This is a genomic window from Pseudoalteromonas sp. H105, assembly GCF_001469215.1.
Classification (GTDB): Bacteria; Pseudomonadota; Gammaproteobacteria; order Enterobacterales; family Alteromonadaceae; genus Pseudoalteromonas.
Genome location: NZ_LOFH01000006.1, coordinates 1 through 57,671, shown reverse-complemented (window position 1 = coordinate 57,671; position 57,671 = coordinate 1). Strand labels below are relative to the sequence as shown.

Sequence of the window (57,671 nt, the reverse complement as noted above, 5' to 3'; positions counted from 1 at the left end):
TTTATACAAATTCGCTTAACTAAGAACTCTATTTTAGACACTAAAATCTTGTCGATTACAAGGCAAAAATATCGTCATTTAGTTGTTCTAAATAAGAAAATTTTAACGCTGTTAGCGTCAGGTTTAACACCTAAAGCTGATTTAGTATTATTGCGGGTTGGTATTAAACAATACATGAACCCCCCCACCACAAGCACATACCTACAACACACATAGGCGCATGTAACATTTTCTTTAAATAATAGCTAAAACCCTAAAACCTATTAAAGGTAAATATATTAACTAAATGTTAAATTAATGTTTACTTTTGTAAAATATCGCGTAATGTTTATATTGCTCAAATTAAGAGCTATTTAAATTTTAATAAGGAAAGTTATCATGAAAAAAATATATTTAGTTATGGCTTTGTTTGCGAGTGTATTTTCAGCAAATGTGTTTGCAAATTCAGTATCATGTTATGTCGATACCATGGCTTACGACAATTACTCTCAAAACAGATGTTTTGGCGGCGAAAGTAATCCTAATTTTTATCCAAAAGTAGTATTCAAAATTAATACTTCGAAAGCAGTTTCGAACGTAGAATGGGTTTTTGATGGTACTTATGACCGTTCGACTAACTGTGATGGCACGACATGTATTGTTGACGTCTATAAAGTCGAAAGCTCGATGACGGCATGCGTTGATAAAATTTACTATACTGATTTTACATGGGAAGATGTTAATTGGTGTGCAACCGCTGAATATATGTATTCACGCACAGGTATGTGGAACTAAATTTTATTGCGTTTACAAGTGCCGCTCAAATGGCACTTGTTATTTGTAAAGCACTATAAATATAGTGTTCGACAGAATAAATTAATCTAACGTTCCACTAATCGCGTATTTCAGTACCCTATTCTTTATGGGTCCAGTGTTATTCGCCATTTTTAAGAAACGATTGCGTGCCCATTGTAATGGTGTCACCTGATTAGAAAACCCAAAATAACACGCATCCATCATACTCATCATAAGTAAATTCGCTTTACGACGAGTTTTCTCATACTGCTTAAGGTGTTTTGCGGTGCCTATATCATCTGCGGCTGCTAAAATATTAGCCAGCGCTGCAACATCTTGAAAGCCTAAATTAACACCTTGGCCCGCTAAAGGATTGATAGTGTGAGCTGAATCACCTACTAAGACTAAACGCCCTACAGAATATTTATTGGCATGTTGGCGGGCTAAAGGAAATACAGCTCGATCAACAACCTCGAATTCACCACCCAGTGGTGCGAAGTTTTCGGTTACCTGTTGTTTTAACTCCTTGTTGTTTAATTTTTTTAAATCGCGCAACTTAGTCCCATCATCATACCAAATTAGGTTAGCGTAGGGTGCTTGCATAGGTAAAAATGCAACGGGTCCGCTTGGCTTAAACTGCTGCCAGGTTTTCACTTGTTGTGGTGCATCTAACTTAATTAATATGCCCATACATTGTTGCTGATACTGCCAACCAGTTACACCAATATCCGCTTTACTGCGCAATTGAGATTGACCACCATCGGCTGCAATCACTAAATCAGCACTGTAGCGCTTATCATCATATATTAACGTGATATTTTCTTCAGTTTGTTCTATTGCTGAAATCGGCGATTCAATCGTTAACACACGAATATTGAACTGTTCAAACTGTTGCCATAAACTAGCCTGAATAAGTTTATTCTCTATTAAGTGACCCAGATGGGAAGTATTAATATCTTTGCAGTCAAAAAGAAGGTGGTTACCTGATTGCTCAAAGGCCTCTAATTGTTGATATGGTGCCAAACGAGACGCGCGTAAAAGTGGCATAGCGCCAAGCTCATCAAGCAGCTTTTCTGAAAAACGATTTATTGCTGACACCCTTATGTCTACGCTATCGCTTTGAAGGACGTCCTTTGCATCAATCGGACGTTGCTCAATAACCGACACATCACAACCTTGCTTAGCTAATTTAATAGCCATTGCAGCACCAACCATACCACCACCAACAATGATAACTTTGTTTTTACGCATATTTTTAATCACAACAGAGGTCAATAATTATGGCATCGATTGTAGCGTATTTAGCTGAAAAAATGCGAGTTGCTTTGAAGCGCTAACCCACTAAATCTCAATTTGTTTGATTTCAAACCACAAAGATCAAATCTATACTTGGATCTGGGCGGGTATCCAGATAAAATACGCGTCCTTTAAGTTGGCGGGCATTTTAAACCTCCCGTTGCTTAATCCTGTTTCTAGCACACTTTTGTGCCACTACCGAATTGAAAACGAGGCTATATTTCAATGAGTAAAAAGCTGCATATTAAAACTTGGGGTTGTCAGATGAATGAGTACGACTCTCAGAAAATGGCGGATCTCCTCGATGCAACCAACGGCTATCAGTTAACTGAAGAAGCTGGCGAAGCAGATGTCATTCTACTCAATACGTGTTCAATTCGTGAAAAAGCACAAGAAAAAGTATTCCATCAGCTAGGCCGTTGGAAGCTATTAAAAGATGACAAACCTGACCTAATTATAGGTGTAGGTGGTTGTGTTGCTTCTCAAGAAGGTGACTCAATCCGCCAACGTGCGCCATTTGTTGATGTTATTTTTGGTCCACAAACGTTACACCGTTTGCCTGAGATGATTAAACAAGTACAAGGAAATAAAGGCAGCTCAGTAGTTGATATTTCATTTCCTGAGATTGAAAAGTTTGACCGCTTACCAGAGCCAAAAGCTGAAGGCCCAAGCGCATTTGTCTCAATTATGGAAGGTTGTTCTAAATACTGTACCTTCTGCGTTGTGCCTTACACTCGTGGTGAAGAAGTCAGCCGTCCACTTGATGATGTTCTACTTGAAGTGGCGCAACTTGCAGAGCAAGGTGTACGTGAAGTCAATCTTCTTGGCCAAAACGTAAATGCTTACCGTGGTGAAACATACGACGGTGAAATCTGTTATTTCTCAGATTTAATTCGGTATGTTGCTGCAATTGATGGTATCGACCGTATTCGCTATACCACCTCGCACCCGGTTGAATTTACGCCAGATATTATTGATGCTTATGCCGATGTACCTGAGCTTGTTGATCACTTACATCTGCCTGTACAAAGTGGCTCTGACCGTATTCTTAATTTAATGAAACGCGGTCATACTGCCCTTGAATACAAGTCAACAATTCGTAAGTTACGTAAAATTCGTCCTAATTTAAGTATGTCATCCGATTTTATCATTGGTTTCCCAGGCGAAAGTAACACAGACTTTGAAGCAACGATGAACCTGATCAACGACATTGGTTTTGATATGAGCTTCAGCTTTATCTACAGCGCTCGTCCTGGTACGCCTGCAGCAGACTTACCTGATGATGTGTCTGAGCAAGAGAAAAAAGAGCGCCTATACTTATTGCAAAACCGTATTACTCAAATGGCACAGCAAATCAGTCGTCAGATGTTTGATACTGAACAACGTATATTAGTTGAAGGTCCATCAAAGAAGAACCCGATGGAACTACGTGGCCGTACTGAAAACAACCGTGTAGTTAACTTTGTTGGTCCACGCGATGTGATCGGACAGTTTGTTGACGTACGTATTACTGAAGCACTGCCTAACTCGTTACGTGGTGACTTAATTCGTACAGAAGCAGAAATGAATTTACGAAAAGACATTGCCCCTGCTGATATTTTGAATAAAGCAGCTCAGCCTGAACCTGAAGCGACAGCCAATGAAATTGGTGTGGCAACATTCGTTCCTTAGGCAATAATGATCGTGCCAGCAATTGCTGGCACACCACAACAGGAAGCCATTTTGAGTAATCAATTAAAAAAATTAGAGATTTATTTAGAACCCTCCGACAACAAGCGCCTTTCTTCTTTGTGTGGCCCGTTTGATGAAAACATCAAACAAATTGAACGCCGTTTGGGCGTAGAAATTACTCATCGCGATAACTACTTTAAAATTACCGGTAAAACAACCAGTGCTTTTGCTGCAATGGAGATAGTCAAAGATCTATACGTTGAAACACAACCTGTTCGCGGCGTAGTTAAAGACATTGAACCTAATGCCGTGCACTTGGCAATTACTGAATCCACCGCCCTTGAACAAGACGAACTCAGCGAGTACGGCAAAGAAGTTGTTATTAAGACTCGCCGTGGTGTTATTAAACCGCGTAATGACAATCAAGGCCATTACGTATCAAATATTTTTCGTCATGATATTACCTTTGGTATTGGGCCGGCAGGTACGGGTAAAACATACCTTGCTGTCGCCGCAGCAGTTGATGCGTTAGAACGCCAAGAAATACGCCGTATTTTATTAACCCGCCCTGCTGTCGAAGCTGGTGAAAGGCTAGGCTTTTTACCGGGTGATTTAAGCCAAAAAATCGACCCATACTTACGACCGTTATACGATGCGTTGTTTGAAATGTTGGGTTTTGAAAAGGTTGAAAAGCTACTTGAGCAAAATGTCATTGAAGTAGCACCACTTGCTTTTATGCGTGGCCGTACCCTAAACGACGCCTTTATTATTCTAGATGAAAGCCAAAATACGACTGTAGAACAAATGAAAATGTTCTTAACGCGTATCGGCTTTAATTCTAAGGCAGTCATAACGGGTGATATCACGCAAGTTGATTTACCACGCGGTGCTCGTTCTGGCCTTAGACACGCAATTAATGTGCTCAGTGATGTTGAAGAAGTCAGCTTCAACTTCTTCCAATCGCACGATGTTGTTCGCCATCCCGTGGTTGCACGTATTGTAGAAGCTTACGAGCGTAATGACGAAGCTGACCGTATCAAACGCGCTGAAAAGCAACGAGCAAAAGACTTGCTAGCAAATGCTGAGCAAACAGCCACCGATAATAATGAGTAAAGCTTTGACAACAGAACTTGATTTACAAATTGCCTGCGAATTTGACAACTTACCATGCCTTGAACAATTTGCTGTTTGGGCTAATAAAGTATTAAGTCAGTACCGTGATGAATCTGAGCTCACCATCGTCATTGCTGATGAAGAACAAAGCCAGCAACTAAATAATGATTACCGTGGCAAGAACAAACCCACAAACGTGTTATCGTTTGAGTTTGAAGCACCACCGGGGATTGAACTCCCACTTGTAGGTGATTTAATCATTTGTCCGGCGATTGTGTTAGCAGAGGCAATTGAGCAAGAAAAGACATTTCACGACCATTTTGCCCATATGGTTATCCATGGATGCTTGCATTTACTTGGATTTGACCATATAAAGGAAGAAGATGCGAATGAGATGGAAAGCATAGAAAAGCAGTTACTTGCCGATCTAGGTATAGCAGACCCATATCGGGACGATATTTAAACAAACGGAGCAGATAGACGCAATGAGCGACGATAACTCGCAGACTAGCCAGGGTTCTTCTAGCAAGAACTGGTTGGGTAAAATTACCCAAATGTTGCAAGGGGAACCCCAGAATAGAGAAGAGCTGGTTGAAGTAATTGCCGATGCGCAAGAACGGGATGTCATTGATCCTGAAACCAAAGATATGATTGAAGGTGTGCTGGGTGTGTCTGAGCTTAAAGTGCGTGACATCATGATCCCACGCTCACAGATGATTACACTTGAGGTTGATGCAAAGCTAGAAGAATTAATTCCAATGATGGTTGACTCTACGCACTCACGATTCCCTGTTGTGTGTGAAGACAAGGACCATGTTGAAGGTATTTTGTTAGCGAAAGACTTACTGCCGTTGATACTAAACAAAGACGATCAACTACCGTCTTTACGTGATTACTTACGCCCAGCCGTTGTTGTGCCTGAAAGTAAGCGTGTAGATACGTTACTTAATGAGTTTCGTCAACAGCGCTATCACATGGCGATTGTTATTGATGAATATGGCGGCGTCTCAGGCTTAGTCACTATCGAAGATATCTTAGAGATTATCGTAGGCGAAATTGAAGATGAGCATGACGAAGAAGAAGAACTGCAAGATATTCGTCAACTTGCTAAACATGTTTATGTCGTCCAGGCGCTAACACCTGTTGATGATTTTAACGACAAGTTTAAAACCGGCTACAGCACACAAGATGCAGATACTATCGGCGGCACTGTATTACATGCGTTTGGCCATATGCCAAGCCGTGGAGAAACCATCGAAATTGATGGCCTACAATTTAAAGTAACCAATGCAGATAGCCGTCGCTTATTGCAACTTCAGGTTACAATTCCTAAGGCTGATGACAGCAACAGTGAAGATAATACTGACTAACTGCCTGAATTTAGCAAAAGATAAAAAAGCATGGCTCGCACTGGTTGCGGGCCTCTTTTTAACTTTTGGCTATGCCCCATTCGGGATTTGGCCCCTGGCCTTTGTTTGCCTTATAGTGGCAATTTACACCTCACATAACCAACAATACGGTAAAGCCCCCAGTAAGCAAGCCGCTAAATATGGTTTTCTTTTTGGTTTAGGGTGGTTTGGTGCAGGTATTAGTTGGGTGCATGTTTCTATCGCCACATTCGGTGGCATGCCGCTAGTAGCCTCAGTACTACTTATGGTGCTGTTATGTGCCTATCTAGCCATTTACCCTGCCCTTGCCTTTATGTTTGCCACACGCTTTGCTAGCGGCGCACATAGCTATGGGTTATTACTTATTAGCAGTTTTGCTGTTACAGAGTATTTACGTGGCGTTGTGTTAACTGGCTTTCCTTGGCTAAGCTTTGGTTACACACAAACTAATAGCCCGTTAAATTATTTAGCGCCCACGGTGGGCGAGTTTGGCTTAACATTAATCTGTGTTGCCATTGCATTTTCGTTTTATCAATTACTGTTTAATCGCAATATAAAAAGTGCTTTTGCAACAACAGGTTTAATTGCGCTCTTTTCATTAGCTAGCAATTTAAGTCAAAGCCCTCACTATAACGACAAAACCATCAGTACACTACTCGTTCAAGGTAATATTAAGCAACATTTACGGTTTGAGCCCAGTGAGTTTTGGACCACCATGAGTAAGTACCAAGACATGACACGCCCGTACTGGGATGTCGATTTAGTCGTATGGCCCGAAGCTGCCGTGCCTGAAATAGAAGCCCTTGCCGACCGTTTTTTAGTCGGTCTTGATAGCGCAGCCTCATTCAATAAAACCGCGCTTATTACGGGTATTGTCGACTATCAGCTTGATACCAAAACTATCTTCAATACCCTTATCGTGCTGGGTAATAAAGAGCGTGACGATGAACACGGCCATTATCAATACCTAGGTACAAACCGCTACCAAAAACACCAATTACTCCCCATTGGTGAATTTGTACCATTTGAAGATATTTTGCGCCCAATCGCTCCCTTGTTTGATTTACCTATGTCCTCATTCTCCCGGGGTGATGAAGTTCAAAATAATTTACGTGCCAACGGCTTAAATATTCTCCCTGCTATTTGCTTCGAAATTGCTTTTGCTAACCTTGTACGTGGCAACTACCGCAGCGATTCAGATATTTTGTTCACGGTTAGTAATGATGCTTGGTTTGGCGATTCTCATGGGCCCCACCAGCACATGCAAATGGCCCGCATGCGCGCCCTTGAATTACAGCGCCCGCTTATTCGCGTAACAAATAACGGCATCAGCGGTGTGTATGATCCTATTAGTCAAACTCAAATCAGCATGCCACAGTTTAAAGCCAACGTATTAAAAGCCGATGTTAAACTCATTCAAGGAGATAGCATCTATAGTCAATATGGTAATTGGCCAGTGTGGGCAGTTGTGATGTTGATGGGGCTTTTGGGAATAATTATAGGTTCTAGGCGCTAGGTAAAAGGGACGAGGTAAATGTTTGCCATAAATGACAACCTACAGTTTATGGCCTGTAGGTTGTGCTTTAGCGCAAAAACCACATAGCAGCGGTGCTATTAAATTTACGCGCTTTTGAAATTATTCACTGACCGCCTCTTCTATTGTTTGTATATTTACAGGTTGATTCAAACTCCCTTTAATAACAACTGTTGCTGATATTTTATCTTGGATGGCTTGACGATTTGGGTCCCAATAAACTTGTAAAAAACCTAATAAACCGGTTGCAAATCCTGCGCCGTAACCCCCGTAGCGGCCAAAATAATCAAGTAAACCTAGCGGCTCTCCATTTAAGGCCACTACACGGATATGACAAACCTTTTTACCCGGCGTTTGACCTCTCCAAAGAAGAGAAAATAAGGTGAAATAAATTGCAGCCCAGCCAAACCCTAGGCCTAAATCCTCTATAATACCTGCCCCCCATTTCAATAAGCTATGGGATGTTGCCGGCGTTGACTGAGCGTAACTTTCTGTAGATCCAGCGGCCTTTTCTTGCTCATCATATGATTGCAATTGTTCTTCTACCATTAACTGCAATAGGCTTTTTACTACATTAACATGTTCACCGACATTGAATTCATTTAGTTCGCTGAGCTCTTTAAGCTTGGGAACGCGCGAGATTAAATTGCTTAATTCCTTTGCCTGACATCCTTGAACACACACTTCATTATCTGACGTGAGTTGTAAGTAAGTATTCACAATATCAAGTTCTTCAGGGCTTAATGTAATAGCTTGCTGAACAGATGTACTATCAATCACTGCATCCCCATCAAAATAATCTATAGTCACAGATAATAAAAACAGGGCACTAAAAAATAGCAAGGCTGCAGCGGTCAGTTTTAATACTCGACGCCAAAAAGAGGACATTTTAGGTAAGTACTTTTGGGCAGTCCCTTTATAAAACGCCATAGCAGCTACAAAAGCAATTAACGCGGCACTGAGTTTTGCCGCAAGAAAGATTAACATCACATCGATTAGCATCGCGAACGCCCGTCTCGTTGGTGACGCCAATGGTAAACCTAATAATGCTTGATCAATTTTGAATGCATAAGGCGTTATAACCTCCTTGGTTTCTTCTTTTGTTAAAGCTAACGCTTCCATTTCTTTTACTTTCATAAACGCCTTATCCCTTTAAGTCGTGATTTACTGTTTTACAACTAAACCATTAATAAAAGGTTATCAATGTATGGTTTATTTTCTTCATCAATAATTTGAATTATTTCTTTGTGTAAGCGTTTTTTATGCTCAGCAAAAATAGTTCGTTTTTTATCAAATGTAGCAGCAAATTCCATTACATCTTTAAGCAAAGCATCTTTATCCTTTGAAGCCTTTTCAATGACGTGATCCCTTGCCAGCTCGGCACCCGCAACGCGACGGCCCGATAACTTCATTTCGTTGAAACGGTAATATGGTATCGCTTTTTTTACAAATGCGATCATACCCGGTAAAAACGGAATTGATAAATCAACTTCCGGGAAACAAAAGAACCCGCGATCTGCGCGCATAAATCTAAAATCGCACGCGCAGGATAATATCGCTCCATTACCAAACGCATGGCCATTAATCGCTGCAATCACAGGCATTGGGAATAGTAATAAGGTTTTAAAAACCTCGTCCATATCGTACATAAAACTGCGTATTTCACCCGCTTTACTCGCTTTCATAGCCGGCATCAACCAGTCTGTATCAATCCCCAAGCTCCAGCTTTTTTCATCACTTGAGGTAATGACTAATGCTTTATGATCATCGTTTGCAACAACCTCTGAAAGGGTGTGCTTTAATTGTTTAGCGAACGATGGGTTATGACGATTTTCGCCATTTGTCAATGTAATGACCGCAACGCTGCCTTGAGTGTTTAATGTCATCAAACTCATAAAAGTGCCTTAGTAATTATTGTTTTTATTGGATTATCCCTTCACGTTTTCAAAGGGCTATGTCTTATCATGCCATGAATAATGTTCGAGTTACTAGCCTTGCACACACTTTAAACTCGTGAATAATTTGTCATGTGTTCGAATATCTATAACAATGCTCGCTGAATCATTTGATAAAAGGTGTGAGTAGGTATGAGCAAAACAGCAATCGTCATTGGTGCAACAGGCTTAGTTGGACTTCACTTGGTGGATCAGTTAATAAATGCAGCGCATATCAAGAAAGTCGTCACGTTAACACGCCGTCCTGTAACCTATCACAGCGATAAAGTGATTAATCATGTTGTTGACTTTGATAATCTATCTCAATATTCGACGCTGTTTGAAGCAGATATATTATTTTCATCTTTGGGCACAACTAAAAAAACGGCTGGCTCAATTGAGGCGCAGCGACAAGTGGATTTTGACTACCAACTTAGTGTCGCTCAGCTTGCTGCAAAAATGGGTGTAAAACATTACTTACTGGTGTCTTCCAGTGGAGCAAATGTACAAAGTAATAGCGCTTACTTAAAGATGAAAGGCGAACTTGAGCAAGCAATTGAAGCCCTTTCATTTAAACAGATTAGCATCATACAACCTTCTCTTTTGCTCGGTAAACGCAACAATGACTTTCGCCTTGCAGAAAAAATTGGCAGTGCCTTGTTACCACTGCTATGTGTGATTCCAGGGCTAAGAAAATACCGACCTATTACAGGGCAACAAGTTGCAATCAAATTATCTCAAATCAGTCAGCAATCAAGTAAAGGGGTTAATTACTTCACATTAGATGCGCTGTTTGAGCACTAGCTAGCAAGCCGTTCCAAAAACAGACTGTGCACCCTAGGTGATGAATAAGCTTCGCGGGAAATACGCTAACAATTTGAACCATTTTGCCTATGTTACGTATAGCTTTAGTAAATATCATACTCGCTAGGATTTAGCATGAAAACTCATCTGGTACCTCTACTTGCTGCGGGATTACTTTTACCATCAACCGAAGTCATTGCCGTTCCGAGTTGGTATATTGTTAATGATTCCGTAATGGGCGGACTTTCAACCAGTCAAATTTACGAAAAAAATGACAATTTAATTTTCGCGGGCACTGTGTCGCTTGAGAATAATGGCGGATTTGCATCGGTGCGCGCTATCATCAATACAGAAAATGAACCTTCTAAACAGATTGCATTGCGCGTAAAAGGTGATGGCAAAACCTATCAACTACGTTTAAGAACAAATCAATATATGGATGGCCCTGCTTACACGGTGTCGTTTGATACGCAAGAAGACCAATGGCAAGTTTTTACATTCACACCCAGTGATTTTATTTTGACCTTTCGTGGGCGAACACTTGAACAACAGCCAACGATTAATTTTCAAAAAATCAGTCAATTAGGCTTCATGATTGCGAAAAAACAACAAGGTGAGTTTAAACTTGAAATAAATCAGATAGCTTTTAAGGGGTAACCCCACTTTAGCAGCAAAACTTAAGTCATAAATCAGGGGCTGATGATACTCAGCCACTTAATCATAGTCTCTATATGTGTGCTGTATTTAGCACTTTTTACGACTCTATTTTCAATAATTCGACTTCAAAAATAAGTAAAGACGCTGGAGGAATACTGCCTACTCGCTTCTCGCCATATGCCAATTGATGCGGGATATAAAACGTGTATTTATCTCCTTCACTCATTAGCTGTAATCCTTCCGTCCATCCTTTAATTACCTGCTGTAAGCCAAAGCTGATTGGGCTGTTTCTGTCAACCGAGCTGTCAAACACACTGCCGTCTAATAACGTACCATGATAATGTACATTGACCTTGCTCTGTGAAGATGTGGGCTTTTTTTCATTGCCACTATGCTTGATCACTTTATATTGCAACCCTGAAGCAGTCTCAATGACTCCCTCAACCTGACTATTGGACGCTAAAAAGTCGCTGCCTATTTGTGCATTAGCCAGTGCTTGTTGTTTTACTTTTTTACTATTTTTAAAAATTAAATAGCAAAATATGGCAATAATTACCGCTAAAATAATGTTAATCATGGTTGTTCATTCTCTTGCTCTTTTTCTTCTTCTGCATTATCACCATTGACGATATCTGCAATATTACTTAATCGTGTCAGTGCTAATCCGTTCACAGAATCATCCGGGTAGTGCCCGTCAACCAATTCTCCCGCCTCTATATCCATCAATGTATTAAGCGCTTGGTCAACAGTTTCAACCGCATATATATGAAACCTGCCTAGCTCAACCGCGGCAAGTATTTCATCATCAAGGACTAAGTTAACTTGGTTAGATTTAGGTACAATCACGCCTTGTTGGCCTGTTAAACCACGCATTTTACAGAGTTTGAAGAAGCCTTCTATTTTTTCGTTAACACCACCAATCGCTTGTACATCACCATGTTGGTTAATCGACCCCGTAAGCGCAATTGATTGACTAATAGGCAGATTTGTAATGGCTGAAATGAGCGCACAAAGTTCAGCTAAGGATGCACTGTCACCATCAATGTAGCCATAGCTTTGCTCAATCGCTATATTGGCACTCAATGTTAAGCTAAATTGTTGAGCGTATTTATTGCCTAGGTAACCCGTTAGCAACATCACCCCCTTAGAGTGAATCGCTTTACCAAGCTCGGCTTCACGCTCTACATCAATCACACCATCAGCCCCGGCGTACACAGTGGCAGTAATACGTGCAGGGGTACCAAATGAAGTATCACCGATATGCAATACTGTTAAGCCGTTTACTTTACCAACGGCGTGACCTTCAGTGGCTATTAAAGTGTGCCCTTCTTTAATATCACTGAGCATATTTTCACTTATTTGCCCTGTACGGTACTGCTTGCCTTCGATTGCTTCATCGATGTGATGCGCGTCTATCAGGGTCAGGTTATCCTGCTTAGTATAAAAACTCGCTTCTGCCACTAGCTCTAATACATCGGCAAAACGCGCCGATAATTTATTATGATGCTCAGCTTGGCGATAACTAAATTTTAGCAATCGCGCCATAGCAGGTTCAGTTAAGTTGCATTTGAGTGTGTTTTGGCAATATTCGGTTACTTTTGTGATGAACTGATACTGTAACTTATCGCTGCTTGGCAAATAGTAATCAAAGTCAGCCAGCACTCTAAAGAGCTCAGCAAACTCTTCATCGTATTCACCGATTGTGTAATATAACTCGCGAGAACCGAGTAAAATTATTTTTACATCAAGGGGAATCAATTGCGGACGAAGCGTAAAACTACTGCCAACCGCACTGTCTTGATAAGGTAAATCGTTTTTGATTTGATGTGTCTTAAGCGATAATTTTAAACCATCCCACACTTGCGGGTTAGCCATCACTTTTTCGGCATCCATAATCAAGTAGCCACCATTAGCACGGTGCAATGCACCCGGCTGAATTGAGCGATAGCTGGTGATTAATGAGCCTTGTGATGCCGCGTATTCTATTTTACCAAAAATGTTGCCAAATGTTGGATTGGGTTCATACACCACAGGCGCTGCATCATCTTCTTTAAACTCAACCAAGATATTTGGTGCAAAGAAATCTGTTAGCATGCCTTTACGGTCAAAATCTTCTTTGCTTTCTTCACTTTCGTCTTCATCGTCAAGCCATTCAAGCACGGCGTCGATAATTTCCACTCGGATGTCTTTTAAGTAACGCAGTACACCAATGTGAGATGCGTACTTATGTTCTAAATCTTTTAACAGCGGCTTGGTTGCAAGCTCAGCGGTGGATTTCTTTAAGTTTCGCAGTTTTTCAGATGACTCTCGTTTCCAACGAGGAAGCTCGATTAACGCTTCAATCAAGGCATCTTCCAGTTTTTCTATCACTGCATAAAACTGCTCACGTAAGTCATCATCAAGGGCTGCAAATTCAGCATCGCTTAATTGCTTGCCATTAACTAAAGGAGCAAATCCCACGACGCTTTTTTCTTCAATTAAAGCAACGCTTTGTTCAAGCGCGGCAATTTCCACTTCTGTGATCGCCGCGTCATACGCATCATTGAACTCACGATCAATCTTTTTCTTTTTACGCTGATACGCAGGGTTGTCAAAGGCGGCAGGAAACGTATCGAGGACTTCATCAATAAATGAGTCAATGTCGTCAGCTAATTGCTTACTTTGCCCTGCTTGTAAAAACATGGCTATAGGTTCGCGATGGTCATCGTAATTATTAACATACAACCATTCGTTAGGCGTCGGCCGACCTTTACTGTGCGCCTCTAACTTATCTTTAACTAAAGTAAAGCGGCCATGGGCAGCTTCACCCATAACATACACATTGTAACCAGGAAGCTCCATTCCCAATGAAAAATCCAATGCACTTTGCGCGCGCTGTTGACCGATGAAAGTCAAGGTTTCAGGATACGGATTATTCATGCACGTTTGTACATGATTAAGTGAAATAGTCGGCGCTAACGCAGACACAGGTAATGGCAGCAGTTTTTTCGTCATTCTAACTTCTTTTTGTATCAGCGTATTCGCTAATTAATTTTAATATGGGCAGAGCAAGGAGCTTACCTACAATTTTATGGTTGTAATGCCTTACGAGAAAAGTAGATACCGTCGCACTGCGAACAAGCTCTAATTTGCGTGGCATGATAAATATCATAGCTGTGGCTGCAATTCTTACATACTAATGTGCCCATGGCTATCCATTCACCTTGGTGATAAACGCCATTATGCTTAAAATCTTGGTTTAATGCGTGCCATTCTAACTGGGTTTTATCTTCTATGTGTGACAATTCAAACCATAAGGACTCTTTTAGTTCTTGCCACGCAAGTGAGTCATAGTGATTGTCGTTTTCTTTAATGTGTTCAATGTCACGTTTAAGGTATTCACGGTATAACGTAAGCTTTTCTTGGCCTAACGCTTTGAGCGCTTGTTCAGATTCAACAAACTTGTTTATTGCCTCTTTGAACTCGTGATCTTTTACGTCTTTTAACCAGGCACTTAAATCTGTTAACCATGCTTTATAATCAGCCATAATATACTCCTTCAAAACGACGTTAAATCAGTGTTTACCTTAAACAAGTATAGGTTAACCTGCTCTGAAAACTAATTAAGTCATGAATTTATAAAATCCGCTTATTTGCCGCTGTGATTAGTCCTATTTTTGGGGTATCCTATTCGGCAATTTTTTATTAGTTTGCAAGAAGTCTGGAATCATAGATGCAAGAGCAATATAACCCACAAGATATAGAGTCAAAAGTCCAAGCATATTGGGAAGAAAACCAAGTATTTAAAGCCACTGAAGATGAGAGTAAAGAAAAGTATTATTGCCTTTCTATGTTCCCATACCCAAGCGGCCGACTCCACATGGGTCATGTGCGTAACTACACCATTGGTGATGTTGTTTCTCGCTTCCAACGCTTGCAAGGCAAAAACGTAATGCAACCTATGGGTTGGGATGCGTTTGGTCTACCAGCAGAAAATGCAGCCATTAAAAATAAAACAGCCCCTGCGAAATGGACCTACGAAAATATCGATTACATGCGTACCCAACTTAAACAATTAGGGTTTGGTTATGATTGGGATCGTGAAATCGCGACGTGCCACCCAGATTACTACAAGTGGGAACAATGGTTTTTCACCAAGCTTTACGAAAAAGGCTTAGTGTATAAAAAAATGTCGACGGTTAACTGGGATCCAGTGGACCAAACAGTACTTGCAAACGAGCAAGTTATTGATGGTCGCGGTTGGCGCTCTGGTGCTGTAGTTGAGCAAAAAGAAATCCCACAGTGGTTTATTAAAATTACCGACTACGCACAAGAATTACTTGACGACTTAGACAAACTAGAAGATTGGCCTGAACAAGTAAAAACCATGCAGCGCAATTGGATTGGCCGCTCTGAAGGTTTAGATATCGAGTTCACGCGCACAGATAACAACGAAAAATTCAGCGTATACACGACTCGCCCTGATACTTTCATGGGTGTCACTTATCTTGCGGTTGCAGGTGCGCACCCAATTGCTCAAGAAGCGGCTAAAAATAGCGACGCTGTGGCAATGTTTGTTGAAGAATGTAAAAACACCAAAGTTGCTGAAGCAGACATGGCAACTATGGAAAAGAAAGGCATTGCAACAGGTTTTTATGCAACTCACCCACTAACGGGTGAGCAAGTACCTATCTGGGTCGCTAACTTTGTACTTATGCATTACGGCTCTGGCGCAGTTATGGCTGTACCTGCACATGATCAGCGCGATTATGAGTTCGCAACTGCATACGGTCTAGATATAAAACAAGTTATTGCACCTGTTGCTGGCTCTGAACTTGACGTTAATTTAAAAGAAGAAGCGTTTACTGAAAAAGGCGTATTAATTAATTCTGGCGAATTTGATGGCCTTGATTTTGAAAATGCATTTAATGCAATTGCCACCAAACTTGAAACACTTGGCGTAGGTGAACGTAAAGTAAACTTCCGCTTACGTGACTGGGGTGTGAGCCGTCAACGTTATTGGGGTTCACCAATTCCAATGTTAAGTGATGAAGACGGCAAGGAGCTTGCAGCAACAAAAGAGATGCTACCAGTTCGCTTACCTGAAGACGTGGTAATGAATGGTGTAACGTCACCAATCAAAGCTGACCCTCAGTGGGCTAAAACCACGGTTAATGGTGTCCCTGCATTTCATGAAACAGATACCTTTGACACCTTTATGGAATCGTCTTGGTACTACGCGCGCTATTGTAGCCCTCGCCATGATGAAGGCATGTTAGACCCTGCAGCAGCTAATTACTGGCTACCAGTAAACCAATACATTGGTGGTATTGAGCACGCTATTTTACACTTATTGTACTCGCGCTTTTTCCATAAATTATTGCGTGACTTTGGTTTAGTAAACTCAGACGAGCCTTTTGACCGCCTGCTTTGTCAAGGTATGGTACTGGCTGAAACTTTCTATCGTAAAGATGAGAAAGGCGGCGACATTTGGATTTCACCAAGCGACGTTGAAACCGAAACAGACGACAAAGGCCGTGTAACAAAAGCATGGCATAAAGACGATGGCGAGCCGGTGTTCTCATCTGGCATGAGCAAAATGTCAAAGTCAAAAAATAACGGTATCGACCCGCAGCAAGTTATCGCGCAATATGGCGCAGATACAGTACGCTTATTTATGATGTTTACCGCACCGCCAGAGCAAACGCTAGAATGGTCTGATTCGGGTGTTGAAGGCGCGCATCGTTTCATTAAACGTGTGTGGAAATACGCGGTTGATGTAAACACAGTAGGTTACCAAGCACTTGATAAATCAGCGCTAAGCAATCCACAAAAAGTACTTCGCCGTGAGCTACATAAAGCCATTGCTAAAGTGACTGATGATGTTGAACGTCGTCAAACATTTAATACCGCGATTGCCGCTATCATGGAAATTTCAAACAAATTGTTAAAAGCCCCTCTGGCCGATAAACAAGATGTGGCGATTGCTAATGAAGCACTTGAAGCACTGTTAATTATGCTTGCTCCAATCACTCCGCATTTGTCACATCAATTATGGCAAGAGCTTGGTAAAGAAGGCGACATTCTTGATGCCGCTTGGCCAACAGTTGACGAGTCTGCACTTGTTGAAGATGAGAAACTTATCATCGTGCAAGTAAACGGTAAACTACGTGCAAAATTAACCGTGCCTGCTGATGCAACCAAAGAACAAGTTGAAACACTTGCTTTTGCAGAGTCAAACGTGACTAAGTTTACCGATGGCGTCACCATTCGTAAGGTGATTTACGTACCGGGTAAACTACTAAACGTGGTAGCGAACTAATATGGCATTTTTTAATGCCACTAAAAACGGACTAGCCTGTGTGCTAGTCTGTTTTTTATTGACTGGGTGTGGTTTTCAGTTAAAAAAAGCATCAAGTTTACCAGATGACTTAAAGATCATGACTCTTAATGGGGATGATGAAAAGTCAGCTCTCTTTGCCATCCTTGAAAAAGAACTCACTTTAAGCAAAGTTGAATTGCAATCGGTACCTGAAAAAAATGTTGCTCAATTATATTTGTCTAAAGATCGTTTAGAGCGACAGATTTTGTCATTGTTTAAAAATGGCCAAGTAGCTGAATACGAACTCGCATATAGTGTTGCATATACCCTAAAACGACCTGGAAAAGATCCAATCGAGCAAAGTTTTGAGCTTTATCGTAATTATCAAGATGACCCAGACAACGCCTTGGCAAAAGCCAAAGAGCTTGATTTATTGCTTAACGAAATACGCAAGCAAGCGAGTCGTCGTATAGTACGAGAGTTATCGCAACTGTAATGCGCTGTTATGCTAATCAATTACCGAGTGAATTAAACAAAACACTCCAGCCATTTTATTTAGTGTTTGGCGAAGAACCCTTTCAAATAGCCCAATGTGCACAACAAATTCGCTTAAAAGCTAAGCAGCAAGGCTTTGACGAAGTCATAAAATTTACACTGATGCCAGGCTTTGATTGGCAAGAGTTAATAGCTCAATATCAAAGTATGTCCTTATTTAGTGCCCGTACTTTAATTGAGCTTGATCTCAATGGTCAAAAGCCAGGCACTGTTGGCAGCCAAACGTTTAAAAAACTGGTTGAACTTACTAACCCCGACACACTGTTGATTTTGACTGGCGCTAAAGCAAGCCAAGATATCCAACGCAGTGCATGGTTTAAAGCATTAGACAAACACGGCGTATTTGTACCTTGCTACCCATTATCAGGCAATCATTTACAACGTTGGCTCGATGAACAGTGCAACCGTTTAGCTATCAATATGCAAAATGATGCAAAACGCACGCTAATTGACGCTACAGAAGGTAATTTACTGGCTTGTTATCAAGAGCTAGAAAAACTATCACTGCTTCACGGTAATGCGCTAATTGATCAACAATTGGTACTACAAGGTTTACTTAACCAAGCTAAATTCGATATTTTCGATTTAAGTGATGCGCTCTTAAATGGAAACAGCCGCCAAGCAATTAAAATCTTAACCAAGCTAGCAGGTGATAATACTGAGGCGGTCACTATTCTATGGGCTATAAACAAAGAAGCAAACACACTATTAAGCTTGCAAATAGGCCTATTGCAAGGTGAGAATTTAACCAGTTTATTTAAACAAAAAGCAATTTGGAAAAACCAACAAGGGCCCATTAATCAAGCCCTAAACCGATTATCTTTACAAACACTTGAGCATCTGATTAGTTTGCTGGCACAATTTGACGCAAGTTATAAGCAAGGTACGCTAATTAAACCTTATCAAGCACTAGCGCATATATGCCTCGTTTTTTGTCAACCCGTTGAGGTTGCTCTCCCCGCTCACCCTGTTTCATAACGATTAGGAACAAAAGATGATTGCACTTTTTGGTGGTACATTCGATCCTATTCATTTAGGCCACATCAATATGGCCAAGCAATGCGTTGAACACTTAACCCTTGATCATTTACAGTTTATGCCATGTGCTATCCCAGCGCATAAAGCGATACCAGGGATCAGTAACGAGGATCGCATTGCGATGTTGCAGGCCGCTATTGAACCTTATCCGTATTTTTCACTCGACTTGCGTGAATTAAAACGCCAAGGGCCTTCTTATTCGCTATTGAGTTTGCAAGAGCTACGAAAGGAACACCCTAACGACCCCATTCTATTTTTAATTGGGCTCGATTCATTCAATACGTTGGATAAGTGGTTTGAATGGCAAAAAATTACACAACTTTGCCACCTTGTGGTCTTCAAGCGTCCTAATCAAGATATTAATTTAAGCTCGCAGCTAATTGAGTATAAAGAAAAAGCCCTGACAACATCACCTAAAACGCTACGCTTAGAGCATGCAGGTAGACTGTACTTCTTACCCGGTCAAATGATGGATATTGCGTCCAGTAACATTCGACAAAAATTAAAAAAAGGTCAATCCTGTGTGGAACTTCTTCCTACCGCAGTGAGTCACTATATAGGTGATCGGCAACTTTATCTAAGTGGTGAATAATAATCACCAGCGTGATAAAATAACAGCTATTCCCTTTTTAAATGAGATAACACTTTGGATTCGAAACAACTACTCGCCTTTGCCCTAGACAAAATTGACGATATGAAAGCCCGTGATGTGGTTCAGATTGATGTAAGAGGCAACTCCGACATTACTGACTACATGCTTGTTTGTTCTGGTAATTCTAAACGCCACGTGCAATCAATTGCTGATCACGTTGCCAAAGAAGCACGTCATGCAGGCGAAGAACCTCTTGGTTATGAAGGTCAAAATGAAGGCGAATGGGTACTGGTTGATTTAGGTGATGTAGTCGTACATGTTATGCAAGATCAAGCACGTAGCTATTACGACCTAGAAAAGCTTTGGAGCTAACATCGCTTTATTTTAATCTGAGTTTGGAAGGAAACGCGTGAAAATACAAATGATTGCCGTTGGTACAAAAATGCCAGCGTGGGTTGAAACCGGCTTTTCAGAGTATCAGCGCCGATTTCCAAAAGATATGGCATTAGAGCTGATTGAGATCCCCGCAGGTAAACGTGGAAAAAATGCTGATATAAAGCGCATTTTGCATATTGAAGGCGAAAAAACGCTGGCGGCTATACCTAAAGGCAATCGTATTGTGACACTTGAAGTCACTGGCAAAGCGCTTGATACACATCAGTTAGCAAAAAATATGGAAAAGTGGCAACTGGATGGCCGCGATGTTAGTTTGCTTATTGGGGGTCCTGAAGGGCTTGCACCTGAATGTATTGCGGCCTCGGAGCAAAAGTGGTCATTATCTAACTTGACCCTACCGCATCCATTAGTGCGCATTATTGTTGCTGAAAGCTTGTACCGAGGATGGAGTTTAAACAATAACCATCCTTATCATCGCGAGTAGTCAGCATGCTAAAAAGAAGACCCACAATTCGAGACCACTCTGCAGAGGCTAATCTGTTTGCTCGTCGCGCGTTTGTGGGTTTTATTTTTGTTACTATCTTAGTGGCAATCTTACTATCAAATTTGTACACCATCCAAGTTGATGACCACCAAGATTATCAAACTCGTTCAAACGACAACCGTATAAAAGTGATTCCTATTGCACCCAATAGAGGCTTAATCTACGACAGAAATGGTGTACTCCTTGCTGAAAACAAACCTGTTTATAACCTTGAAGTCATACCCGAAGACGTTAAAAACCTAGACAACTCATTAACAGCGATTAGTCAGTTAATCACGATTTCTGAACAGCAAAAAAACGATTTCCTTGACGACATCAAGCATAACCGTCGTTTTAAAAGCCAAGTACTAAAAGCACGTTTAAATGAATCTGAAGTCGCCAAATTTTCAGTTAACCAGCATAAATTTCCCGGCTTTAGCATCGAGGCCCGACTCGCACGCTACTACCCATATGCTGATACCCTCACACATGCGCTCGGCTATGTGGCAAAATTAAATAAAAAAGAACTCGCTAAACTTGAAATGGCTGGTCAAGCGACCAATTACAGAGCCACTCATGACATCGGCAAGCTGGGTATTGAAAAATATTATGAACAATTACTGCACGGCCAAGTAGGCTCACAACGTGTTGAAGTTAACAACCGTGGGCGTGTTATCCGCACTCTGAGTGTGACACCACCTGAGCCGGGTCATGATTTAGTGCTTACTATGGATATTGGCTTACAACAAATAGCGCAACATGCATTAAAAGATATGCGCGGTGCGATTGTAGTGATGGACGCTAAAGATGGCGGTGTACTCGCTTTGTATTCAAACCCTAGTTACGACCCAAATTTATTTGTGCATGGTATTAGTAGTAAAAATTATAAAGCGTTGCTCAACCCTGACCGCCCATTAATAAATCGCGCAACGCAAGGACGGTATGCTCCTGCATCAACCGTTAAACCACATTTAGCTATACTTGCGCTCGAAGAAGGCATAGTCAATGAGCAAACCACCATTTGGGATCCGGGCTTTTTTCAAATACCTAATGTAGAGCATAAATGGCGCGACTGGAAACGCAGTGGCCATGGTCATGTAGATGTTTACAGAGCAATTGAAGAGTCTTGTGATACCTACTTCTATGATACGGCTTACCGAATGGGTATCACAAAAATCAGCAATTTTATGGCGCAATTTGGCTTTGGTGATTTAACAGGCATTGATATACATGAAGAAACGAGCGCTATTTTACCGTCTAAAGAATGGAAAGAAGGCCGTTTTCGTGAATCGTGGTGGCGTGGAGATACCATTTCAGTTGGTATTGGCCAAGGTTATTGGACAGCCACTCCCATACAGATCGCAAACGCTACGAATATTCTTGTAAATAAAGGGCATAATTACCCTCCACACTTAGTGCAAGTTGCTAAAAAAGAAGATGAAGTAACGCAAATAAACAATGAAGAAAAACCTCCTGTTGTATTAAAAAATGCAGACCATTGGCGTATTGCTTTAGATGCTATGCACAATACGGTACATAAAGTAACAGGCACAGCTCATAAAGCATTCCTAGGTGCAACGTACGACCCTGCGGGTAAAACAGGTACTGCACAAGTTGTCAGCATTGCACAAGGTGAGCGCTATGATGCAGAATCTCTCAAAGAGCGCCAACGCGATAACGCAATTTATATTGGCTTTGCCCCGTATGAAGACCCCCAGATTGTTGTATCTGTTGTGGTTGAAAATACCGGAGGAGGAAGTTCCGTAGGCGCTCCTATTGCCCGACAGTTAATGGATTATTATTTTTCAGCTAATCCTATCCAGGTTGCCAGGAGTGCGAAACAATAATGCAACTACATGATAAACGCTCTATTTGGGATAAATTACACTTAGACTTACCTTTACTCCTTTCGTTAATGTGTATGATGGCCGCAAGCCTTGCTATTGTATACAGTGCAAGTGGCCAAAATGAAGCGATGATGATCCGCCATGGTACCCGTATGGCCGCAGCGATAATTGCCATGTTTGTATTAGCACAATTTAGCCCCGCAACCTTAAAACGTCTTGTCATCCCTTTGTACTGTTTGGGATTACTTATGCTTATTGGGGTTTTATTATTTGGCGTAAGCTCAAAAGGTGCCCAGCGATGGCTTGATTTAGGCGTTACGCGTTTTCAACCATCAGAACTAATGAAGCTGGCTGTGCCAATGATGGTTGCATGGTACATAGGCCGAAATCACCTTCCACCTAGAGCATTACACCTAGTCGTCGGTTTTACCATCGTACTTTTGCCTACCTTACTTATCAAAGAACAACCCGATCTCGGCACGTCTATTTTAATAGCAAGCTCCGGCATCTTTGTCTTATTTTTATCTGGGCTTAGTTGGCGCCTAATTGGCTTTCTAACAGGCTTAGTCGCGTTATCTGCTTGGCCATTTTGGCACTACGGAATGCACGCTTATCAAAAGCAACGAGTGCTTACTTTATTCAACCCTGAAAGCGACCCTCTGGGCTCTGGCTATCATATCATCCAATCTAAAATCGCCATTGGTTCTGGTGGCATTGAAGGAAAAGGGTGGCTGCAAGGTACACAGTCTCAATTAGAGTTTTTGCCTGAGCGTCATACTGATTTTATTTTCTCGGTGCTCAGCGAAGAGTTTGGGTTATTCGGCGTTTGTTTATTATTGTGTATGTACTTATTTATTATAGGTCGTGGATTATTTATCGCCGTAAATGCGCAAGATGCATTTGGCAAATTACTAGCTGGCGCATTAACGCTCACCTTTTTTGTATACGTTTTTGTTAATATCGGTATGGTTTCTGGCCTATTACCTGTTGTAGGTGTGCCTTTACCACTGATTAGCTATGGAGGTACCTCCATGGTAACCTTAATGGCAGGATTTGGTATAATCATGTCGATTGCAACAGATAAGAGGATGCTTTTAAAGTAATGATGTGGATACCTAAGTATATTATTTTAGCAGTCATCACTTTTATACTAAGTGGCTGCAGTAGCTCAGTAAGTAAGACAGATCATAGTAGTCGTTATAAAATGAAACATGATGCTGCCCCACTGCGCGCGCCAACAACACTCGAAATGCAAGATGCTGTTGTGTCACAAGTCGTTAAAAGTGCCAGTGCTGGACGTCCGTATACTGTACTTGGCAAAAACTATACCCCTATGCTTGATGAAACCGGTTATACAGAGGAAGGCATTGCATCCTGGTATGGTCGTAAATTTCATGGCTATCACACGTCAAACGGCGAAATCTATGACATGTTTGCTATGACCGCAGCCCACAAAACGCTTCCTTTACCAAGTTTTGTGCGGGTAACAAACACTGAAAATGGCAAATCAGTGATTGTGAGAGTCAATGATCGTGGGCCATTTCACGATGATAGAATCATTGATTTATCCTATGCAGCTGCGTACAAGCTAGGATACTACAATCACGGTACAGCTAAGGTTAAGCTTGAAGCAATTACTCTTGAAGATTCACCAACACGCCCAAGCTATATACAAGTTGCTGCGGGTAGTACATTAGAAAATATCGAAGCGCTTGCTTTTCGCTTACGCCAGCAATATCAGTTACCCACAAGTATCGTTGAAAGTGATACACTGTATCGATTGCGACTTGGGCCAATAAAAGACGCCGAGCAAGCTCAGCAAGTACTCGAAAAACTAAAACAAAATCAATTTCAAAACGCGTTCTTGCTTTACAGTGAACAAGCACTTTAGAATAAGATTTACGCGAACCTTAAACTTTAACCATTAATGAGCATGATGAAATCATTTAAATACAAAATTCTCAACAGTGTGTGCGGCTTAGTATGTTCTGCTGCCGTTTTCTCTGCAACCGCCCAGATTATACCTGCGCCTCCACAAATTAATGCAAAAGGTTATTTCCTGGTAGATTTCACGACAGGTAAAGTGATTGCTGAAGGTGAAGCTGATACTCGCCTTGCGCCAGCAAGCTTAACTAAAATGATGACCAGTTATGTTATTGGTACAGAAATTAAAGTGGGCAATATCGCGCCGACTGATATGGTCACTATCAGTGAAAAAGCCTGGGCTAAAAACTTTCCTGAATCATCTAAAATGTTTATCGAAGTAGGTAAACAAGTCAGTGTGGAAGATTTAAACCGTGGCATTATCATTCAATCAGGTAATGATGCATGCGTCGCGATGGCTGAACATATTGCTGGTAGTGAAAGTGCGTTTGCCGACCTTATGAATGCTCATTCTGAAAAATTAGGTATGAGCAACACTCACTTTATTAATAGTCATGGTTTAGATACTGACGAGCACTTTACAACACCTCGTGATATGGCCACGCTAGGCGCGGCGCTTATTCGTGACGTACCTGAAGAGTATGCCTTTTACGCAGAAAAATCATTTACGTTTAATGGCATCAAACAATATAACCGTAACTCCTTGTTGTGGGACGAGAGCCTGAATGTTGACGGTATCAAAACAGGCCACACATCTGAAGCTGGCTACAGCTTAGTCACCTCTGCGACTAAAGATGAAATGCGCTTAATTGCTGTCGTCATGGGTACCTCAAGCGAACGAGCCCGTAAAGTTGAAAGTAAAAAGCTTCTTAACTATGGCTTCCGATTTTTTGAAACAATCACACCATATCAAGCCGGTGATAGTTTTGCTGAACAACGCATTTGGATGGGTAACAAAGAAAATGTATCGCTCGGTATTTTAGAAGATACCCCTATTACCATTCCTCGCGGCCAACGTAAAAATTTAAAAGCTAACTTTGAGCTAGACAAAACATTAGAAGCACCGCTTGCTAAAGGCACGAAAGTGGGCACCTTATTTTTACAACTTGAAGGCGAAGAGATTGCACAATATCCACTTGTAACGCTTGAAGAAGTTGAAGAAGGTAGTTTCTTTAGCAAAATCTATGATTACTTACGTTTACAGATTATGTAATTTGCAATTTAATAATTCTAAGCGCCTTGCACTGCAAGGCGTTTTTTTTTGCCTGAAAAATGCTAGAATGCGCCTCATATCTAACCTGCAAGGTCGAGTGTGGGTTATTAGTCAGTTATTAGAGCATTAAGTAAGGAGTCATCGTCGTGGCTACACCAGTAGAAAATACTAAATTTGATGAGTACCTAGAGTACCCTTGCCCGTTTACCTTCAAAGTAATGGGCTTAGCAAACGTTAATTTAACTGACCAAATTCTTGAAAAGTTACAGCCGATTGCCCCTGGTGACTATGCGCCTAAAGTAAAGCCTAGTAGTAAAGGCACATACGAATCTGTCACACTTGTTGCAACAGTGACCAGTGGTAAACATATTGAAGAAATCTATAACGTGATCAGTAATATCGATGACGTTCGTCACATGCTATAACCCTAATTGGAGATTGCAGTGAGCGAAAATACGTTAATCGTACGCCAATTAGGCCGCCAACGCTACATGCCGATCTGGCAAAAAATGCAAGAATTTACTGACACTCGAGATGATACTGTCGCTGATGAAATCTGGTTAGTCGAACACGAACCTGTTTTCACGCAAGGCCAAGCAGGAAAAGAAGAGCACTTACTTGCACCTGGTGATATTGAAGTGATCAAAGTTGATCGCGGCGGCCAAGTAACCTATCACGGGCCGGGCCAACAAATGATGTATGTTTTATTTAACTTACGCCGTTTGAAAATTGGTGTTCGTGAGCTAGTAACCTGGCTTGAAGAATGTATTATCGATACATTAAAAGAGTACGATATTGAAGCGTACGCTAAAGCAGATGCGCCGGGGGTGTATGTCAATGACAGTAAAATTGCATCGTTAGGCCTTCGCGTTCGTCGCGGCTGCTCATTTCATGGCTTAGCCTTAAATGTAAGTATGGATTTGAGCCCATTTTTACGCATTAACCCATGTGGTTATGCGGGTATGAATATGGTGCAAACAACTGATTTAAATGGTCCACAAAACCTAGAGCAAGCAGGTAATGGGCTAGTAAAACATATGATGACAAAGCTTAATGCTACACAGGTTAAGCATACTGAAGGGTTTGAAAACGAATGAATAAACCAGTCAAGATGGAACCAGGGGTAAAATTACGTGACGCTGAAAAAATGGCGTTGATCCCAGTTAAAGTATTACCGACTGAAAAAACTGAAATGTTGCGCAAGCCCGAGTGGCTGAAAATACGTTTACCAAAATCAACTGAACGTATCGACGGCATAAAACAAGCAATGCGTAAGCACGGCTTACACTCCGTATGTGAAGAGGCTTCATGCCCTAACTTATCTGAGTGCTTTAACCACGGTACAGCAACCTTTATGATTTTAGGGGCTATTTGTACTCGTCGTTGCCCATTTTGTGATGTTGCCCATGGCCGTCCATTAAAACCGGATGCCGCAGAGCCTGAAAAACTAGCACTAACTATTAAAGACATGAAGCTAAGCTATGTTGTTATCACGTCAGTGGACCGTGATGATTTACGTGACGGTGGTGCGCAGCACTTTGCAGATTGTATTCGCGAAATCCGCAAACATAACCCAACCATTACCATCGAAATTTTAGTCCCTGATTTTCGTGGTCGTATGGACAGAGCTCTTGAGATCTTGATTGAAACGCCACCAGACGTATTTAATCATAACTTAGAAACTGCGCCACGCTTGTACAAGCTTGCTCGCCCAGGTGCTGATTATAAATGGTCATTAGAGTTACTACGTCGCTTTAAAGAAGCGCACCCAGAAGTTAAAACTAAATCTGGTTTAATGGTAGGTTTAGGTGAAGAAATTAGTGAAATCGAAGAAGTATTACGCGATTTACGTGAGCACAATGTCGATATGCTTACTGTAGGCCAATACCTACAACCGTCAAAACATCACTTGCCTGTTAAGCGTTATGTACCGCCAGCTGAATTTGATGCGTTGAAAGATTATGCAGATGAAATTGGCTTTACTCATGCAGCCTCAGGCCCATTTGTACGTTCGAGCTATCACGCTGATCAACAAGCCGCGGGTAAAGAAGTTAAGTAACACTTAAACACTACACTCTATAGCATTTAGGGTGTAGTGTTTACAGATTTAGTTTACTTAAGATTATTTGATGCAGACATCATACTCTCTATTTTTAGGTAATGTAGGATTTGAACTATAAGGTGATGGTTTTGATGTTAACCAATCCGCTTTATTTCTGACGTTTGCTCTTATCATCGCACTTTTGCAGTCATTTGCTGAATAATGAAAGCTTTTCACTTGCCCTGTTTTATTGTCAACAAGTAAAAACTTTTCATCGTCTTGCGAAGTAGTTGAATTACAGCCAGCAAGTGCTGCAGTTAATGCTAAAACCAACATTGTACTTTTCATATTTAGTCCCTCAAATCTATCAAACATATTGTGTTAAATAAACGTATGACTATTTCATATATATGTCAATTAATTGGCCAATTAATCCAATATAATCAATAAACATAGGTTATACCTTTGTGCTTGCTATATTCTGCTTTTCACGGATCATGGCCTTCGCTTCATGCTGACATAACACATCCAGCTCTGCTTTATCGAGAGGGGTTGTAGCGGCTAGGTAATTTAATTCAATATTAGAAATGAGATTGCTAAATACATATTCAACACGTTTAATATGAAATTCAGAACTCACTATCGTCGCTTTTTTTATATTATTAGCAGTCAATATAGGCATAGACATTGTTGCATCCTCAAAGGTAAAACGACTTTGGGCAATCTCTAAAAATGCGTTCTCAGGCACGCCTAACTCAATCAAATACGCTTTGGTTAACTTTCCATGAGCAAATCTACTTGTATTGAAGTGCTCACCAAAGCCTCCAGTACAAAGTACTTTGCTGCCTGGGTATTGAACATATAATTGAAATGCTTTGTCACATCTGCTCTTGGCTATCAAAGATAACCGACCGTCATTATAGTTCGGTGAACCAAGTACAATTATGGCATGAGATTCATTTTCTTTCATCGTGAATACCTATTATGCAGCCTTCTTTTGTAATATGAGTGCACTAATACATATCTTAATCAAAGTTCGGTTAACTAGGGCTAAATGTTATCTAACCAGTGCAATTTTGCATTCTTTATGGTGATAGATAAATTATTTACTTGGTTTTTAATTAAACACTAGGTCAATTCTCTATTCCTTGCGACAATTAGCACAATTATATTAAACATGGCTTATTATGAAATTATTAGTTAGAAACCTTTCACGCGCAACGACTGAGCAAGACATTCGAGTGTTATTTACCGCCTATGGTAAAGTTGCTGAATGCACGCTTGTATTAGACAAAGAAACCGGTAAATCAAAGGGCTTTGCATTTGTTGAAATGCCTATTGAATCAGAAGCTAACGATGCAATTAAAGCGTTAAACCAAAGCAATGTTGATAAGAATAAGATCCGTGTTAAATTGGCTGACGCTTAAAAAACCACGCTAGACAAAAAACCAGCAGTTGCTGGTTTTTATATCTAGAATCTGAGGCTGGAGGTTAAGGTCTCAATGAAATATTTTTAACCTCAATTGTCGCTTCCCCACCAAGTTCATCCTTTAGATCTGGCACTAAATAAATTGCACTTACGTTCTCTTTTATTATTCCCTTATCGACGGAATTTTCAGGAGTCCAGCTTGGTCTAGCAAAATCCGCTAAATCTATGCAGTGAGTACCCCACTTAGTTTGTGCTGGAAGTATATACTGGTAGTGTGCATAACTTTTATCGCCTTGCCCGCCATAGTCCTTTTGAGAGAGCTTCACAACGAGGTTTTTCCTGCTTTTATACTCCAGCAAAATAGTGGAATTTTCTTCAAGTGTTTGATTTGGCAAATCATAGATAAGCTCAACCCAAGAGTTGTTTTTTGCATCTACCCTGGGCACACGTTTAAACGAAATCCAAACGCGTTCATCTTTTATAAGCGTTTGCTTCGTTTTTACTTCACTGCCATGTGGGTCCGTTGCATATCGCCAATTTTTTTCGTTAAGCGGGTCACTAGACAATGCTTGCTGGCAATGTTGCTCTGAGGTTGATGAGACAGATAGCACAGAGCTAAAAACCAAAAGTGAGATTGCAGGAATAAACATGTGACATCCTTTTATTATTTTGTCTTTAATATTACAGTTAGGGCCTGTTGACCTTAGCGGTTTAAAATGTACTCAAAATAGGCACACCCCAATGGTCAGCATACCTGAAATTTATTTTTATTTCAGGCACAAAAAATGGGCACTCAAGCCCACTCTTTTAGCAATATAAGTATTATTGCTTAGTCATCTGCTTCATCATCAAAATCTGGCGACTGGCGCAGTGCAGGGCGTGCCAAAATTTCAACATAAAAAGATGATAATTCCTGCTTCTCGATCTCGCTGATGCAGTTATTAAGTTCTGCAACATGCACTTCTTGCGCTTGATCTGCTGTGTTACCAAATTTACAGTCAAATGCCCAGTAGTCAGCATCAAGCGGTAACGTTTTGTTACGCTCTCTTTTCAAATATTTTTTCACTTCGTGCTTTGCAGCATCAACCATACGAGGGTATTTGATTTTCTCGTGATTCAGCGTGAATGTTTTCTTCATTACGTTCCTAAATTACCTTGGTTTAATAATAATGAGATTTTTTAAAACCCATCTGTGGGCATTATATACCCAAGTTACCTCAAGATGCGAGCGTCGTTATGATTAAAAGCGATTTAGCTAATATATTTAGCCAAAGTGATCTGCGTCCTACTATAAAAGATATGAAAAGGTAACGGACGTTTTATGCTTGCAGTTTATACTACTCTAAACTGCATTTATGACAAAAAAATGTCAAGCTTGTGCCAAATGCAATGGTTGATGTAGAGCATCGTTATTAAGACTATCATAAAACGCAGCGGCATCTATTTGAGGATTGTCGAGTTGGGTTTCTTTGTGCAAATGGCGTTTTCGGACCACAAGCTCGCAGTTATCAATAATAGGGAGTGGGATATGGTGTTTATCATCTCGCACAGCAAGTGGCTCGGGCGATAAACAATGACGAAGACGAATACTACTCATACCCGACTCTAATAATCGCTTCGCATTATGCTCACCAATTAGCATATCAAAACTGTCCGGTGCCAAAGCTTGAGCTGGGACGACACCTAACTCAGCACGCAGTTGTGCTTCACTGTTATTTTTAGCATCACTGCCAAAAGGGGTCTTGGGAAGGTGAAACTGACTAAAATCTAAGGCATCTTGAGACAACATTGCTAATAGTAAAGAAAATTCTCCACGACGCGATTCGCTTACGCTTTTTGCGAGGCGATTATCGAGCTGACTCTCTGTGATTAACAATCCATCAATTTGCATATACTTTGGTCAAATAATACTAAGAATAAATATTTATCGGCTTAATTTAATATTTCTTTAGCTTTTTTCTTTACTTAAATACTAAGTTTGCTATTATCGGCGCCGTTGCATTGGAGGGGTTCCCGAGCGGCCAAAGGGATCAGACTGTAAATCTGACGGCTCAGCCTTCGCTGGTTCGAATCCAGCTCCCTCCACCACTTTTCTTACCGCTAAGTTAAGTGGGGCCAAATGCATCAAAATAGTGTGGAGGGGTTCCCGAGCGGCCAAAGGGATCAGACTGTAAATCTGACGGCTCAGCCTTCGCTGGTTCGAATCCAGCTCCCTCCACCACTTCTTTTTATTTCTGTAAAACTTCCTTTTTCATTCAAATTTCCATTGTAAACTAGCACCATTTTTCTCTAACCAGCTTGATGCATCTTTGTACTGCGGATAATACTGATTCACTCTCGACCAAAATTGGCTACTGTGATTTAAATATTTTAAATGAGATAATTCATGCACTATCACATAATCAATAATCCATTGCGGTGCACTAACTAATAAAAGATTAAAAGTCAGCTCTCTACGTTGATTACAACTCCCCCAACGCCTTTTGTAGACCATAATTTTTAACTTACTTGGTAATGCTTCACCCATTTGATCACAAAAATGGTGAAGCCGCATTTCGATATAGCTTTCTAATTGATCATGTAAAAAAGTTTCTAGCTGGGTTTGGTACATTGCCTGTTTATTTTGTACCCGAGTTGAGATAGTAATGTGTAAATTTGGCAGCATTGCTTCATCGACAAAGTGAACAAGCGTTTTTTTACCCGTGGCAAAACTCAGGGTCAATGGAGAGCCAAACAAGTTAATTTGCATCGCTTGCATCGGCTGCTGCTGTTGTTGTATTAACTGCCCTTGTTGGGTTATTTGTAATTTAATCCATTCTTGTTTCGACTGTAACCAGTGTTCAATTGAAGCAACCGCTACTCCATAAGGAGCATAAACGGTTAAGCTTTGTTGTTGCACTTTCAGTGCAACCGTTTTTCGGCGCCGACTTCGTTTTAATGTATATTCAACCAATTTAAACTCTTGAGTGGACTAATAAAGAAATTTACTTGCGAACATAATACCTTGCTAAATAACTGCTAATCTATAAATAAGTATAATAATTTAAAGCTGAAACCATTATGCCAGATAAGCCTTGTTGTAGTTATACCTCTCCTGATAACAAGCAGTGCCATGAAACAGACATGGGCACAGGTTTTTGTTTTTGGCACGATAAGAAATTTGATAAAACCGCACTTGAACTCACTCAAAAATTAGAGCGTTACGCAAAAAAAGGTGGATTATTACAAGGGCTTGAACTTCAACGGGCGAACTTAAGTGGCCTCAACTTAGTTAAACATGATGATGAAGAAGGGTTTGATCTTTCTTATAGTAACTTTTATCGTACAAACCTTTCTGGGGCACATTTATTCAATAATAAAATAGCGTATGCTTCCTTGATGAAAGCAAACCTTCATGAAGCCAGCCTGCATTATTGTAACCTTCAACACACAAACTTATTAGGTATCAAACTAAGTAACACACGAATTGATAACATAGATCTAGGGGTACAATTACTTCAAGAGAAACAAGCAAAAGCGGCAATTAAACAACAAGACTCTACTAAAGCAATGGATCTTTATGAGCAATCTGAAGAGATCTATCGTAATTTACGAAAAGCGTCAGAGCAGCAAGGCTTATTTGAGTTGGTAGGTAACTTTACATACAAAGAACTGAAAATGCGTCATGAGCAATACCCGAAATATTCATTAAAGCGACTCAGTTCAAGTTTTATTGATATGTTATGTGGTTACGGTGAAAAGCCACAAAATGTGATCCGTTTTAGTTTGTCACTCATTATTATCTGCGCGTTTTGTTACTTCCTCTTTGGCGTGACATACGATGACACCCTTTTACAACTCGACTTTTCCGCCCCATTGAGTGATAACTTATCGGCCTTACTAAACAGCTTTTATTTTAGTGTAGTTACATTTACCACGCTAGGCTATGGTGATATAACACCCATAGGGCTTTCGAGGCTTATAGCCGCAATTGAGGCTTTCTGCGGCAGTTTTTCGCTGGCATTGTTCGTTGTGGTGTTTGTTAAACGTATGACACGATAAAAATTTTAAGCATCGCCTACTTCGTATATAACCTTGCCGAGTCAATATTTGTGTTTATAAAAGCATAATCGTGAGAGGTGATTTCATGGTTGTTATCGCTGTTATCTTTAAAGTACAGTGAAAAAGTAACGCCATGATCTGCAATGATTGTTTTTATTTTATGCTGATCAAAGTGTATAAGCCACGCGAGGAACTGCTCGCCTGTTGCACCAAACGCAATCCCTTTACTCCTTCCTTGACGTTCAAATAGAGCAATTCGTGTTGTTGCAGCTGCATCTTCGAGCGTTAGCGGTCCTTTCCCTTCATCCCAAAAAGCAAGTTCAGGCACAATACTAAACCCCAAAATATCTTTATACCAAATAATCGCGTCTGATAAATTATCTACATCAAGATGACAATGATCGACACCTAGTAACAAAGGTTTAGTCACATTAATCCCCTATTTCAGATTTTAGTTGCTCAATAAATGCCACCATATAATCAGTGCGACGCTTCGCCTCAGCTTTGGCCGATGGCGTGTTCATGCTCTTAGCAACATGCAGTAATTTGATAAAAAAATGATCAAGCGTGTAGAGTTTGTCATTCGCGTCACGGTTGCTACAAAACGGGTCTTGAGGGTGGTAAAGATGACGGCTGATTGACCCTCCAACTTTCATGCATCGGCTAACACCAATAGCACCTAATGCATCCATTCTATCTGCGTCTTGAACTATTTGCGCTTCAACCGTTTCGACTTGGATATTTGCACTGAAACTGTGTGCTGCAATGGCATGATGAATAGCATCAAAATAAGAGTCGTCATACCCGATTGTGCTTAAAAATTGAATGGCCTTGTCTGCGGCCATGGTCGACGCTTTAGCACGATCAGGGTGATCCTTTGCAACCGCAACACAATCGTGCAGCCACGCAGCGGGCAACACAATAGCCATATTCGCTTGCTCAGCGCGACACAGTTTTTTTGCAACTCTGACAACACGTTCAATGTGGGTTATATCATGCGCTACATCTGCGCAGGTAAGTGAGGAAATAAACGTTCGACACGCTTCCTCGAGCTTTTTCAAAGAATTGGATAGTGCAACTCGCTGTTCCATAAATACTTAGGTTTCAATGTAAAACAATAAATTAGCGTTACTCTACCGTGCTTATAGGCGGTTGTGCAAAACATTCGTTGTATGTTAAGCCTTGCTTTACTAAAATGGCCGCCAATTTATCTATTATGAGTATGCAAATGTCATCTGCAATTTATCTGCAAGCTGGTCGTGAGAAGTCTTTAAAAAGAAAACACCCTTGGTTATTTTCTAAAGCGATTAAAAAAATTAAAGGCAAACCTGGCCTAGGTGACACCGTTACCATTCATGATAGCGAAGGTAAATTCTTAGCAACTGCAGCTTATAGCCCACACTCGCAAATTCGTGCTCGCGTTTGGAGTTTTGATCAAAAAGAGGTCATTGATCAACATTTCTTTGAGCGCCGTTTACGTCGAGCTCTTGCTGCTCGCGCCCAAGTAATTGAAGAAGGCGGGTTAACCGGCTTTAGACTATGTGCGGCTGAGTCTGACTTCCTTCCGGGTGTTACCATTGATAAATTTGATAATGTCTTGGTATGTCAATTATTAAGCGCTGGTGCAGAACGTCATAAAGGTGAAATTGTTGCTGCTCTAATGACTATCTTCCCTGGCTGTGACGTATATGAACGCTCTGACGTCGATGTGCGCAATAAAGAAGGCTTGGAACCGACAACTGGTGTACTTTGGGGTAACAAACCTGAACAACCAGTATTAATTGAAGAAAACGGATTAAAACTAGAAGTCGATATCATTGAAGGTCACAAAACAGGTTTTTATCTCGACCAACGTGATAGCCGCGCCGCACTTGAGCGCTTTTCGAAAAATAAAAAAGTGCTTAATTGCTTTAGCTATACAGGTACATTTTCGCTGTATGCATTGCGTGGTGGGTGTGAACATGTAACCAATGTAGATGTATCTCAGCCTGCACTTGATACTGCTAAACGAAATGTTGAACATAATAACCTAGACCTAAACAAAGTAGACTTTGTTAAGCAGGATGTCTTTAAATTACTACGCCAATACCGCGAAGAGGGTGTGCTGTTTGATACAATTGTGATGGACCCACCCAAGTTCGCAGATAATAAAGCGCAGCTAACAGGCGCATGTCGCGGTTATAAAGATATCAATATGATTGCGATGCAAATTTTGAAACCAGGTGGCACATTACTGACTTTTTCATGCTCAGGGTTAATGGAACAAAACTTGTTCCAAAAAGTCGTAGCCGATGCCGCGCTCGATGCAGGAAAAGATCTATTAATTATGGAACGCTTGAATCAAGCCGCTGACCACCCCATCGCTGGTAGCTACCCAGAAGGCTTTTACCTAAAAGGCCTCATCTGCAAAGTGTTCTAGGGTCTCAGACCCTAGTTAAAACTCATAATTTCTAGACCCGCAGTGATCGTGCCATCGTCTTCCTTCGAGGCACGTATTACTTTAGCAATAGCATCTAAAGGTGCTATTGTTGGACTCGTTGAGTCAATTTTAACCTTCACAATTGTGCCTATCTCTAACAAATCATCCAATTGTAAAGACAACCCTGTGGCACTTAAATCAACACATAATGCATCATATTGTTCATCTGCAATTGGCTCTAACGTTGTTAAAGTCGCTTTTGCGTTAATTTGCATCCGTCTGAAATTACGTTGGTCTTCATTAAGCATACTGTCTCCTAAACAACACTGTTAATTTTATCAACTAGCACAACCACTGAAAATGGCTTAATAACATAGGCATCACAACCCGCTTCAAACCCTGCTCGCTGTTCTTGCTCTGACTCTAAGCCTGATACCATTACCACCGGAATATCACGTGTTTCAGGTGTATTTTTTAACATGCGGCACGTATCGTAACCATCAAGCCCCGGCATACAAACATCTAACAAAATAACGTCAGGGGGGCTGGCAATCGCTGAAGTTAAGCAGCTTTGGCCTGAATCAGCATAACTTAAGTCGAAGCTATTTGATAACGACGCTTTTAGCATTTCAAAATTGAAATACTCATCATCTACAACCAATAGTTGCAGCCGTGAGCGAGCCATTGAATCCATAATAATTGCTAGTTCCTTCTTGTCATGTTAATGCTAATCACATTCTTTTAAAGCATTTAAAACACGTTTAGCTGAAATAGGGTATGGAGTACCTAACGTTTGTGCAAAGAGCGAAACTCTAAGCTCTTGTTGCATCCAGAAAACATCAATCAACCCCTTTGGTATAGGAAGCCCAGGGGCAACCTTATTCAACTGCTTTTGATACTCTTGTGCTACTTTATCTAATTCTAGTACACATAATCTGTCACGATTTGGGTCAACAGGCAACTTTTCTAATCGCTTTTCTATCGCTTTTAAATATCGGATGAGATCAGTCAACTTTTCAGCACCATGACTAGAAACAAACCCTTTAAAAACCAGTGATTCTAGCTGACTTTTAATATCACCATGGGCTGTGATCATGGTTAGATCAACACGGCCTTTCATTCTTTTGTGTACCGCATGAGCAATACTTAATACTTGTTCAACCTGAGTTGCAATTAACACAACTGCATCACCAAGCTCACCGCGGATGTGTTCTTTAACCTGCTCAAACGCGTGCTCTGTGCGAACATCACCTAAACTAAGTAAAAGGCTATCAACGCCTGCTGCAATACAATCATCGATTAAATCAGCCACCTTACCAAATGGGTTAAAATATAGCCCTAGTTTGGCTTTGTTGGGTAGGTTTTGTTGTAAATATTTTATTGGCGATGGCACATTTAACAATACCAAACGTCGCAAGCCCTGCTGATGTGCTGCGTGCGCTTTAATTTCGTTATCAAATAACTCGACCGCTGTCGTTGATTTTTTATCCACCAGCGCAGGGTACGCTTTTATCTCGTACTGACCCTGCTTCTTAACATAAGACGTCGGTAATTTCCCAAAATCCCACTGGGTTAAATCAGCTTTCTCTATGCCTTTATCAGCCACTTTAGAAAGTGTTTGTGTCACTTTACCTTGTAACTGCGCTTTAAGCTTGGCGAGATCCATACCGCGAGCGAGTAATGTATTTTTGTCATCACGCACTTCAAACTGAAAACGTAAATGAGTTGCAAGTGTCGATAAGTCCCATGCATCGGGATCGACTCTCACGCCTGTCATGCGTAATAGCTGATGACTGATAGCCTCGATGAAATTACCTTGCATCGGCGTAATAGCAGCCAGTACCGCATCTGCGTAATTGGGGGCTGGAACAAAGTTACGGCGCAACGATTTAGGCAGTGATTTAATCAGCCCTGTGATTAAGTCATGACGAAATGCCGGAATATGCCAGTCAAACCCGCTTTCCTCAACTTGGTTTAGCAATGCCACAGGGATCTGCACCGCAACACCGTCCACAGCTTGACCCGGATCAAAATGATAACTCAGCGGTAGCATTAAATTATTTTGTTGCCATACATCGGGGTAGTCAAATTCTGTGACGCTATCCGCACCGTGTTGCATCAAATCATCGCGGGTCATGTGTAAAAATCGTTTATCTTGCTGTTTTTTAGTTTTATACCATTTTGTGAACGCAGCACGGTTATTTACATCACTTGGAATTTTCTTTTCATAAAACTCATAAAGTGTTTGCTCATCGACCAATATATCGCGGCGGCGGCTTTTATTCTCTAACGTTTGAATATCTTCAATCAGCTCACGGTTAAACTGTAAAAACCCTTCATTTTGACCCAGCTCTTGTTCTACTAATGCGCTGCGAATAAATAACTCACGGCTTACTTTTGGATCAATATTGCTATATACACATCGGCGCTTAGAGACAATGATCAATCCATAAAGCACTTGCTGCTCAAAGGCAATAACCGCACCTGGTTTTTTCTCCCAGTGAGGTTCACTGTAACTTCGTTTTACTAAATGTTGAGCAAGGGGTTCAACCCAATCAAGGTTTATTTTGGCGTTGATGCGCGCATACAGCTTACTGGTTTCAACCAATTCAGCCGACATAAGCCATTTAGGGCTCTTCTTAAACAAACCCGACCCGGGAAAAATATGAAACTGGCTATTACGCGCCCCTTTGTATAATTGTTTTTCGTCTTTAAAACCAATATGGCTAAGCATGCCGCTTAGCAGCGCTTGGTGAATTTTATCACCTTCAGCTACATTGGTTGTCGCCTTCATCCCCATTTCGTTACACACGGTACTCAGCTGATAGACAATGTCTTGCCATTCCCGCACTCGCATATAAGCAAGCATCTCTTTTTGGCATAACTTTCTAAATTGGCTGTTACTTAGCTCGCTTTGTTGTTCTTCTAAATAATTCCATAAATTTAAAAATGCAATGAAATCAGAATCTGGATCATCAAAACGACCATGTTTTTCGTTCGCCGCTGCACGTTTTTCTTGCGGGCGCTCGCGAGGGTCTTGAATCGACAAAGCAGCCACTATGATAATCACTTCTCGCAGTGCGCCGAGCTTTTGCGCCGTGAGTACCATTTTTGCCAGACGGGGATCCACCGGTAATCGGCTTAAATCCATACCAGATTTAGTCAACCGTGTTTCTTGCTGTCGCTTACTTGGTTTTACCGCCTCGAGCTCTTCAAGTAAAGTTAAGCCATCATTGATATTTCGGCTATCTGGCGCTTGTACAAACGGAAACTTAGCCATATCGCCCAGCCCTAAACCAAGCATCTTTAGAATCACTGAGGCAAGGTTTGTACGCAAGATTTCTGGGTCGGTAAATTCTGAACGCGAATTAAAGTCATCCTCACTGTATAGTCGAATACAAATACCCGCTTCTACACGCCCACAACGTCCCTTTCGCTGATTAGCGCTAGCCTGTGAGATTGCTTCGATAGGCAGACGTTGTACTTTGGTGCGATAACTATAACGACTTATTCGCGCTGTACCAGGGTCAATTACATAGCGGATACCTGGGACAGTTAACGATGTTTCTGCCACATTGGTCGACAAAATAATATGACGACGGCTATGCGGCGCGAAAATACGGTTCTGTTCAGCATTTGATAATCGTGAATACAAAGGCAAAACGTCAGCCCCCTTGAGATTGCGTTTGCCAAGCGCATCTGCTGTATCGCGAATTTCACGTTCACCATTTAAAAATATTAATATGTCGCCAGGCCCTTCTTGGCATAACTCATCAACGGCGTCAAAAATACCTTGCAGCTGATCGCCTTCTGCTTCCATGTCATCCTTATCTATTTCAACTAACGGCCTGTAACGGACATCAACGGGGAAAGTGCGACCTGATACTTCAATAATGGGGGCATTGTTAAAATGTTTTGAAAAACGCTCAGGGTCGATAGTCGCTGAGGTGATAATAACTTTTAAATCAGGGCGCTTTGGAAGCAAGTTTTTCAAGTAACCTAAAATAAAGTCAATATTGAGGCTGCGTTCGTGAGCCTCATCGATAATAATCGTGTCGTATTGATTTAAAAAACGATCTTGTTGAATCTCGGCTAATAAAATACCGTCAGTCATTAATTTAATATAACTGTTATTAGATACTTGATCACTAAATCGAATTTTAAAGCCGACTTGCTGACCAAGCTCACATTGCATTTCACTGGCAATGCGATCTGCAACACTGCGGGCAGCTAAACGTCTAGGCTGTGTATGACCAATATACCCATCAACACCGCGGCCTAGCTCTAAACACATTTTAGGTATTTGCGTTGTCTTACCTGAGCCTGTCTCACCCGCAATGATGACCACTTGGTTGTTCGCTATCGCCTCTTTAATGTCTTCTTTTTTCTGGCTAACAGGCAACTGCTCTGGGTAGGTTACTTTTGGTAATTGCGCTAAACGGGCTTCACGTAACTGTTGGCTACGTGCTATGTCAGCCGCTATTTTTTCAATAACACCGGTTTGCTTCGCTTCATCTGTTATTTTTTTTATGCCATGAAGACGTTTCTTAAAGATGAATTGATCTCTTCTTAAACACGTTTTTAGTTCACCAAACAATTGACCTAGGTTTACCACCCGCGACTACCTTAATAATTTTTGAAAAAAGACGGCTGATTGTACCAAACTTCATCGCAAGGGTTAACTTTGCAGCAAGATATATTTAAAGCAGTGACAGGGCCATTTATGGCTGAGCAAAACCATGGTTGGTGTGATGCTAACATCACCACTTTTAGATAGTTGACCTATCCCGATAAAAAGTTTAATCCATCTGTTTACCTGAGCTGTAATTTGGTTCTAATACATTGCTTGGAGCCTCAATAATGATTGAAGTGACAACGTTAGTAACGGGCTTTTTATCAAAGAAGCTGGAGCATAAGAGGCGGAGTAAATTAGAATAGCAAAAAGGCGCATTACTTAATGCGCCTTTACACTCTTTGGGCAGAGCAATGTTATTTAAAGTGCAGCAAACACATCGTCTGTCTTAGCAGCACAGATAAAATCGTTTTTGTGAAGGCCTTTAATAGAGTGGCTCCACCATGTAACTGTAACCTTGCCCCATTCAGTTAACAAACCTGGGTGGTGACCTTCATCTTCAGCCATATCGCCCACTTTATTAGTGAACGCAATTGCTTGTTTGAAGTTTTTAAATTTGTATACGCGCTCAAGTTGCATTATGCCATCGCGTACTTCAGGCACCCAGTCTGGGATCATTTTGATTAATTCAGCGAGTTCTGCGTCTGATACTTTTGGTGCATCTACGTGACAGGCTTCACACGTTTGCGTGCTTAATGATGACATTTTAAATCCTTAACTTGCTAATTTTTCTTTAGGAGGAAACTTTGGGTCATGTAACCCCAATTCTTTTGCTTGTTCAACTAACGACATAATATCTAATTGAGAAATATCAAATAGATCATGAATAGAATTAATTGTGTAATATAAAGGCTGCATTATATCAATACGGTATGGAGTGCGTAAAACATCCAATACATTCATTGGGTTTATTTCAGGGGTGTCTGAATAAACGTATTGGGTTTCGCCTGGGCTTGATAAAATACCACCACCGTATATACGTAAACCGTTTTCTGTTTGCATTAAGCCAAACTCAACAGTAAACCAATACATACGCGCAAGATAAACCCGGTCTTTCTTTTGTGCAGCATAGCCTAGTTGGCCATATTTATGAGTAAACTCTGCAAAATCTGGGTTGGTTAGCATTGCACAATGGCCAAATATTTCGTGAAAAATATCAGGCTCTTGTAAGTAATCGAACTCTTCACGTGTGCGAATAAAAGTGGCTACCGGGAATTGCTTATTCGCTAATAGGCGGAAGAACTCATCAAAATCAATCAATGCAGGCACAGGAGCCACCTGCCAACCTGTGGTAGCTAGCAGTACTTCGTTCAGCTCGCTAAGTTGCGGTATGCGATCATGAGGAAGGTTTATTTTTTTTAGTCCTTCCATATATTCATCGCACGCTTTTCCTTCAATACATTTTAACTGACGGGCAACGAGTTCAGACCATATTTTATTTTCTTCATCACTCCAGTGTATTACTCCATTTTCATCTGGGGTTCTGGACGTATACTTGCTTGCTTTAGCCATAATTACCTTCTTGCTGTTAAACCGAAAGCCGGTGTCAACGTGTTACCTTGATACTAAGCAAATGTAAGCCAAAGTTTAATAGCTAAGGCTACATAAGTCCGCTCACGCAACAGCAAGATCGTAAACTATAAAATACACTTATAGGTTGGTTTATTTACAACCTCAAATTTAAAGGCCCTCAGAACCATTTAATGTAAACTTAAATAAACAGGCTAAGCCACCTGTGTAAATGCACGGTTAAGATCATTAATAATATCATTAACATCTTCAAGCCCGACGGAAAGACGAATCAATCCATCACTGATGCCTGCTTCGGCTCTTTCTTCAGGCGTATACGGTGAATGCGTCATAGAAGCAGGGTGTTGTATCAGGGTTTCAGCATCGCCTAAACTAACGGCTAATGTGCATAGTTGAGTGCTATTAATAAAGTGTTCACCGTCTTTAAGGCTGCCTTTTAACTCAAATGCGATAACCCCTCCCGCCGCTTTCATTTGCGAACCTATAAATTTATGGCCTTGATGAGATTTTAAGCCTGGATAATAAACGGTGTTTACTTGAGGGTGTTGCTCCAAATATTCGGCAATTTTTTGTGCGCTTTCACAATGGCGTTGCATGCGGATTGCCAGTGTTTTTAAACCGCGATTTATTAACCATGCATCGTGCGGGCTAATAGTCGCACCGATGTCTTTAAGCACGGTCATTTTAATTAAATTAATATGTTCACTGGTGCCACATACCAATCCAGCCACCACATCACCATGGCCATTTAAGTATTTAGTCGCGCTATGGACAACTAAATCAATGCCATAATCTGTTGGTTTTTGTAATAAAGGGGTTAAAAATGTATTGTCGATAACACTAATTAGTTGATGCTGTTTGGCAACGTCACTAATTAAACTCAGGTCTAACACCGCCATGGTTGGGTTAATAGGTGTTTCTGCAAAAATCATTTTTGAATTTGGCTTAACGGCACTGCGCAGTGCATGCTCGTCAGTCATATCAACAAACGTTACCTCAATCCCCCAGCGCGGTAACATGTGTGCAAAAAATGCAAACGTGCAACCATAAAGAGCACTAGAGGCAACCAGGTGATCGCCCTGAGACAAAAAACTTAACACTGATGCAGATACAGCTCCCATACCGGTAGCCGTTGCAGCGGCAGCTTCACAGCTTTCTAACTGGGCCACTTTTTGCTCGAGCTCTGTTGTCGTTGGGTTTCCCAAGCGAGTGTAAATATAGCCGGGCTCTTCACCTGCAAATCGTGCTGCTCCCTGTGCAGCACTGCTAAAATGAAATGTTGATGTCTGATATAACGGTGATGTTAAAGCACCATGTGGATCATTTGCTTTTTGCGGGCCATGGATACATTGACTTTCGATGTGGAGTTTATTCATTGTTAATGCTCATTTTAATTATTATAAACAGAGATATGCTAATAATTAAACGCATTGCAGGGTAAATCACAAGCATGCCGGATGCTCAGATGGCTATCCTCTGTGCAGTGGGCCGCCTCCACTGTACAGATTTCTTGTCACTTTGCTTGAGGGGTGTCTTTTTCAGCGGTTATTTTACGCGATAATAACTTACTCGCTATCAGTTGTGCGGTGCCTTTTAATAAACTTCGCTTATGTTCTAAACGAGGTAATGGGCGACTTAACTCCATGGCTTTGTACCCAATTCTCGCTGTAAATATCCCTGCGCTTAGCCCTTGAGCAGCGCGTCCTGATAACTTACCAAGTAGCTCTGCACTGAGAGCCGTAGCGGCTAAATCTGACACAAGTTCTGCGCTGCCCACAAACATAACTTGTTTTATCAGCATTTTATACAATCTTATACGGCTGGCATAGCCAAAGCCAATTCCATATACTTGCCCTATCTGCTCTATCAATTTTGTACCACGCCACAGTACAGCCATCATATCGACTAACGCTAACGGACTTAATGCAACCAGTAACCCTGACTCTGTTGCGAATCGATTTATTAATTTTTTTGCTTGAGTATCTTGCGCCACCAATAAACTGTCAGCATAAAGCGTCATAATCTCTTTATCTGTATGATGGGTAGCTACACTTGGTTTAAACTCTTCAAAACCAGTTAAAGGCTGATGCTTGTTAAGTTTTTCAAGCCAAGGCAATGCACCGCCTACTTGTTCTGAGTTAAGTAATCTATCCGCTTCATGGCGATGTAACTGGTTGCGTTTCAAACTGCGTAACATGCGGTATTCACGCCATAGTAAACGACCTATTAACAACGTGCCTGTCAATACAGCCGTTGCATAGACCGACCCTAAAATAAGTGATTGTTGAAATGTAACTACTAATGAAAATGCAAATTCAAGTAGCATCAAGCTGAAAAAGCTAATGACAAATACACCCTTTAATGTTTGCCATTTTGACTTTTTATATACCGGTGTCAGGTCAATATCATCTTCTAATAAAGGCTCTTCTTCTTGAGCTTTAAATTCTCCATGATCAAGCACTTTTGCAGTGACTAAATTCAATTCGGGATCAGCAATTGGTTGGGCTGATTCAATACGCCTTCCCGCTTGAAATGAAGTTGATTCACTCATGTAAGTTTATCTCCTAATAAGTACTGCATAACATGGTCTAATCGAATATGCTTTAATTGTTTATCCGGCGTGGGCATCGGTGAAAATGATAAAAACTCAAACCCCTGAGAAGGCCACTCAGACTTAGAAAGTAAGCGCGATGGAGGCTGCGGTGGTAAATAGGTCAGCCATTGCTGCTCACCTAATGGCTTCCCATAAATACAGTTAAGCTGTTTGCCCTGCTCTGTGACTTCGCGAGGCAACGTTGCTGTTATTGAAGACATTGCCATCGTTTCTATTTTAACACCATCAAACTTAAGCTGGTTTGTTTGTTCATGCACCAGCGAATCAAGTAATAATGCTAAATCCTTATGGTGTTCCACACTGATGTGATCTGATTTATTTGCAGCAAACAGTAATTTATCGACATTAGGTTTAAATAGCCGCTTTATAAAGCTGCTTTCACCGTAATTAAAATGTGCAAGCAACTGCTTAATAACTGCGCTTTGCTCATGAAGCGTCTCTGGCCCTTCATTTAAGGCGCTTAGTACATCAACAAGCACTATTTGTCGGTCGAAGTGACGAAAGTGTTGAGTATAAAATGGCTTTACGACTTCCCTTACATACGCATTAAAGCGCTTTTGTAAATGTGCGAGATTAGAACCTGGCACAATTTCTGCCGCACAGTCTGCAACCGGAAAAAATAATAATAGTGGCGCACCTTGCAACTCACCGGGAATTAACATTCGCCCTGGTTGTAACATTGCAAGCTTGGTGTCTTTTTTTAAGCCAACAAGTAAAGCTTGATATAGCTTAGCTATTTCGCTCAGCGCATGCTCATCCACAGGGGCATTTAAATCAAGGCCGCGCAACGCAGTCAAAAATGCATTTGCTTTATCAGCTCGCGGTTTTTGTAATAATAATGCGTACTGTTGAGTGCACCATTGTTGATAGGTTTGCTCAAGCATGGGCAAATCAAGTAGCCATTCACCTGGGTAATCAATAATATCGAGATACAGTGTCGACTGTGGTGCAAAATGCGAGCGAAGACCTGAGCCACTTTGATATTTAATAGCTAAACGCAACGTATTTATTCGATCAGTTGACGCAGGCCATTGGGGGTCACCTTCGTTAGGCAATAAAGCATCTAATGCATTGCTGTAACCAAACGTGGGAATCGTCAATGTTTGCTGTGGAACTATTTTCGTCGCGATATGACGTTTTTGCTGCATCACATCAAAAAATGGCAGGTTTATATCGTCAGCTTGACTGGTTAACTGCTTAACTATTGCTGTGATAAAGGCTGTTTTACCACTGCCACTTAAACCTGTTACAGCAAGCTTTACATGTTGATCTAAACTACGGTGAACGGCTTTCTCAGCTTTCCCTTTGAGTTTATTAAACGTTTTTTTTGCAGATGAAGTGTTTATCATAATGAGTTAGCACTTTATCCACTCGCTTGATCAGTCTGATAAAGTGCTATTAAGTCCTTTAAAGCTTATTGATTTCACGGCTAACCGTAAACTCTGTTGAAGTAACGTAACGTTCCATCTCTTGCAATCGTGAATCAACACGACCTAAACGGTCTTTTAAATCTTGCAGCGCACGGCGTGGTGGCTCACCTTTTTGCCATACTTTAAACTTCACTTCAAGCGGATCTTCATGTTGGTTGGCATACGATTTATCTTGTCCATTAGCGGGTTTCTTGTCTAAGATAAACCAAGCGGCAATGTATGCCACAACAAACAAAGGTCCACCAGTTAGTAAGACAGCTGTAACAAATAGAATCCTGACTAGCCACAACTCCATGTTGAAGTAATCGCTAAGGCCAGCGCATACACCGGCTATTTTTCCGCGTACAGGGTCTCTAAGTAGTTCACGTTTAGTATTCATACTTTACGTCTCCACTGTGGTGCCTCTTGATCAAGAAGCGCTTCTAATGTTTCAACTCGATCAGCCATTTTATCTGCTTTTTGAGCAAGCTCTAATAGCTGGCGATGCTCATGTTCACTTAAGCCTTGGCTTACTTGTTTTTTACTACGGTAGTGTAATATTAACCAAAGTGGCGCAACCACAATCATAAAAATGATAATAGGGGCAACCAACACCTCTGCATCAAACATAATCTTCTCCTACACAATCCATTTATTTGTTTAAGCATAGGGGGACCCGCCCCCTATTTATTATTTTTTCTCTGCTAATTTTTTCTTAAGCTCAGCGAGTTCGTCATCAACCTTCTCACTTTGCTGAAGATCAGCAATTTCGTCAGAGAGCGACTTTTTGCCTAAATCATAAGACTCTACTTGTGATTCTAGCCCATCAATTTTGGTTTCGTAGCGCTCGAAGCGATTTAATGCATCTTCAACTTTTGAGCTGTCGAGTGCTTTTTTCACTTCAAGGCGCGATTCTGCCGAACGTTGACGTAAGATAATTGCTTTTTGACGTGCTTTGGCGTCAGCTAACTTCTCTTGTAGTGTGCTCACTTCCTGTTGAAGCTTTTCAATGTGAGATTCGACATGGCTCAACTCGCTTTCAACCGCAGCAACCGCATCTGCCGACTTTTGCTTTTCCAGTAAAGCAGCACGTGCTAGATCATCACGGTCTTTACTAAGTGCTAATTCAGCCTTATCTTGCCACTCTGACACTTGAGCTTTTAGTGTTTCTACGCGACGTACTAACTCTTTTTTCTCTGCTAATGTTTTAGCGGATGTTGAACGCACTTCAACCAGTGTATCTTCCATTTCTTGGATGATAAGACGAACCATTTTTTCTGGGTCTTCTGCTTTATCCAAAATGGCATTGATATTAGAATTAACAATGTCTGCAAAACGTGAAAAAATTCCCATAACATTTACCTCTGTGATGTTTAACTTAATTGGTCTGCACTCACTGTTACAATATGCTTGCCAACTTTATAAAACATAAAATACATGAATACTTTCATAAAGTTAAACTAAAAATACAAATTGCTTTAGTTATATCGAATTATGAAATACACTAACTGTTAGTAAAAATGACTAAGAGTTAGGGAATATGAGCCAATTTCGCCAACAGGATAACTTACTCGGCCAATCAGATAGTTTTTTAGCTGTACTGGATCAAGTATCGCAGCTTGCGAGTTTAGACAAACCCGTATTAATCATTGGAGAGCGTGGAACAGGTAAAGAGTTGATTGCTGCTCGTTTACACTTCCTATCAAAACGCTGGGAACAAAACTACGTTAAGCTCAATTGTGCAGCTTTAAATGAGAACCTCCTTGAAAGCGAGCTATTTGGTCATGAAAGCGGTGCGTTTACCGGCGCAAGCAAGCGCCATGAAGGACGTTTCGAGCGCGCCAACGCTGGCACGCTTTTTTTAGATGAATTAGCAAATACCTCTGCCATGGTGCAAGAAAAACTACTGCGAGTTATTGAGTACGGTGAATTTGAACGGGTAGGCGGTAAACAAACAGTCAAAGTAGACACTCGCTTAGTGTGTGCTACCAATGAAGACTTACCCTATCTTGCAGAACAAGGTGAATTTAGAAGCGATTTACTCGACCGCTTAGCCTTTGATGTTATTACTCTTCCCCCATTACGTGAGCGTACTGATGACATCATGCTTTTAGCCGAGCAATTTGCTATTAATATGGCCCGAGACCTTGAATGGGAACTGTTTAGTGGTTTTACGCGAAGTGCTGTTGAAATACTGCAAAACTATGATTGGCCAGGTAATATTCGTGAGCTTAAAAATGTCGTTGAACGAAGTTTGTATCGTCATGGCAATGAACATATTCCCGTTCATCAGATTATTTTAGACCCATTTGAAAGTAAATTTAGGCCCAAACAACGCATAAAAGCGCCGATTAAGTCAGAGCAAGTAACACAAGAAGTCCCGGTTATTAAAGAAGAGCAACCAGTAGAACCTGGGCTGGTACATTCTTTTCCATGTAGTTTAAAAGATCTTTCAAATGAGTTTGAAATTGATTTAATAAAAAAAGCTCTGGAATACAGTCAATTTAATCAAAAGAAGACTGCAGAAGTACTTGGTTTGACGTATCATCAACTTAGAGGCTATTTGAAAAAATATAATTTGCTAGATCAACAACAATAGTCAGAGGTTGAACGAGTGTATAAATTATTACTTGGTATGCTATCGCTCTGCCTCGCAGGCTGTATCGATACCGAAGAAAAAACGCTAGAAGAAAAGAATCAAGGCTTAGTATATTGCGCTGAGGCTAATCCTGTCTCGTTTAACCCGCAAGTTACGACCACTGGTTCAACTATTGATATTATTGCAAACCAGCTTTATGACCGCTTAATCAGCATTGACCCTATTACGGCTGAATTTCAAAGTGAATTAGCAACCGACTGGAAAATTAGCCCTGACGGTAAATCCGTGACTTTCACTTTGCGAAAAGGCGTTAAATTTCACAGTACGGCATATTTTACACCTTCACGTGATTTTAATGCAGATGACGTAATTTTTACATTCAGTCGTTTATTTGATGTTTATAATCCTTATCACTTCGTTGGTGATGCAAACTACCCCTATTTTCAAAGCGTTGGTATAGACCAACTTATTAGACGTATTGTTCGAGTCTCAGATCATCAGGTTCGTTTTGAACTATTTAACCCGGAGAGCAGCTTTTTAGCAAACATGGCAACTGATTTTGCTGTTGTGCTATCACGCGAATACGCAATGCAGCTCAAAGAAAAAGAACAGCTTAATTTGTTTGATCAACTCCCCATTGGTACCGGACCTTATATTTATAAAGAGTATCGCCGCGATCACTTAGTTCGCTATTATCGTAATAATGACTATTGGAAACATAAGGTCATCCTTGAGCAGCTTGTTTACGATATTACCCCCAATGGGACGACACGTATTGCAAAAATGCTCACTAAAGAATGTGATGTAACAGCTCATCCAAGCAGTACCCAATTAAGTATCTTGGCGCAACGAGACGATATCAAAGTCCAAAAAGAAACCAACCTCAATGTGGGGTATTGGGCGTTTAATACTGAACGACCTCCTTTTAACGATATTAGAGTACGCCAAGCGTTGGCGCATGCCATTGATATTGAAAAAATTATGCAAGCCGTATTTTATGGCAATGGTATTCAGGCCAAATCAATTTTACCCCCCACATCCTGGGCATATAAATCACAACAAAACATGCCTGCTTTTAACCCTGAAATATCGATGGCATTATTAAAAGAAGCAGGCCTTGGCGATGGGTTCGATATGACTATTTGGGCCATGCCGGTGAGTCGAATCTACAATCCAAATGCGCGTAAAATGGCCGAATTAATGCAAAGTGATTTACGCAAAGTTGGCGTCAATGTCAGTATTGTAGAATATGAGTGGAATACCTTTATCCAGCGCATCGGTGAACATCGCCACGATAGCGTATTGCTTGGATGGGCTGCGGACACCCCTGACCCCGATAACTTTTTTAGTCCACTATTAAGTTGCTCTGCAACATTCAGTGGTAAGAACCCTGCAAATTGGTGTGACCCAGAATTTGACCTGCTACTGACACAAGCACTTGATACCACTGATTTAGACATGCGAAAACAGTACTACCAACAAGCGCAAACAATGCTTATTGACGAGCTCCCATTATTACCACTTGCACATGGCATGCGATTTCAAGCAAGTAGTAGCGACGTAGAAGGTATCCCTCTTGGACCCTTTGGCGGCATATCCCTGGCTAATGCGAGGAAAAAATAATGGTTTTAGATTATTTTTTACGCCGCTTAGGCTTATTATTTTTTATGATGCTTACTCTAAGCGTGTTTACGTTTTCATTGAGTTATTTGTTCCCTGGGGACGCATTAAGTAATTTAAGTGGCATGTCTAATACCAGCTTTGCACAGACAAGTGAATTGCGGGATAAATACCACTTTAATGAAAATTACATTTATCAATATTTTGCTTTTTTAGAGCGTATTGTTATGGGTGACTGGGGATTATCATTTGCCTCTGGCGATAATGTTTTTAGCCATATTGTTGACTTGTTTCCTGCCACGCTTGAGCTGAGTATATACGCCTTAATTATTTCAGTTGTACTCGGTGTGCCTGCCGGCATAATCGCCTCTGCTTATTATAAAAAATGGCCAGATAAACTCATTAACTCATCCGCCCTTGCGGGATACTCAATGCCCGTTTTTTGGTTAGCCCTCTTGCTAATAATGGTTTTTTCCTTGCAACTAGGTTGGTTTCCTATGTCGGGCCGTATGGGGCTACTTTACGAAATCCCGCCACAAACGGGGTTTATTCTCATTGATATCGCCTTAGCCGGTTTTCCCTATTCTGGAATGGCAATGATTGATGCATTTCATCACCTCACGTTGCCTACCATTGTATTAGCCATGTACCCGACCACGGTGCTGATTCGTTTTACACGAGAATCGATGTTAAATGTGCTTGAGCAAAACTTTATAAAAACGGCGAGAGCCAAAGGCCTTAACCGCGCTCAATTAATTGTGCATCATGCACTGCGAAACGCGTTGTTACCTGTGATTAAACAAATCGGCCTTCAGTTTAGTACCTTGATCACACTCGCAATGATAACAGAGGTTATTTTTTCATGGCCCGGTGTAGGACGCTGGTTAATTGATAGTATTTATCAACGTGATTACCCTGCAATTCAAGGTGGTTTACTCGCCGTATCAATGTTTGTGATACTAGCCACCATCATCGCAGAGTTGTCTTATACCCTGTTTGACCCGCTTTCTCGGAACCAAGCGCATGGCAAAGTTTAATTTATTTTCAGAAGAGTCAAACAAATCGCCCCTCGCGCGATTTTGGCGCAAGTTTAAATCAAATCACCCCGCATTGGTGGGTTTATGGGTATTTATTGCCTTCGTGTTTTTGGCAACCACGGCACCATTTTTAGCTCCCTATGGTGTTAACCAACAGCACAGCGATGCATTGCTTATACCTCCTTCATGGCATGAGCTTGGGGATGTGCGTTTTATCTTAGGAACGGATGATCTTGGTCGTGACGTGCTTTCACGCTTGATGAACGGTGCAACCTATACATTTGGCTTATCCGTTATCGCGGCATTGATAACCACAGTGATAGGTGTGTTGGTCGGCACATTTGCAGGCATAAGCCACGGGTTACGTTCTAGTTTTTTAAATCATTTACTCGACATTACCTTGTCTATTCCATCGCTATTATTGGCCATTATCATTATTGCGATTTTAGGCCCAGGTTTAATGAACACCGTGTGGGCAATTATTTTAGCTTTATTGCCTCAGTTTATTCATTCTGTAAGAAACCTTATTGTGGTTGAGCTCAATAAAGATTATATCACCGCTTTCAAGCTGGATGGTGCCTCTAACTGGCATGTACTTTCGCGTGGGATATTCCCTAATATTTACGAGCATATCGTAGTTATTTTTACGATGGCGCTGTCAACCGCTATATTAGATATAGCAGCTTTGGGTTTTCTTAAGCTTGGCGCGCAACCACCAACGACAGAATGGGGCGCTATTTTAGCAGAAAACCTGGGGTTAATTTACTTAGCGCCATGGACGGTTGGACTGCCTGGCATATTGCTTTTTTTAGCGGTCCTTTCTACTAATTTAGTCGGTGATGGTCTTCGCCAAGTGTTAAAAGAACGTAAGGCAGATTAAATGCAATTACTCGACATACGCAACTTAACCATCGAGCTGAGAAGCTCAGACACTGTTATTCGTGCAGTCGATAGAGTGAGCTTAAGCCTAAAAGAAGGCGAAGTTCACGCACTCGTCGGTGAGTCAGGATCAGGAAAAAGCTTAATTGCGAAAGCCATTGTGGGTGTACTCAACAAGCGCTGGCATATTACAGCGGACCGAATGCACTGGCGCGGTGTTGATTTAATGCGACTTTCGAGTGAACAAAGGCGGAAAATTGTCGGCCAAGACATTGCGATGATTTATCAAGATCCAAGTCGTTGTCTTGACCCTACAGCAAAAATATTTGACCAAATAGCAGAAACCTTACCTGAGGTTCAAAGTAAGGGCTTTTTCTTAAAACGCAATCGTGAGCGTAAAGATCGTGTGAAAGCACTTATCCATAAAGTGGGTATCAAAGATCATGAAAAAGTTTTAACGAGTTACCCTCATGAGCTGTCTGAAGGGGTGTGTCAAAAAGTCATGATCGCAATGGCCATTGCGCGTACTCCTAAGTTATTAATTGCAGATGAACCAACAACCGCTCTTGAAAGCACAACGCGTGCGCAAGTATTCAGATTATTGAAGAGTTTGAATCAACTTAAGAACATGTCAATATTAATGATTTCGCATGAACTTGAAGAAATCATCAACTGGTCCCATGGCATGCATGTATTATATTGCGGACAAATGGTTGAAGCAGGCCCAACGGGGAAGATTTTCAAACAGCCTCGCCATCCTTATACTCAAGCACTCCTAAAAAGCTTACCTGATTATGAGCAAGGCTTGGCGCATAAAGAACCGTTTTACGCCCTCAAGGGAACGATTCCTACGTTGCAACATTTACCTATTGGGTGCAGGCTAGGACCTCGCTGCCCTCAAGCACAAAAAGCCTGTGTTGTAACTCCACCATTAACTAAACAACATGGTCACAGTTATGCCTGCCATTTTCCATTAATTAAGGCCATGAAATGATGCAACCACTGCTCAAGGTGCAAGCCTTATCAAAAAGCTTTAACTTGCGCGCAGGGCTGTTCTCGCGAAAACGCTTTGAAGTTTTGAGGAATATCTCATTTTGCTTAAATCAAGGTGAAACATTAGCTATTATTGGTGAAACAGGGTCAGGGAAAAGCACTCTAGCGAAACTTTTATCTGGTGCAGACAGCGCTGATAGCGGGCAAATATTACTTAACGGCACCATTATTGAAGACAATGGCGTCCGCGATCAACAGTGTCGGCATATTAGAATGATTTTCCAAGATTCGGAAGCGTCATTAAATCCGGGTTTAACCATTGGCGATATGCTCGACGATTGCTTGCAATACAATAGTGATTTAGATAAAGAAACTCGCGCCAATAAAATCTCTGCGACTTTGCACAAGGTCGGTTTGCTCAACGACCACCAGCATTACTATCCCCATATGTTTAGCGGCGGCCAATTACAACGAGTTGCACTAGCACGCGCTTTAATACTCGATCCTAAAGTCGTTGTATTAGATGAGGCGCTATCCTCATTAGATCCCTCAGTTCGCGCTCAAACGGTGAATTTATTACTTAAATTACAACAAGATACTGGGTTGAGTTATATTTTGATCACCCATCATTTAAGTTTAGTACGCCATATAAGCGACCAACTAGTCGTGCTCGATCATGGTGTAATTGTTGAAAATGGTAAAACTGAAACTATTTTTCAACAACCGCAATCAAAAGTAACCCAAAGGTTATTAAGCTGTTGATTGCTAGATCAATTCATTTATTTATAAAAAGTAATTAAACGTATCACACCATTGTGAATACAAAAAAGCCTCATCATTTTCATGATGAGGCTTTTAAATTTAAACCATAAAAATTTGGTTAAGGTGCAACTGCAGGGTAAACATAGCTTGCATCTAGTCCTAGTGGAAGACCTAGCGCCCAATAACCTAGTAGGAATAAACTCCAACCAATCATAAACGCGATCGAGTATGGCAGCATCATCGCAATTAATGTACCAATCCCGGTGCCTTTAACATATTTTTGACAGTACACCACAACGAGTGGGAAGTAAGGCATCAGTGGAGTGATAATATTTGAACTCGAATCACCCACACGATATGCAGCCTGCGTTAAATCGGGTGAAATACCCAGTTGCATTAACATAGGTACAAACACCGGGCCTAACAGCGCCCATTTTGCCGAACTAGACCCTACAAACAAGTTAACAAACCCGGTTAAGAAGATTATACCCACTACCGTTACAGCACTGGGTAGCTCCATTGCTTTTAAAATTTGCGCGCCTTCAATTGCCAATAACGCACCTAAGTTTGATTTACTAAATGCAGCAATAAATAACGAACAGAAGAACGCCATTACAATGTAATAAGCCATGCCATTCATCGCTTTACTCATTGCATCTATCATGTCTTTGGTGCTTTTAAACGTGCCAACTGTAAAACCGTACACCGCACCTGGGATCCAAAATAATAAAAAGATTAGCGGCACAATTGACTGCATTAAAGGCGAACTAAAGTTAGTCAGCGAACCATCACTGCTTCGCATTGCTGAATCCGCTGGCGCAGATACAAATGCCAACAAGGCAAGGCCCGCCACCATCACAGCACTTGCAATGAAGAACGCACGTTTTTCATCACTACGGGCATCTTCAAATACAGGAAGGTCTTCTTCATTCCCGTCAAGATCTGTATTTTTTAATCGAGGTTCAATGATTTTATCAGTGATATACCAGCCTAATAAAACAATAAATAAGCTCGATGCTGACGCAAATGCCCAGTTATTTAGTGGGTTAATCGACATCGCCGGATTAATTATTTGCGCTGCACTTTGCGTAAAGCTCTGTAGTAATGGGTCGATGCCTGACGGAATAAAGTTTGCACCAAAACCACCACTTACGCCAGCAAATGCAGCAGCAATACCAGCAAGAGGATGGCGCCCTGCCGCATAAAAAATAACGCCAGCTAGCGGAATAACCAATACATAACCCGCATCAGTTGCGGTGTGGCTCACAATAGCGACTAAAATAATAGACGGTGTCAGTAACTGCTTGGGTGTTACTTTAAGCATTAGCTTCAAGCCAGTATTAATAAAGCCTGAGTGCTCAGCGACCCCCACACCTAACATCGCCACTAACACTACGCCCAATGGCGCAAAACCAGTAAATGTTTTTACCATAGAAGATAAAAATGTCGCTAACGAATCACTGGCCAACATATTATTAATAATAATGGCTTCGCCGGTACGTGGATCAATTGCATCGAATTCAATGCCTGAAAACCACCAAGACAAAAACCAAATCAGTAGCATGGCAAATAGAAAGATAATCGCTGGATCTGGAAGCTTGTTTCCGACCCTTTCGACAAAGTTTAAAAATCGCGCAACTAGCCCCGTCGGCATTGTCGCATCATTATTGTTGTTCATTTCGCTTGTTCCCTAGAAGTTTAACCAGCATACATTACCGCAAATGCTGCGTTAGGTAAATTTTAAGTAAACACAAAATACATTAATCAGGTACAGCATTTATTTTACGTATTAAAAAACGGCTTCCCAGCCGTTTTACAGTGTGTTATTTGAGCAAAGTAATTAAGCCAGTGCTTTTACTTCTTCCCAAATACGCACGACAAGTGCTTTATCATCTTCGTTTAGTTCGCCATTGCGATACGCTTTAACTAAGCTTTTCTCAACCGTTTCATTAAGCTCTGATACTTCTAAATTAAGCTCTTCTACTTGTGCATAGCCTACAGCTAAATCAAAATGACCACGTAGATAACCCCCTGCAAAAAGCTCATCATCAGTGGCTTTTACTACTAAATCGTCAAAATATTGCTGCGCTGCATCAATGTAACTTACTAAACTCATTTAATTCTCCTGTACTTGCAGGGTGTCTTGGTGACCCACAGCATACATAACATGGTCGTTAAATCCGGTTGTAACCCGCATATAACCACTTAATTCATCATCTAGTTCGCTATCGCCAGTATCAGCAATGAGCGGCCGGCCATTTAAGGCCTGTAATTTTGTTTTGGTTGCCACAACGATAATATTGTCTTTACCAATTGCACGAATAAGTGCAGGGCTTAATTGTTGATTACCCCGACCAAATATATGCCCTTGTCCGCCGATCAAAGTGATCACCAACTTTGTTGGCACATCTTTCGTTAAATCAATTAATTGTTGAGCGGTCAAGTCATTGCCTAAGAGGCTTTGATCTTGTACTAAATCAACCCCGAGCAAGGTGTTACTAAGGCCCATTTCTTCCATTATTGCCTCAACGGTTGAGCCACTGCCCATAATGTACTGGGTATCTTCTTCCATTTCTGACACCACGTAAGCTGCAATATCAGCAAGTACTAATTCATCAGTTTCTTTACCGCCGTTTTTAACGGCTTGTACATAACGTACTTCACTAGGTACTTGCATTTCACCGTAACGCTTGGCTTTTACTGTGCCTTGGCGAAAAGCATCTTCATCAATATCCATGACATCTGCATCTGCTAATGTAACTAGCTCGCCTTTAACCAGCATCTCTACAACCCGACCCGCGGCTTTGGGGGTAATGGCATAAACTCCTGAATGAATCTTACAGCCAGCAGGAATGCCAAGCACTGGTACGCTGTCATCCACCGCATGACAAATATTGCGTGCGGTACCATCGCCACCAGCAAACAATATTAAATCTACACCAAGTTGCTGCAAGGCTTTGGCAGCAAGCTCTGTATCATCACTTGTTGTCGAGTGCTCGCTGCGATAAATAACCTGCGTTGAAAAGCCAAGTTCCTTAGCCGTGTTTTCACCCATGACATCATTAACAGTAAAAATGCTTAACTGCTCTTTATAAGGCAGCAACACCTCAAGCGCGGCTTTAGTGCGTAAATTGGCTTTAGGCTGGGCGCCTAATTCAATGGCTTTTGCTGCGGTATCAATACCATCGCTGCCCTTCAATGCAACACTTCCACCTAAACCCGCAACAGGGTTTACAATTAAGCCTAATTTAAACTGCATTCTTTAGCTCCTCAGGGGGCTGCCATTCAAATTGCGTAGCACTGATAGGCCACGGTGTTTTATAAAATGAACTTAACGCATGTAATAACCGATTAGTACGCTCATTGAAGCCTACTTGTAGCAAATGTAAAACCTGCTGGTATACGCGTGCTTGAAAAGCGAATCGGCACGTTTGTTCGCCATTTAAGTTATCAACCGAGACATTAAAATTAACCCCAGCGGCAACACTAAGTGCCCATTCAATAGCTTGTGGTTTAATTTCAACGCTTTCAAACTCAGCTTGCTGCGCTTTATCACGGCCATCAGGGCAATACCAATAACCGTAATCTTCTAATAATCGTCGTTTATCGCCCGCTACTAACCAATGAGCAATTTCATGCAGAGCACTGGCATAAAAACCATGAGCAAATATAATTTGGTGAAAGTTTGTTTCATCACTAGCAGGAATATAAATAGGCTCATGCTCACCTTTTACTAAGCGCGTATTATGGCTTTGATAAAACGTTGACTCAAAAATAGAAATTAGATCGACTATTTGATGCATAAGGTTTAATAATTCGCCTGAATAAACTGTAATAAGTACATGCTAAAAACGAGGCGAATTGTACGGGCTTTTAAAGGGAAAGTAAAAAGCGTTACGCATAGACTAAGTGAATAAGTCTTAACTTAATCTGTCAGGTTTGACTTTTAGATTTTGATCAAATCTGACAGTCGTATACGTGCCATAAGTGGACAGTGCTAACGAGCCTGTAGATTAACTCGTTTTTTATTTATTTTTATTGATAAATAGACCATAGCCGAGTTCCTATTTTGGTTCAATCAGTTATCGCTAGTTTACGTAAAATAGAAAAAGAGAATGTGCGGTTGTTTTAATGGCTGTTTTAGA

Annotated in this window: 60 protein-coding genes and 2 tRNA genes; 33 read left to right on the top strand and 29 right to left on the bottom strand. The window is 41.1% G+C overall.

What is annotated here, in order from left to right; all coding sequences use genetic code 11:
• Positions 1-378 precede the first annotated feature (378 nt).
• Positions 379-774, top strand: a complete 396-nt coding sequence (locus ATS75_RS11390; protein WP_058560577.1) for a hypothetical protein — start codon at positions 379-381, stop codon at positions 772-774.
• An 81-nt stretch (positions 775-855) separates the two neighbouring features.
• On the opposite strand, the gene ATS75_RS11385 is transcribed toward ATS75_RS11390, so the two are convergent.
• The gene (locus ATS75_RS11385) at positions 856-2,025 is read right to left on the bottom strand and encodes an FAD-dependent oxidoreductase (RefSeq protein WP_201020963.1); all 1,170 of its coding nucleotides are present in this window, start codon (positions 2,023-2,025) and stop codon (positions 856-858) included.
• 270 nt (positions 2,026-2,295) lie between these two features.
• Here ATS75_RS11385 and miaB point away from each other — a divergent pair, with 270 nt between their 5' ends.
• Genes miaB through lnt form a run of 5 tightly spaced genes read left to right on the top strand, consistent with a single transcriptional unit; the run spans position 2,296 to position 7,758 of the window.
• A complete protein-coding gene (gene miaB / locus ATS75_RS11380) occupies positions 2,296-3,741 on the top strand; it encodes a tRNA (N6-isopentenyl adenosine(37)-C2)-methylthiotransferase MiaB (protein WP_058560576.1) in 1,446 nt (481 codons plus the stop codon).
• Positions 3,742-3,792: 51 nt separating this feature from the next.
• Complete coding sequence (locus ATS75_RS11375; RefSeq protein WP_058560754.1) at positions 3,793-4,854, top strand: PhoH family protein; 1,062 nt, start codon at positions 3,793-3,795, stop codon at positions 4,852-4,854.
• A 4-nt stretch (positions 4,855-4,858) separates the two neighbouring features.
• Complete coding sequence (gene ybeY / locus ATS75_RS11370) at positions 4,859-5,317, top strand: rRNA maturation RNase YbeY (RefSeq protein ID WP_058560753.1); 459 nt, start codon at positions 4,859-4,861, stop codon at positions 5,315-5,317.
• A 22-nt stretch (positions 5,318-5,339) separates the two neighbouring features.
• Complete coding sequence (gene corC / locus ATS75_RS11365; RefSeq protein WP_058560575.1) at positions 5,340-6,224, top strand: CNNM family magnesium/cobalt transport protein CorC; 885 nt, start codon at positions 5,340-5,342, stop codon at positions 6,222-6,224.
• Positions 6,193-7,758 (top strand): apolipoprotein N-acyltransferase, encoded by a 1,566-nt coding sequence (gene lnt, locus ATS75_RS11360; protein ID WP_058560574.1) that lies wholly within the window; start codon positions 6,193-6,195, stop codon positions 7,756-7,758. Before corC ends, lnt begins: the two co-directional genes overlap by 32 nt.
• Positions 7,759-7,878: 120 nt before the next feature.
• Here the strand turns inward: lnt and ATS75_RS11355 are convergent, their stop codons facing one another.
• Positions 7,879-8,913 carry an RDD family protein gene (locus ATS75_RS11355; RefSeq protein ID WP_058560573.1) on the bottom strand — a complete coding sequence of 345 codons (1,035 nt, stop codon included), beginning with the start codon at positions 8,911-8,913 and terminating at the stop codon, positions 7,879-7,881.
• 41 nt (positions 8,914-8,954) lie between these two features.
• On the bottom strand, positions 8,955-9,671 hold the full coding sequence (locus ATS75_RS11350) for an enoyl-CoA hydratase/isomerase family protein (protein ID WP_058560572.1): 717 nt from the start codon (positions 9,669-9,671) through the stop codon (positions 8,955-8,957).
• A 192-nt stretch (positions 9,672-9,863) separates the two neighbouring features.
• Here ATS75_RS11350 and ATS75_RS11345 point away from each other — a divergent pair, with 192 nt between their 5' ends.
• Together ATS75_RS11345 and ATS75_RS11340 are read left to right on the top strand one after the other, a co-directional pair.
• Entirely contained in the window at positions 9,864-10,514 is a 651-nt protein-coding gene (locus tag ATS75_RS11345) for an NAD(P)H-binding protein (protein WP_058560571.1), read from the top strand.
• Positions 10,515-10,649: 135 nt separating this feature from the next.
• Positions 10,650-11,171, top strand: coding sequence for a CIA30 family protein (locus ATS75_RS11340; protein ID WP_058560570.1), 522 nt, complete (start codon positions 10,650-10,652; stop codon positions 11,169-11,171).
• Between the two features lie 97 nt (positions 11,172-11,268).
• On the opposite strand, the gene ATS75_RS11335 is transcribed toward ATS75_RS11340, so the two are convergent.
• The 3 genes from ATS75_RS11335 to ATS75_RS11325 form a co-directional block, all read right to left on the bottom strand.
• Positions 11,269-11,748 (bottom strand): FKBP-type peptidyl-prolyl cis-trans isomerase, encoded by a 480-nt coding sequence (locus ATS75_RS11335; protein ID WP_058560569.1) that lies wholly within the window; start codon positions 11,746-11,748, stop codon positions 11,269-11,271.
• Positions 11,745-14,165, bottom strand: a complete 2,421-nt coding sequence (locus ATS75_RS11330) for a Lon protease family protein (protein ID WP_058560568.1) — start codon at positions 14,163-14,165, stop codon at positions 11,745-11,747. Before ATS75_RS11330 ends, ATS75_RS11335 begins: the two co-directional genes overlap by 4 nt.
• A gap of 74 nt (positions 14,166-14,239) precedes the next feature.
• Entirely contained in the window at positions 14,240-14,698 is a 459-nt protein-coding gene (locus ATS75_RS11325) for a zinc ribbon-containing protein (protein ID WP_058560567.1), read from the bottom strand.
• A gap of 185 nt (positions 14,699-14,883) precedes the next feature.
• Between ATS75_RS11325 and leuS the strand changes: the two genes are divergently transcribed.
• The 13 genes from leuS to lipA all read left to right on the top strand — a co-directional run bounded on the left by leuS (position 14,884) and on the right by lipA (position 27,579).
• The gene (gene leuS, locus ATS75_RS11320) at positions 14,884-17,472 is read left to right on the top strand and encodes a leucine--tRNA ligase (RefSeq protein WP_058560566.1); all 2,589 of its coding nucleotides are present in this window, start codon (positions 14,884-14,886) and stop codon (positions 17,470-17,472) included.
• A gap of 1 nt (position 17,473) precedes the next feature.
• Positions 17,474-17,968, top strand: a complete 495-nt coding sequence (gene lptE, locus ATS75_RS11315; RefSeq protein ID WP_058560565.1) for an LPS assembly lipoprotein LptE — start codon at positions 17,474-17,476, stop codon at positions 17,966-17,968.
• Positions 17,968-19,005 (top strand): DNA polymerase III subunit delta, encoded by a 1,038-nt coding sequence (holA, locus tag ATS75_RS11310; protein WP_058560564.1) that lies wholly within the window; start codon positions 17,968-17,970, stop codon positions 19,003-19,005. The genes lptE and holA overlap by 1 nt, the downstream gene beginning before the upstream one ends.
• Positions 19,006-19,021: 16 nt before the next feature.
• The gene (gene nadD, locus ATS75_RS11305; protein WP_058560563.1) at positions 19,022-19,657 is read left to right on the top strand and encodes a nicotinate-nucleotide adenylyltransferase; all 636 of its coding nucleotides are present in this window, start codon (positions 19,022-19,024) and stop codon (positions 19,655-19,657) included.
• A 54-nt stretch (positions 19,658-19,711) separates the two neighbouring features.
• Positions 19,712-20,029 carry a ribosome silencing factor gene (gene rsfS / locus ATS75_RS11300; RefSeq protein WP_058560562.1) on the top strand — a complete coding sequence of 106 codons (318 nt, stop codon included), beginning with the start codon at positions 19,712-19,714 and terminating at the stop codon, positions 20,027-20,029.
• Between the two features lie 37 nt (positions 20,030-20,066).
• On the top strand, positions 20,067-20,537 hold the full coding sequence (rlmH, locus tag ATS75_RS11295; RefSeq protein ID WP_058560561.1) for a 23S rRNA (pseudouridine(1915)-N(3))-methyltransferase RlmH: 471 nt from the start codon (positions 20,067-20,069) through the stop codon (positions 20,535-20,537).
• Positions 20,538-20,542: 5 nt separating this feature from the next.
• Entirely contained in the window at positions 20,543-22,423 is a 1,881-nt protein-coding gene (mrdA, locus tag ATS75_RS11290) for a penicillin-binding protein 2 (protein ID WP_058560560.1), read from the top strand.
• On the top strand, positions 22,420-23,526 hold the full coding sequence (gene rodA, locus ATS75_RS11285) for a rod shape-determining protein RodA (protein WP_152996218.1): 1,107 nt from the start codon (positions 22,420-22,422) through the stop codon (positions 23,524-23,526). Before mrdA ends, rodA begins: the two co-directional genes overlap by 4 nt.
• A complete protein-coding gene (locus tag ATS75_RS11280) occupies positions 23,526-24,314 on the top strand; it encodes a septal ring lytic transglycosylase RlpA family protein (RefSeq protein WP_058560558.1) in 789 nt (262 codons plus the stop codon). The genes rodA and ATS75_RS11280 overlap by 1 nt, the downstream gene beginning before the upstream one ends.
• 45 nt (positions 24,315-24,359) lie before the next feature.
• On the top strand, positions 24,360-25,520 hold the full coding sequence (locus tag ATS75_RS11275; RefSeq protein WP_058560557.1) for a serine hydrolase: 1,161 nt from the start codon (positions 24,360-24,362) through the stop codon (positions 25,518-25,520).
• A gap of 146 nt (positions 25,521-25,666) precedes the next feature.
• A complete protein-coding gene (gene ybeD, locus ATS75_RS11270) occupies positions 25,667-25,945 on the top strand; it encodes a DUF493 family protein YbeD (protein WP_058560556.1) in 279 nt (92 codons plus the stop codon).
• A gap of 18 nt (positions 25,946-25,963) precedes the next feature.
• On the top strand, positions 25,964-26,617 hold the full coding sequence (gene lipB / locus ATS75_RS11265; protein WP_082665467.1) for a lipoyl(octanoyl) transferase LipB: 654 nt from the start codon (positions 25,964-25,966) through the stop codon (positions 26,615-26,617).
• Complete coding sequence (lipA, locus tag ATS75_RS11260) at positions 26,614-27,579, top strand: lipoyl synthase (RefSeq protein ID WP_058560555.1); 966 nt, start codon at positions 26,614-26,616, stop codon at positions 27,577-27,579. Before lipB ends, lipA begins: the two co-directional genes overlap by 4 nt.
• 63 nt (positions 27,580-27,642) lie before the next feature.
• On the opposite strand, the gene ATS75_RS11255 is transcribed toward lipA, so the two are convergent.
• Together ATS75_RS11255 and ATS75_RS11250 are read right to left on the bottom strand one after the other, a co-directional pair.
• Positions 27,643-27,909, bottom strand: a complete 267-nt coding sequence (locus ATS75_RS11255; protein ID WP_058560554.1) for a hypothetical protein — start codon at positions 27,907-27,909, stop codon at positions 27,643-27,645.
• 109 nt (positions 27,910-28,018) lie between these two features.
• On the bottom strand, positions 28,019-28,531 hold the full coding sequence (locus ATS75_RS11250) for a YdcF family protein (protein WP_058560553.1): 513 nt from the start codon (positions 28,529-28,531) through the stop codon (positions 28,019-28,021).
• A 217-nt stretch (positions 28,532-28,748) separates the two neighbouring features.
• On the opposite strand from ATS75_RS11250, the gene ATS75_RS11245 reads away from it, so the two are divergent.
• Complete coding sequence (locus ATS75_RS11245) at positions 28,749-28,988, top strand: RNA recognition motif domain-containing protein (RefSeq protein ID WP_058560552.1); 240 nt, start codon at positions 28,749-28,751, stop codon at positions 28,986-28,988.
• 64 nt (positions 28,989-29,052) lie between these two features.
• Here the strand turns inward: ATS75_RS11245 and ATS75_RS11240 are convergent, their stop codons facing one another.
• The 3 genes from ATS75_RS11240 to ATS75_RS11230 form a co-directional block, all read right to left on the bottom strand.
• Positions 29,053-29,640: a carbohydrate binding domain-containing protein gene (locus ATS75_RS11240; RefSeq protein WP_152996217.1), complete on the bottom strand. Its 588-nt coding sequence runs from the start codon at positions 29,638-29,640 to the stop codon at positions 29,053-29,055.
• Between the two features lie 179 nt (positions 29,641-29,819).
• Positions 29,820-30,128 carry a DUF6172 family protein gene (locus ATS75_RS11235; RefSeq protein ID WP_058560551.1) on the bottom strand — a complete coding sequence of 103 codons (309 nt, stop codon included), beginning with the start codon at positions 30,126-30,128 and terminating at the stop codon, positions 29,820-29,822.
• 231 nt (positions 30,129-30,359) lie between these two features.
• On the bottom strand, positions 30,360-30,881 hold the full coding sequence (locus tag ATS75_RS11230; RefSeq protein ID WP_058560550.1) for a VC2046/SO_2500 family protein: 522 nt from the start codon (positions 30,879-30,881) through the stop codon (positions 30,360-30,362).
• A 112-nt stretch (positions 30,882-30,993) separates the two neighbouring features.
• Here ATS75_RS11230 and ATS75_RS11225 point away from each other — a divergent pair.
• Positions 30,994-31,078, top strand: a tRNA-Tyr gene (locus tag ATS75_RS11225).
• Between the two features lie 48 nt (positions 31,079-31,126).
• A tRNA-Tyr gene (locus tag ATS75_RS11220) sits at positions 31,127-31,211 on the top strand.
• A 30-nt stretch (positions 31,212-31,241) separates the two neighbouring features.
• Here ATS75_RS11220 and ATS75_RS11215 read toward each other — a convergent pair.
• Positions 31,242-31,943 (bottom strand): M48 family metallopeptidase, encoded by a 702-nt coding sequence (locus ATS75_RS11215; RefSeq protein ID WP_058560549.1) that lies wholly within the window; start codon positions 31,941-31,943, stop codon positions 31,242-31,244.
• Positions 31,944-32,050: 107 nt separating this feature from the next.
• Between ATS75_RS11215 and ATS75_RS11210 the strand changes: the two genes are divergently transcribed.
• Entirely contained in the window at positions 32,051-33,031 is a 981-nt protein-coding gene (locus ATS75_RS11210; protein WP_058560548.1) for an ion channel, read from the top strand.
• A gap of 16 nt (positions 33,032-33,047) precedes the next feature.
• On the opposite strand, the gene ATS75_RS11205 is transcribed toward ATS75_RS11210, so the two are convergent.
• Both ATS75_RS11205 and ATS75_RS11200 read right to left on the bottom strand, forming a co-directional pair.
• Positions 33,048-33,461 carry a VOC family protein gene (locus ATS75_RS11205; RefSeq protein ID WP_082665466.1) on the bottom strand — a complete coding sequence of 138 codons (414 nt, stop codon included), beginning with the start codon at positions 33,459-33,461 and terminating at the stop codon, positions 33,048-33,050.
• A gap of 1 nt (position 33,462) precedes the next feature.
• A complete protein-coding gene (locus ATS75_RS11200) occupies positions 33,463-34,122 on the bottom strand; it encodes an HD domain-containing protein (protein WP_058560546.1) in 660 nt (219 codons plus the stop codon).
• A 137-nt stretch (positions 34,123-34,259) separates the two neighbouring features.
• Here ATS75_RS11200 and ATS75_RS11195 point away from each other — a divergent pair, with 137 nt between their 5' ends.
• Entirely contained in the window at positions 34,260-35,450 is a 1,191-nt protein-coding gene (locus ATS75_RS11195; protein ID WP_058560750.1) for a class I SAM-dependent methyltransferase, read from the top strand.
• A gap of 11 nt (positions 35,451-35,461) precedes the next feature.
• Here ATS75_RS11195 and ATS75_RS11190 read toward each other — a convergent pair whose 3' ends face one another.
• Genes ATS75_RS11190 through hrpA form a run of 3 tightly spaced genes read right to left on the bottom strand, consistent with a single transcriptional unit; the run spans position 35,462 to position 40,065 of the window.
• Positions 35,462-35,758, bottom strand: coding sequence for a PilZ domain-containing protein (locus ATS75_RS11190; protein ID WP_058560545.1), 297 nt, complete (start codon positions 35,756-35,758; stop codon positions 35,462-35,464).
• A gap of 8 nt (positions 35,759-35,766) precedes the next feature.
• The gene (locus tag ATS75_RS11185) at positions 35,767-36,144 is read right to left on the bottom strand and encodes a response regulator (RefSeq protein WP_058560544.1); all 378 of its coding nucleotides are present in this window, start codon (positions 36,142-36,144) and stop codon (positions 35,767-35,769) included.
• A gap of 33 nt (positions 36,145-36,177) precedes the next feature.
• Positions 36,178-40,065, bottom strand: a complete 3,888-nt coding sequence (gene hrpA / locus ATS75_RS11180) for an ATP-dependent RNA helicase HrpA (RefSeq protein WP_058560543.1) — start codon at positions 40,063-40,065, stop codon at positions 36,178-36,180.
• 39 nt (positions 40,066-40,104) lie between these two features.
• Here hrpA and ATS75_RS20745 point away from each other — a divergent pair, with 39 nt between their 5' ends.
• Positions 40,105-40,227: a hypothetical protein gene (locus ATS75_RS20745; protein WP_268801570.1), complete on the top strand. Its 123-nt coding sequence runs from the start codon at positions 40,105-40,107 to the stop codon at positions 40,225-40,227.
• A gap of 216 nt (positions 40,228-40,443) precedes the next feature.
• Here the strand turns inward: ATS75_RS20745 and ATS75_RS11175 are convergent, their stop codons facing one another.
• From ATS75_RS11175 to pspA, 8 genes are all read right to left on the bottom strand, one after another.
• The gene (locus tag ATS75_RS11175) at positions 40,444-40,788 is read right to left on the bottom strand and encodes a 4a-hydroxytetrahydrobiopterin dehydratase (protein WP_058560542.1); all 345 of its coding nucleotides are present in this window, start codon (positions 40,786-40,788) and stop codon (positions 40,444-40,446) included.
• A 9-nt stretch (positions 40,789-40,797) separates the two neighbouring features.
• Positions 40,798-41,595, bottom strand: a complete 798-nt coding sequence (gene phhA / locus ATS75_RS11170; RefSeq protein ID WP_058560541.1) for a phenylalanine 4-monooxygenase — start codon at positions 41,593-41,595, stop codon at positions 40,798-40,800.
• Between the two features lie 212 nt (positions 41,596-41,807).
• Positions 41,808-42,989, bottom strand: coding sequence for a methionine gamma-lyase (gene megL, locus ATS75_RS11165; RefSeq protein WP_058560540.1), 1,182 nt, complete (start codon positions 42,987-42,989; stop codon positions 41,808-41,810).
• Between the two features lie 137 nt (positions 42,990-43,126).
• A complete protein-coding gene (locus ATS75_RS11160) occupies positions 43,127-44,164 on the bottom strand; it encodes a YcjF family protein (RefSeq protein ID WP_058560539.1) in 1,038 nt (345 codons plus the stop codon).
• The gene (locus ATS75_RS11155) at positions 44,161-45,576 is read right to left on the bottom strand and encodes a YcjX family protein (protein ID WP_058560538.1); all 1,416 of its coding nucleotides are present in this window, start codon (positions 45,574-45,576) and stop codon (positions 44,161-44,163) included. The genes ATS75_RS11160 and ATS75_RS11155 overlap by 4 nt, the downstream gene beginning before the upstream one ends.
• Before the next feature lie 58 nt (positions 45,577-45,634).
• Positions 45,635-46,036: an envelope stress response membrane protein PspC gene (gene pspC, locus ATS75_RS11150; RefSeq protein WP_058560537.1), complete on the bottom strand. Its 402-nt coding sequence runs from the start codon at positions 46,034-46,036 to the stop codon at positions 45,635-45,637.
• Entirely contained in the window at positions 46,033-46,266 is a 234-nt protein-coding gene (gene pspB / locus ATS75_RS11145) for an envelope stress response membrane protein PspB (protein ID WP_058560536.1), read from the bottom strand. The genes pspC and pspB overlap by 4 nt, the downstream gene beginning before the upstream one ends.
• A 60-nt stretch (positions 46,267-46,326) precedes the next feature.
• On the bottom strand, positions 46,327-46,989 hold the full coding sequence (pspA, locus tag ATS75_RS11140) for a phage shock protein PspA (RefSeq protein WP_058560535.1): 663 nt from the start codon (positions 46,987-46,989) through the stop codon (positions 46,327-46,329).
• Between the two features lie 187 nt (positions 46,990-47,176).
• Between pspA and pspF the strand changes: the two genes are divergently transcribed.
• Genes pspF through ATS75_RS11110 form a run of 6 tightly spaced genes read left to right on the top strand, consistent with a single transcriptional unit; the run spans position 47,177 to position 53,526 of the window.
• Positions 47,177-48,235, top strand: a complete 1,059-nt coding sequence (pspF, locus tag ATS75_RS11135) for a phage shock protein operon transcriptional activator (RefSeq protein WP_058560534.1) — start codon at positions 47,177-47,179, stop codon at positions 48,233-48,235.
• 15 nt (positions 48,236-48,250) lie between these two features.
• Positions 48,251-49,858: an ABC transporter substrate-binding protein gene (locus tag ATS75_RS11130; RefSeq protein ID WP_058560533.1), complete on the top strand. Its 1,608-nt coding sequence runs from the start codon at positions 48,251-48,253 to the stop codon at positions 49,856-49,858.
• Positions 49,858-50,892, top strand: coding sequence for an ABC transporter permease (locus ATS75_RS11125; protein WP_058560532.1), 1,035 nt, complete (start codon positions 49,858-49,860; stop codon positions 50,890-50,892). The genes ATS75_RS11130 and ATS75_RS11125 overlap by 1 nt, the downstream gene beginning before the upstream one ends.
• A complete protein-coding gene (locus ATS75_RS11120) occupies positions 50,879-51,772 on the top strand; it encodes an ABC transporter permease subunit (RefSeq protein WP_058560531.1) in 894 nt (297 codons plus the stop codon). Before ATS75_RS11125 ends, ATS75_RS11120 begins: the two co-directional genes overlap by 14 nt.
• Positions 51,773-52,765, top strand: coding sequence for an oligopeptide/dipeptide ABC transporter ATP-binding protein (locus ATS75_RS11115; protein ID WP_058560530.1), 993 nt, complete (start codon positions 51,773-51,775; stop codon positions 52,763-52,765).
• Positions 52,765-53,526 (top strand): ATP-binding cassette domain-containing protein, encoded by a 762-nt coding sequence (locus ATS75_RS11110; RefSeq protein ID WP_058560749.1) that lies wholly within the window; start codon positions 52,765-52,767, stop codon positions 53,524-53,526. Before ATS75_RS11115 ends, ATS75_RS11110 begins: the two co-directional genes overlap by 1 nt.
• A gap of 118 nt (positions 53,527-53,644) precedes the next feature.
• Here ATS75_RS11110 and ATS75_RS11105 read toward each other — a convergent pair whose 3' ends face one another.
• The 4 genes from ATS75_RS11105 to ATS75_RS11090 form a co-directional block, all read right to left on the bottom strand.
• Complete coding sequence (locus ATS75_RS11105) at positions 53,645-55,204, bottom strand: AbgT family transporter (RefSeq protein WP_058560529.1); 1,560 nt, start codon at positions 55,202-55,204, stop codon at positions 53,645-53,647.
• A gap of 162 nt (positions 55,205-55,366) precedes the next feature.
• A complete protein-coding gene (locus tag ATS75_RS11100) occupies positions 55,367-55,642 on the bottom strand; it encodes a YfcL family protein (RefSeq protein WP_058560528.1) in 276 nt (91 codons plus the stop codon).
• Positions 55,643-56,785 carry an ATP-NAD kinase family protein gene (locus ATS75_RS11095; RefSeq protein ID WP_058560527.1) on the bottom strand — a complete coding sequence of 381 codons (1,143 nt, stop codon included), beginning with the start codon at positions 56,783-56,785 and terminating at the stop codon, positions 55,643-55,645.
• Entirely contained in the window at positions 56,775-57,329 is a 555-nt protein-coding gene (locus tag ATS75_RS11090) for an elongation factor P hydroxylase (protein WP_058560526.1), read from the bottom strand. The genes ATS75_RS11095 and ATS75_RS11090 overlap by 11 nt, the downstream gene beginning before the upstream one ends.
• Positions 57,330-57,671 lie beyond the last annotated feature (342 nt).

What these genes read in the sequence shown, in the direction of transcription:
- lptE (WP_058560565.1), top strand. Translation starts at nt 17,474, where the DNA reads ATGGCATTTTTTAATGCCACTAAAAACGGACTAGCCTGTGTGCTAGTC.
- ATS75_RS11255 (WP_058560554.1), bottom strand. Translation starts at nt 27,909, where the DNA reads ATGAAAAGTACAATGTTGGTTTTAGCATTAACTGCAGCACTTGCTGGC.
- ATS75_RS11155 (WP_058560538.1), bottom strand. Translation starts at nt 45,576, where the DNA reads ATGATAAACACTTCATCTGCAAAAAAAACGTTTAATAAACTCAAAGGG.
- ATS75_RS11090 (WP_058560526.1), bottom strand. Translation starts at nt 57,329, where the DNA reads ATGCATCAAATAGTCGATCTAATTTCTATTTTTGAGTCAACGTTTTAT.
- ATS75_RS11125 (WP_058560532.1), top strand. Translation starts at nt 49,858, where the DNA reads ATGGTTTTAGATTATTTTTTACGCCGCTTAGGCTTATTATTTTTTATG.
- lnt (WP_058560574.1), top strand. Translation starts at nt 6,193, where the DNA reads ATGACAGCAACAGTGAAGATAATACTGACTAACTGCCTGAATTTAGCA.
- ATS75_RS11280 (WP_058560558.1), top strand. Translation starts at nt 23,526, where the DNA reads ATGATGTGGATACCTAAGTATATTATTTTAGCAGTCATCACTTTTATA.
- ATS75_RS11230 (WP_058560550.1), bottom strand. Translation starts at nt 30,881, where the DNA reads ATGCAAATTGATGGATTGTTAATCACAGAGAGTCAGCTCGATAATCGC.
- ATS75_RS11120 (WP_058560531.1), top strand. Translation starts at nt 50,879, where the DNA reads ATGGCAAAGTTTAATTTATTTTCAGAAGAGTCAAACAAATCGCCCCTC.
- lipA (WP_058560555.1), top strand. Translation starts at nt 26,614, where the DNA reads ATGAATAAACCAGTCAAGATGGAACCAGGGGTAAAATTACGTGACGCT.
- miaB (WP_058560576.1), top strand. Translation starts at nt 2,296, where the DNA reads ATGAGTAAAAAGCTGCATATTAAAACTTGGGGTTGTCAGATGAATGAG.
- megL (WP_058560540.1), bottom strand. Translation starts at nt 42,989, where the DNA reads ATGAATAAACTCCACATCGAAAGTCAATGTATCCATGGCCCGCAAAAA.
- corC (WP_058560575.1), top strand. Translation starts at nt 5,340, where the DNA reads ATGAGCGACGATAACTCGCAGACTAGCCAGGGTTCTTCTAGCAAGAAC.
- ATS75_RS11390 (WP_058560577.1), top strand. Translation starts at nt 379, where the DNA reads ATGAAAAAAATATATTTAGTTATGGCTTTGTTTGCGAGTGTATTTTCA.
- ATS75_RS11095 (WP_058560527.1), bottom strand. Translation starts at nt 56,785, where the DNA reads ATGCAGTTTAAATTAGGCTTAATTGTAAACCCTGTTGCGGGTTTAGGT.
- holA (WP_058560564.1), top strand. Translation starts at nt 17,968, where the DNA reads ATGCGCTGTTATGCTAATCAATTACCGAGTGAATTAAACAAAACACTC.
- ATS75_RS11190 (WP_058560545.1), bottom strand. Translation starts at nt 35,758, where the DNA reads ATGCTTAATGAAGACCAACGTAATTTCAGACGGATGCAAATTAACGCA.
- ATS75_RS11350 (WP_058560572.1), bottom strand. Translation starts at nt 9,671, where the DNA reads ATGAGTTTGATGACATTAAACACTCAAGGCAGCGTTGCGGTCATTACA.
- nadD (WP_058560563.1), top strand. Translation starts at nt 19,022, where the DNA reads ATGATTGCACTTTTTGGTGGTACATTCGATCCTATTCATTTAGGCCAC.
- ATS75_RS11250 (WP_058560553.1), bottom strand. Translation starts at nt 28,531, where the DNA reads ATGAAAGAAAATGAATCTCATGCCATAATTGTACTTGGTTCACCGAAC.
- ATS75_RS11330 (WP_058560568.1), bottom strand. Translation starts at nt 14,165, where the DNA reads ATGACGAAAAAACTGCTGCCATTACCTGTGTCTGCGTTAGCGCCGACT.
- pspA (WP_058560535.1), bottom strand. Translation starts at nt 46,989, where the DNA reads ATGGGAATTTTTTCACGTTTTGCAGACATTGTTAATTCTAATATCAAT.
- ATS75_RS11240 (WP_152996217.1), bottom strand. Translation starts at nt 29,640, where the DNA reads ATGTTTATTCCTGCAATCTCACTTTTGGTTTTTAGCTCTGTGCTATCT.
- ATS75_RS11345 (WP_058560571.1), top strand. Translation starts at nt 9,864, where the DNA reads ATGAGCAAAACAGCAATCGTCATTGGTGCAACAGGCTTAGTTGGACTT.
- ATS75_RS11245 (WP_058560552.1), top strand. Translation starts at nt 28,749, where the DNA reads ATGAAATTATTAGTTAGAAACCTTTCACGCGCAACGACTGAGCAAGAC.
- ATS75_RS11200 (WP_058560546.1), bottom strand. Translation starts at nt 34,122, where the DNA reads ATGGAACAGCGAGTTGCACTATCCAATTCTTTGAAAAAGCTCGAGGAA.
- ATS75_RS11235 (WP_058560551.1), bottom strand. Translation starts at nt 30,128, where the DNA reads ATGAAGAAAACATTCACGCTGAATCACGAGAAAATCAAATACCCTCGT.
- ATS75_RS11100 (WP_058560528.1), bottom strand. Translation starts at nt 55,642, where the DNA reads ATGAGTTTAGTAAGTTACATTGATGCAGCGCAGCAATATTTTGACGAT.
- ATS75_RS11340 (WP_058560570.1), top strand. Translation starts at nt 10,650, where the DNA reads ATGAAAACTCATCTGGTACCTCTACTTGCTGCGGGATTACTTTTACCA.
- pspC (WP_058560537.1), bottom strand. Translation starts at nt 46,036, where the DNA reads ATGAATACTAAACGTGAACTACTTAGAGACCCTGTACGCGGAAAAATA.
- mrdA (WP_058560560.1), top strand. Translation starts at nt 20,543, where the DNA reads ATGCTAAAAAGAAGACCCACAATTCGAGACCACTCTGCAGAGGCTAAT.
- ATS75_RS11355 (WP_058560573.1), bottom strand. Translation starts at nt 8,913, where the DNA reads ATGAAAGTAAAAGAAATGGAAGCGTTAGCTTTAACAAAAGAAGAAACC.
- ATS75_RS11160 (WP_058560539.1), bottom strand. Translation starts at nt 44,164, where the DNA reads ATGAGTGAATCAACTTCATTTCAAGCGGGAAGGCGTATTGAATCAGCC.
- ATS75_RS11185 (WP_058560544.1), bottom strand. Translation starts at nt 36,144, where the DNA reads ATGGATTCAATGGCTCGCTCACGGCTGCAACTATTGGTTGTAGATGAT.
- ATS75_RS11210 (WP_058560548.1), top strand. Translation starts at nt 32,051, where the DNA reads ATGCCAGATAAGCCTTGTTGTAGTTATACCTCTCCTGATAACAAGCAG.
- ATS75_RS11105 (WP_058560529.1), bottom strand. Translation starts at nt 55,204, where the DNA reads ATGAACAACAATAATGATGCGACAATGCCGACGGGGCTAGTTGCGCGA.
- leuS (WP_058560566.1), top strand. Translation starts at nt 14,884, where the DNA reads ATGCAAGAGCAATATAACCCACAAGATATAGAGTCAAAAGTCCAAGCA.
- pspB (WP_058560536.1), bottom strand. Translation starts at nt 46,266, where the DNA reads ATGTTTGATGCAGAGGTGTTGGTTGCCCCTATTATCATTTTTATGATT.
- phhA (WP_058560541.1), bottom strand. Translation starts at nt 41,595, where the DNA reads ATGGCTAAAGCAAGCAAGTATACGTCCAGAACCCCAGATGAAAATGGA.
- ATS75_RS11110 (WP_058560749.1), top strand. Translation starts at nt 52,765, where the DNA reads ATGCAACCACTGCTCAAGGTGCAAGCCTTATCAAAAAGCTTTAACTTG.
- ATS75_RS11195 (WP_058560750.1), top strand. Translation starts at nt 34,260, where the DNA reads ATGTCATCTGCAATTTATCTGCAAGCTGGTCGTGAGAAGTCTTTAAAA.
- ATS75_RS11335 (WP_058560569.1), bottom strand. Translation starts at nt 11,748, where the DNA reads ATGATTAACATTATTTTAGCGGTAATTATTGCCATATTTTGCTATTTA.
- ATS75_RS11175 (WP_058560542.1), bottom strand. Translation starts at nt 40,788, where the DNA reads ATGTCATCATTAAGCACGCAAACGTGTGAAGCCTGTCACGTAGATGCA.
- ATS75_RS11115 (WP_058560530.1), top strand. Translation starts at nt 51,773, where the DNA reads ATGCAATTACTCGACATACGCAACTTAACCATCGAGCTGAGAAGCTCA.
- ATS75_RS11325 (WP_058560567.1), bottom strand. Translation starts at nt 14,698, where the DNA reads ATGGCTGATTATAAAGCATGGTTAACAGATTTAAGTGCCTGGTTAAAA.
- ATS75_RS11385 (WP_201020963.1), bottom strand. Translation starts at nt 2,025, where the DNA reads ATGCGTAAAAACAAAGTTATCATTGTTGGTGGTGGTATGGTTGGTGCT.
- pspF (WP_058560534.1), top strand. Translation starts at nt 47,177, where the DNA reads ATGAGCCAATTTCGCCAACAGGATAACTTACTCGGCCAATCAGATAGT.
- ATS75_RS11275 (WP_058560557.1), top strand. Translation starts at nt 24,360, where the DNA reads ATGAAATCATTTAAATACAAAATTCTCAACAGTGTGTGCGGCTTAGTA.